The 56,037-nt window shown below is 66.1% G+C and carries 59 protein-coding genes (2 of these 59 cut by a window edge); 23 read left to right on the top strand and 36 right to left on the bottom strand.

Annotated elements, in window-relative coordinates; all coding sequences use genetic code 11:
- Positions 1–120, top strand: the final stretch of a protein-coding gene (locus tag ACWEO2_RS06230) for a hypothetical protein (RefSeq protein ID WP_452404360.1). 1,011 nt of this gene lie to the left of the window's left edge; only the last 120 of its 1,131 coding nucleotides appear in the window; the start codon falls outside the window, past its left edge; the stop codon is at positions 118–120.
- A 109-nt stretch (positions 121–229) separates the two neighbouring features.
- Here ACWEO2_RS06230 and ACWEO2_RS06225 read toward each other — a convergent pair whose 3' ends face one another.
- From ACWEO2_RS06225 to mqo, 6 genes are all read right to left on the bottom strand, one after another.
- Positions 230–631, bottom strand: a complete 402-nt coding sequence (locus ACWEO2_RS06225) for a cobalamin biosynthesis protein (RefSeq protein ID WP_452404523.1) — start codon at positions 629–631, stop codon at positions 230–232.
- 25 nt (positions 632–656) lie between these two features.
- Positions 657–2,309, bottom strand: a complete 1,653-nt coding sequence (locus tag ACWEO2_RS06220; RefSeq protein ID WP_452404522.1) for a cobyrinate a,c-diamide synthase — start codon at positions 2,307–2,309, stop codon at positions 657–659.
- 82 nt (positions 2,310–2,391) lie between these two features.
- Positions 2,392–3,006 (bottom strand): cob(I)yrinic acid a,c-diamide adenosyltransferase, encoded by a 615-nt coding sequence (gene cobO / locus ACWEO2_RS06215; protein WP_355177584.1) that lies wholly within the window; start codon positions 3,004–3,006, stop codon positions 2,392–2,394.
- A gap of 713 nt (positions 3,007–3,719) precedes the next feature.
- Positions 3,720–5,897, bottom strand: coding sequence for a VWA domain-containing protein (locus ACWEO2_RS06210; protein ID WP_452404521.1), 2,178 nt, complete (start codon positions 5,895–5,897; stop codon positions 3,720–3,722).
- A 732-nt stretch (positions 5,898–6,629) separates the two neighbouring features.
- Entirely contained in the window at positions 6,630–7,079 is a 450-nt protein-coding gene (locus ACWEO2_RS06205) for a GNAT family N-acetyltransferase (RefSeq protein ID WP_452404359.1), read from the bottom strand.
- Positions 7,080–7,117: 38 nt separating this feature from the next.
- Positions 7,118–8,611 (bottom strand): malate dehydrogenase (quinone), encoded by a 1,494-nt coding sequence (mqo, locus tag ACWEO2_RS06200; RefSeq protein ID WP_452404358.1) that lies wholly within the window; start codon positions 8,609–8,611, stop codon positions 7,118–7,120.
- Positions 8,612–8,872: 261 nt separating this feature from the next.
- Between mqo and ACWEO2_RS06195 the strand changes: the two genes are divergently transcribed.
- Entirely contained in the window at positions 8,873–9,940 is a 1,068-nt protein-coding gene (locus ACWEO2_RS06195) for an alpha/beta hydrolase (RefSeq protein ID WP_452404357.1), read from the top strand.
- Here ACWEO2_RS06195 and ACWEO2_RS06190 read toward each other — a convergent pair.
- From ACWEO2_RS06190 to map, 3 genes are all read right to left on the bottom strand, one after another.
- Positions 9,920–10,483, bottom strand: coding sequence for an alpha/beta hydrolase (locus ACWEO2_RS06190; RefSeq protein ID WP_452404356.1), 564 nt, complete (start codon positions 10,481–10,483; stop codon positions 9,920–9,922). The two genes, ACWEO2_RS06195 and ACWEO2_RS06190, sit on opposite strands and share 21 nt — an antisense overlap.
- A gap of 97 nt (positions 10,484–10,580) precedes the next feature.
- On the bottom strand, positions 10,581–12,125 hold the full coding sequence (locus ACWEO2_RS06185; protein ID WP_452404520.1) for a cobyric acid synthase: 1,545 nt from the start codon (positions 12,123–12,125) through the stop codon (positions 10,581–10,583).
- A gap of 142 nt (positions 12,126–12,267) precedes the next feature.
- A complete protein-coding gene (gene map / locus ACWEO2_RS06180) occupies positions 12,268–13,131 on the bottom strand; it encodes a type I methionyl aminopeptidase (RefSeq protein ID WP_354957805.1) in 864 nt (287 codons plus the stop codon).
- Between the two features lie 153 nt (positions 13,132–13,284).
- Here map and ACWEO2_RS06175 point away from each other — a divergent pair, with 153 nt between their 5' ends.
- Entirely contained in the window at positions 13,285–14,295 is a 1,011-nt protein-coding gene (locus ACWEO2_RS06175; protein ID WP_452404355.1) for an LLM class flavin-dependent oxidoreductase, read from the top strand.
- Between the two features lie 141 nt (positions 14,296–14,436).
- On the opposite strand, the gene ACWEO2_RS06170 is transcribed toward ACWEO2_RS06175, so the two are convergent.
- Complete coding sequence (locus ACWEO2_RS06170) at positions 14,437–15,159, bottom strand: GntR family transcriptional regulator (protein WP_452404519.1); 723 nt, start codon at positions 15,157–15,159, stop codon at positions 14,437–14,439.
- Positions 15,160–15,294: 135 nt separating this feature from the next.
- Between ACWEO2_RS06170 and ACWEO2_RS06165 the strand changes: the two genes are divergently transcribed.
- From ACWEO2_RS06165 to ACWEO2_RS06135, 7 genes are all read left to right on the top strand, one after another.
- The gene (locus ACWEO2_RS06165) at positions 15,295–16,422 is read left to right on the top strand and encodes a TIGR03364 family FAD-dependent oxidoreductase (protein ID WP_452404354.1); all 1,128 of its coding nucleotides are present in this window, start codon (positions 15,295–15,297) and stop codon (positions 16,420–16,422) included.
- Between the two features lie 8 nt (positions 16,423–16,430).
- Positions 16,431–17,120 (top strand): phosphonatase-like hydrolase, encoded by a 690-nt coding sequence (locus tag ACWEO2_RS06160; RefSeq protein ID WP_355177564.1) that lies wholly within the window; start codon positions 16,431–16,433, stop codon positions 17,118–17,120.
- 113 nt (positions 17,121–17,233) lie between these two features.
- Positions 17,234–18,304, top strand: coding sequence for a 2-aminoethylphosphonate ABC transporter substrate-binding protein (locus tag ACWEO2_RS06155; RefSeq protein ID WP_452404353.1), 1,071 nt, complete (start codon positions 17,234–17,236; stop codon positions 18,302–18,304).
- A gap of 30 nt (positions 18,305–18,334) precedes the next feature.
- Positions 18,335–19,558 (top strand): ABC transporter ATP-binding protein, encoded by a 1,224-nt coding sequence (locus ACWEO2_RS06150; protein ID WP_452404352.1) that lies wholly within the window; start codon positions 18,335–18,337, stop codon positions 19,556–19,558.
- 154 nt (positions 19,559–19,712) lie between these two features.
- Positions 19,713–20,615: a 2-aminoethylphosphonate ABC transporter permease subunit gene (locus ACWEO2_RS06145; protein ID WP_452404351.1), complete on the top strand. Its 903-nt coding sequence runs from the start codon at positions 19,713–19,715 to the stop codon at positions 20,613–20,615.
- 2 nt (positions 20,616–20,617) lie between these two features.
- Positions 20,618–21,415, top strand: coding sequence for an ABC transporter permease (locus ACWEO2_RS06140; protein WP_452404350.1), 798 nt, complete (start codon positions 20,618–20,620; stop codon positions 21,413–21,415).
- Between the two features lie 28 nt (positions 21,416–21,443).
- Complete coding sequence (locus tag ACWEO2_RS06135; protein ID WP_452404349.1) at positions 21,444–22,040, top strand: DUF4126 domain-containing protein; 597 nt, start codon at positions 21,444–21,446, stop codon at positions 22,038–22,040.
- Positions 22,041–22,093: 53 nt separating this feature from the next.
- On the opposite strand, the gene ACWEO2_RS06130 is transcribed toward ACWEO2_RS06135, so the two are convergent.
- The gene (locus ACWEO2_RS06130) at positions 22,094–22,729 is read right to left on the bottom strand and encodes a class I SAM-dependent methyltransferase (RefSeq protein ID WP_452404348.1); all 636 of its coding nucleotides are present in this window, start codon (positions 22,727–22,729) and stop codon (positions 22,094–22,096) included.
- A gap of 236 nt (positions 22,730–22,965) precedes the next feature.
- On the opposite strand from ACWEO2_RS06130, the gene ACWEO2_RS06125 reads away from it, so the two are divergent.
- On the top strand, positions 22,966–23,412 hold the full coding sequence (locus ACWEO2_RS06125) for a DUF4190 domain-containing protein (protein WP_452404347.1): 447 nt from the start codon (positions 22,966–22,968) through the stop codon (positions 23,410–23,412).
- A gap of 231 nt (positions 23,413–23,643) precedes the next feature.
- Positions 23,644–23,802 carry a hypothetical protein gene (locus ACWEO2_RS06120; protein ID WP_452404346.1) on the top strand — a complete coding sequence of 53 codons (159 nt, stop codon included), beginning with the start codon at positions 23,644–23,646 and terminating at the stop codon, positions 23,800–23,802.
- Positions 23,803–24,208: 406 nt separating this feature from the next.
- Here the strand turns inward: ACWEO2_RS06120 and ACWEO2_RS06115 are convergent, their stop codons facing one another.
- Positions 24,209–24,568, bottom strand: coding sequence for a DUF4254 domain-containing protein (locus ACWEO2_RS06115; RefSeq protein ID WP_452404518.1), 360 nt, complete (start codon positions 24,566–24,568; stop codon positions 24,209–24,211).
- A gap of 837 nt (positions 24,569–25,405) precedes the next feature.
- Here ACWEO2_RS06115 and ACWEO2_RS06110 point away from each other — a divergent pair.
- Positions 25,406–26,266, top strand: coding sequence for a helix-turn-helix domain-containing protein (locus ACWEO2_RS06110; RefSeq protein WP_354956990.1), 861 nt, complete (start codon positions 25,406–25,408; stop codon positions 26,264–26,266).
- Here the strand turns inward: ACWEO2_RS06110 and ACWEO2_RS06105 are convergent, their stop codons facing one another.
- The 3 genes from ACWEO2_RS06105 to ACWEO2_RS06095 are packed head-to-tail and all read right to left on the bottom strand — an operon-like array spanning position 26,267 to position 28,555.
- Complete coding sequence (locus ACWEO2_RS06105; protein ID WP_452404345.1) at positions 26,267–27,091, bottom strand: ABC transporter permease; 825 nt, start codon at positions 27,089–27,091, stop codon at positions 26,267–26,269.
- Positions 27,088–27,978, bottom strand: a complete 891-nt coding sequence (locus ACWEO2_RS06100; RefSeq protein ID WP_452404344.1) for an ABC transporter permease — start codon at positions 27,976–27,978, stop codon at positions 27,088–27,090. The genes ACWEO2_RS06105 and ACWEO2_RS06100 overlap by 4 nt, the downstream gene beginning before the upstream one ends.
- Positions 27,979–28,033: 55 nt before the next feature.
- Positions 28,034–28,555 (bottom strand): hypothetical protein, encoded by a 522-nt coding sequence (locus ACWEO2_RS06095; RefSeq protein ID WP_452404343.1) that lies wholly within the window; start codon positions 28,553–28,555, stop codon positions 28,034–28,036.
- Between the two features lie 286 nt (positions 28,556–28,841).
- On the opposite strand from ACWEO2_RS06095, the gene ACWEO2_RS06090 reads away from it, so the two are divergent.
- A complete protein-coding gene (locus ACWEO2_RS06090) occupies positions 28,842–29,342 on the top strand; it encodes a hypothetical protein (protein WP_452404342.1) in 501 nt (166 codons plus the stop codon).
- Here the strand turns inward: ACWEO2_RS06090 and ACWEO2_RS06085 are convergent.
- A complete protein-coding gene (locus ACWEO2_RS06085; RefSeq protein WP_452404341.1) occupies positions 29,339–29,779 on the bottom strand; it encodes a DUF4254 domain-containing protein in 441 nt (146 codons plus the stop codon). The genes ACWEO2_RS06090 and ACWEO2_RS06085 overlap by 4 nt on opposite strands.
- A 333-nt stretch (positions 29,780–30,112) precedes the next feature.
- The gene (locus ACWEO2_RS06080; RefSeq protein WP_452404340.1) at positions 30,113–30,895 is read right to left on the bottom strand and encodes an SDR family oxidoreductase; all 783 of its coding nucleotides are present in this window, start codon (positions 30,893–30,895) and stop codon (positions 30,113–30,115) included.
- Between the two features lie 119 nt (positions 30,896–31,014).
- Here ACWEO2_RS06080 and ACWEO2_RS06075 point away from each other — a divergent pair, with 119 nt between their 5' ends.
- On the top strand, positions 31,015–31,281 hold the full coding sequence (locus ACWEO2_RS06075; protein ID WP_452404339.1) for a winged helix-turn-helix transcriptional regulator: 267 nt from the start codon (positions 31,015–31,017) through the stop codon (positions 31,279–31,281).
- A 37-nt stretch (positions 31,282–31,318) separates the two neighbouring features.
- On the opposite strand, the gene ACWEO2_RS06070 is transcribed toward ACWEO2_RS06075, so the two are convergent.
- Complete coding sequence (locus ACWEO2_RS06070; protein WP_452404338.1) at positions 31,319–31,717, bottom strand: nuclear transport factor 2 family protein; 399 nt, start codon at positions 31,715–31,717, stop codon at positions 31,319–31,321.
- Between the two features lie 148 nt (positions 31,718–31,865).
- The gene (locus tag ACWEO2_RS06065; protein ID WP_452404337.1) at positions 31,866–33,236 is read right to left on the bottom strand and encodes a TIGR03118 family protein; all 1,371 of its coding nucleotides are present in this window, start codon (positions 33,234–33,236) and stop codon (positions 31,866–31,868) included.
- 109 nt (positions 33,237–33,345) lie between these two features.
- Here ACWEO2_RS06065 and ACWEO2_RS06060 point away from each other — a divergent pair, with 109 nt between their 5' ends.
- Positions 33,346–33,852 (top strand): peroxynitrite isomerase, encoded by a 507-nt coding sequence (locus ACWEO2_RS06060; protein ID WP_354957037.1) that lies wholly within the window; start codon positions 33,346–33,348, stop codon positions 33,850–33,852.
- A 68-nt stretch (positions 33,853–33,920) separates the two neighbouring features.
- Here the strand turns inward: ACWEO2_RS06060 and ACWEO2_RS06055 are convergent, their stop codons facing one another.
- Entirely contained in the window at positions 33,921–35,036 is a 1,116-nt protein-coding gene (locus ACWEO2_RS06055) for a hypothetical protein (protein ID WP_452404336.1), read from the bottom strand.
- A 45-nt stretch (positions 35,037–35,081) separates the two neighbouring features.
- Here ACWEO2_RS06055 and ACWEO2_RS06050 point away from each other — a divergent pair, with 45 nt between their 5' ends.
- Complete coding sequence (locus ACWEO2_RS06050; protein ID WP_452404335.1) at positions 35,082–35,375, top strand: FHA domain-containing protein; 294 nt, start codon at positions 35,082–35,084, stop codon at positions 35,373–35,375.
- Here the strand turns inward: ACWEO2_RS06050 and ACWEO2_RS06045 are convergent.
- From ACWEO2_RS06045 to dxr, 5 genes are all read right to left on the bottom strand, one after another.
- Positions 35,369–37,156 (bottom strand): penicillin-binding transpeptidase domain-containing protein, encoded by a 1,788-nt coding sequence (locus ACWEO2_RS06045; protein WP_452404334.1) that lies wholly within the window; start codon positions 37,154–37,156, stop codon positions 35,369–35,371. The genes ACWEO2_RS06050 and ACWEO2_RS06045 overlap by 7 nt on opposite strands.
- 66 nt (positions 37,157–37,222) lie before the next feature.
- Positions 37,223–38,086 (bottom strand): GNAT family N-acetyltransferase, encoded by an 864-nt coding sequence (locus ACWEO2_RS06040; protein WP_452404333.1) that lies wholly within the window; start codon positions 38,084–38,086, stop codon positions 37,223–37,225.
- 97 nt (positions 38,087–38,183) lie between these two features.
- Complete coding sequence (gene ispG / locus ACWEO2_RS06035) at positions 38,184–39,344, bottom strand: flavodoxin-dependent (E)-4-hydroxy-3-methylbut-2-enyl-diphosphate synthase (RefSeq protein WP_452404332.1); 1,161 nt, start codon at positions 39,342–39,344, stop codon at positions 38,184–38,186.
- A 188-nt stretch (positions 39,345–39,532) separates the two neighbouring features.
- A complete protein-coding gene (locus tag ACWEO2_RS06030) occupies positions 39,533–40,732 on the bottom strand; it encodes a M50 family metallopeptidase (RefSeq protein WP_452404331.1) in 1,200 nt (399 codons plus the stop codon).
- A gap of 216 nt (positions 40,733–40,948) precedes the next feature.
- Entirely contained in the window at positions 40,949–42,088 is a 1,140-nt protein-coding gene (gene dxr / locus ACWEO2_RS06025) for a 1-deoxy-D-xylulose-5-phosphate reductoisomerase (RefSeq protein WP_452404330.1), read from the bottom strand.
- A 161-nt stretch (positions 42,089–42,249) separates the two neighbouring features.
- Between dxr and ACWEO2_RS06020 the strand changes: the two genes are divergently transcribed.
- On the top strand, positions 42,250–42,516 hold the full coding sequence (locus ACWEO2_RS06020; RefSeq protein WP_452404329.1) for a DUF2631 domain-containing protein: 267 nt from the start codon (positions 42,250–42,252) through the stop codon (positions 42,514–42,516).
- Positions 42,517–42,557: 41 nt separating this feature from the next.
- On the opposite strand, the gene ACWEO2_RS06015 is transcribed toward ACWEO2_RS06020, so the two are convergent.
- Complete coding sequence (locus tag ACWEO2_RS06015; RefSeq protein ID WP_452404328.1) at positions 42,558–43,502, bottom strand: LysR substrate-binding domain-containing protein; 945 nt, start codon at positions 43,500–43,502, stop codon at positions 42,558–42,560.
- A gap of 65 nt (positions 43,503–43,567) precedes the next feature.
- Between ACWEO2_RS06015 and ACWEO2_RS06010 the strand changes: the two genes are divergently transcribed.
- Positions 43,568–43,981: a DUF5997 family protein gene (locus ACWEO2_RS06010; protein WP_452404327.1), complete on the top strand. Its 414-nt coding sequence runs from the start codon at positions 43,568–43,570 to the stop codon at positions 43,979–43,981.
- Positions 43,982–44,216: 235 nt separating this feature from the next.
- Here the strand turns inward: ACWEO2_RS06010 and ACWEO2_RS06005 are convergent, their stop codons facing one another.
- The 3 genes from ACWEO2_RS06005 to rlmN all read right to left on the bottom strand — a co-directional run bounded on the left by ACWEO2_RS06005 (position 44,217) and on the right by rlmN (position 46,615).
- Positions 44,217–44,504, bottom strand: coding sequence for a hypothetical protein (locus ACWEO2_RS06005; protein ID WP_354957008.1), 288 nt, complete (start codon positions 44,502–44,504; stop codon positions 44,217–44,219).
- Between the two features lie 10 nt (positions 44,505–44,514).
- Positions 44,515–45,063, bottom strand: a complete 549-nt coding sequence (locus ACWEO2_RS06000; RefSeq protein ID WP_452404326.1) for an RNA polymerase sigma factor — start codon at positions 45,061–45,063, stop codon at positions 44,515–44,517.
- A 442-nt stretch (positions 45,064–45,505) separates the two neighbouring features.
- Positions 45,506–46,615: a 23S rRNA (adenine(2503)-C(2))-methyltransferase RlmN gene (gene rlmN, locus ACWEO2_RS05995; protein WP_452404325.1), complete on the bottom strand. Its 1,110-nt coding sequence runs from the start codon at positions 46,613–46,615 to the stop codon at positions 45,506–45,508.
- A 193-nt stretch (positions 46,616–46,808) separates the two neighbouring features.
- On the opposite strand from rlmN, the gene ACWEO2_RS05990 reads away from it, so the two are divergent.
- Positions 46,809–47,198, top strand: a complete 390-nt coding sequence (locus tag ACWEO2_RS05990) for a LapA family protein (protein WP_452404324.1) — start codon at positions 46,809–46,811, stop codon at positions 47,196–47,198.
- A gap of 138 nt (positions 47,199–47,336) precedes the next feature.
- On the opposite strand, the gene ACWEO2_RS05985 is transcribed toward ACWEO2_RS05990, so the two are convergent.
- From ACWEO2_RS05985 to rpsB, 5 genes are all read right to left on the bottom strand, one after another.
- On the bottom strand, positions 47,337–48,419 hold the full coding sequence (locus ACWEO2_RS05985) for a phosphatidate cytidylyltransferase (RefSeq protein ID WP_452404323.1): 1,083 nt from the start codon (positions 48,417–48,419) through the stop codon (positions 47,337–47,339).
- 124 nt (positions 48,420–48,543) lie between these two features.
- Complete coding sequence (gene frr / locus ACWEO2_RS05980) at positions 48,544–49,101, bottom strand: ribosome recycling factor (protein WP_040693344.1); 558 nt, start codon at positions 49,099–49,101, stop codon at positions 48,544–48,546.
- Between the two features lie 49 nt (positions 49,102–49,150).
- Positions 49,151–49,879 (bottom strand): UMP kinase, encoded by a 729-nt coding sequence (gene pyrH / locus ACWEO2_RS05975; protein ID WP_354957013.1) that lies wholly within the window; start codon positions 49,877–49,879, stop codon positions 49,151–49,153.
- Between the two features lie 255 nt (positions 49,880–50,134).
- Positions 50,135–50,959: a translation elongation factor Ts gene (gene tsf, locus ACWEO2_RS05970; RefSeq protein ID WP_354957014.1), complete on the bottom strand. Its 825-nt coding sequence runs from the start codon at positions 50,957–50,959 to the stop codon at positions 50,135–50,137.
- Positions 50,960–51,108: 149 nt separating this feature from the next.
- A complete protein-coding gene (gene rpsB, locus ACWEO2_RS05965) occupies positions 51,109–51,945 on the bottom strand; it encodes a 30S ribosomal protein S2 (protein WP_452404322.1) in 837 nt (278 codons plus the stop codon).
- A 368-nt stretch (positions 51,946–52,313) separates the two neighbouring features.
- Here rpsB and ACWEO2_RS05960 point away from each other — a divergent pair, with 368 nt between their 5' ends.
- From ACWEO2_RS05960 to ACWEO2_RS05950, 3 genes are all read left to right on the top strand, one after another.
- Positions 52,314–52,784 (top strand): hypothetical protein, encoded by a 471-nt coding sequence (locus ACWEO2_RS05960; RefSeq protein ID WP_452404321.1) that lies wholly within the window; start codon positions 52,314–52,316, stop codon positions 52,782–52,784.
- A 72-nt stretch (positions 52,785–52,856) separates the two neighbouring features.
- Positions 52,857–53,336 (top strand): M23 family metallopeptidase, encoded by a 480-nt coding sequence (locus ACWEO2_RS05955; protein ID WP_452404517.1) that lies wholly within the window; start codon positions 52,857–52,859, stop codon positions 53,334–53,336.
- Between the two features lie 72 nt (positions 53,337–53,408).
- On the top strand, positions 53,409–53,927 hold the full coding sequence (locus ACWEO2_RS05950; RefSeq protein WP_452404320.1) for a DUF1990 family protein: 519 nt from the start codon (positions 53,409–53,411) through the stop codon (positions 53,925–53,927).
- Between the two features lie 73 nt (positions 53,928–54,000).
- On the opposite strand, the gene ACWEO2_RS05945 is transcribed toward ACWEO2_RS05950, so the two are convergent.
- Together ACWEO2_RS05945 and ACWEO2_RS05940 are read right to left on the bottom strand one after the other, a co-directional pair.
- Entirely contained in the window at positions 54,001–54,366 is a 366-nt protein-coding gene (locus ACWEO2_RS05945) for a hypothetical protein (RefSeq protein WP_452404319.1), read from the bottom strand.
- A gap of 88 nt (positions 54,367–54,454) precedes the next feature.
- A protein-coding gene (locus ACWEO2_RS05940) for an alkyl/aryl-sulfatase (protein ID WP_452404318.1) crosses the window boundary here: on the bottom strand, positions 54,455–56,037 show its 3' portion. Its footprint extends 319 nt past the window's final position; 1,583 of the gene's 1,902 nt are visible here — the last part of the coding sequence; the start codon falls outside the window, past its right edge — the gene reads right to left on this strand; the stop codon is at positions 54,455–54,457.

Genomic DNA, 56,037 nt, shown 5'->3' with positions numbered 1-56,037 from the left:
ATCGACCACGTCGCGCATGCCCGCTGCGGGGAGTCCGAGGGGTGGGGTTTGTTCGAGCACGCAAGTCTCGGGCGGCACGATCCGACCGGCTTCGCCGACTGGGGTTCCGTGGCGCCGTAGGTTTTCCGGGCGGGCACGTCCGAGCGGGTGGGCGCGCCTGAGCAGGCAAGGCACGTCTGGCCGGGCACGTCTGGCCAGGCGGCCCGTTCATCCAGAGGTTGAACTTGCGTTACGCCGAAGACGATTCGGCGACGAGCGCGGCGGCGATCACGATTCCATCGACCGTCCGCTTGGGAATGACAAGCGGCCCACCGGCGGCGAGCAGCGCGGCGGCCTCCGCGACGCTTGCCGTACCGAGCGCGTCGCCGGTGCGGGCCGAGGGATTGGGAACATCAACCTCGGCAAGTTCGGCCGCTGTATAGGCACGGACCGAAGCACCCAACCGACTCGCGACATCGAGCAGGCCACGCTCCCCAGCGCGCCGGTCGATGGTCGCAAGACAGGCAATGGGCTTGTCACCCATCACTTCTCGCAGCGCAGCCAGCAGGCGTGCGCTCGATGTCCCGGGCCGGAACCCGATCCCGACAGCCAAATCACGTGATCGCGCTTGCCTATTGGGCGATGCGACCACATTCGCCGATGCGTCGGCTCGCACCTCAGGGGTGTCGAACGGCGGCACGAGTTTGGGCGTAGTGGGCGGCTGCAGCGACGAAACGGCTTGTGGCTTTGGGATTTCCGGCGGGGTGGGTATGTAGGTAGGAGGCGTGCACGCGGTGGATGAGGGCGCCCTCGCGGATGCGGTCGCCTGCGGTGTGCCAGCCCCACGCGGGGGCGTCGGTGCCGGAAGTCACCAGTCGGGTGCGGTGGAATTCGTGGCCGCGTACGCGCTCGCCCGCTCGCCACAGTGCGGAATCGGTGAGTGCCACGGCATCTCGGTAGCCGAGGGTAAGGCGGGGGCCGAATTCCGCCGTCGCGTCGACCACACCCGCCATCGGGTGTCCGTCGAGCGAGCGAGTCAGATACAGCAGCCCGGCGCATTCGGCATGCACCGGAAGCCCGGCCCGCGCCCCCGCACCCACCTGCGCCAACAGCTGAGTATTCGCCGCCAATTCCGCCGCATGCTCCTCCGGAAATCCACCCGGCAACACCAATCCCGATGTACCAGAGGGAAGTTCATCACGCATCGGATCGAAAACCACAACCCGAGCCCCCGCCGCCGCCAACAACTCCCGATGCTCGGCATACCCAAACGTGAACGCAGGCCCACCGGCCATCGCAATCACCGGCCCGAGCCCCACCCCTGCAGCCCCACCGCCGCCCCCCGGCGCCATCACACCGCCCACCGCGATCCCACGACTCATGCCCATCACAGCCGCATCACTCACGCCCCCGGCGCCTACAGCAGCGACTCCCACCGCTCCGGTAGCTGCGGCCCGACCCGATCCCGTGGCAACCGCATCACTCCGACCAGTGATCGATTGCGACGCACCTGTTTCCGGCCGCGACGCACTCCTCCCGGCGAATGCATCCCGGTCGGACAGCGACTCCGCGGCGGCGTGGATCGCGGTGACTGGATCCCATGCGGGGCCGGTGACGGTCGTGTGGGCTAAGCGGGCTATGGCGGGGAGATCGACGTGGGTGGCGACGAGATCTGTCATTGCTTCGACGGCGGCGGTGGCGGCGGAGCCGTGCTCTACGGCAGGGATGAGGCCCAGGTGGCGGGAGGGGACCTCTAGTTCGGTCATGCGGGGCAGGCAACCGAGGACGGGGAGGCCTACTCGGTCGCAGGCAGCGCGCAGGACCTCCTCGTGGCGTTCACTGCCGACGCGATTCAGGATGACGCCGCCCAAGCGGATCCCGGAGTCGAAGGTGGCGAAGCCGTGCAGTAGGGCGGCAAGGCTCTGGCTGTGGCCGCGGGCATCGACGACCAATATCACTGGGGCGCCGAGCAATCCCGCAACCTGGGCGGTGGATCCCTCGGCGATCGGTCCGGATTGGTTCTCGTCGATGCGTCCGTCGAACAGCCCCATCACACCTTCGACCACCGCCAGATCACAGCCATCCGCACCGTGCCGGTAAAGCGGCACAACGCGTTCCGCGCCAACCAACACCGGATCGAGATTGCGCCCCGGCCGCCCCGCAGCCAACCCGTGATAGCCCGGATCGATGTAATCCGGCCCAACCTTGAACGGCGCCACCCGATGCCCCGCCCTCCGCAGCGCCCCGATCAACCCCGTAGCCAGCGTCGTCTTCCCACTCCCCGAAGCCGGAGCCGCAACAACCACCGCCGGAACTCGCCTCCCCGACAAGCCCCCGCTGGTCAATTGATCACCATGCACTGGTGCAGGCAAACGTCGAGTACCCACCTGCACCAGCGCATTCTCGCGGGGTTCACCATTCGATGCCTCGTTGGCCTTTGCGGCCTGCGTCCATGGGGTGTTTGAGTTTGGTCATTTCGGTTACTAGGTCGGCGGCGTCGAGTAGGGGTTGGGGGGCGTCGCGGCCGGTGATGACTATGTGTTGGGTGCCGGGGCGGGTTTTTAGGGTGTCTACTACCTCGTTGATGTCGATCCAGCCCCATTTGAGGGGGTAGGTGAATTCGTCGAGGACGTAGAAGCGGTGTTGTTCGGCGGTTAGTCTGCGGGCGATTTCGCGCCAGCCTGCTAGGGCTGCGGCGGCGTGGTCTTCATCGGTGCCCTGTTTGCGGGTCCAGGACCAGCCTTCGCCCATTTTGTGCCATTCGACCGGTGCGCCGGTGCCGGTCTCCTCGTGTAGGCGGCCGAGAGTGCGGAATGCGGCCTCCTCCCCGACCTTCCACTTGGCGCTCTTCACGAACTGGAATACCGCTATATCGAAGCCCTGATTCCACGCCCGCAATGCCATCCCGAAGGCGGCCGTCGACTTCCCCTTACCCGGCCCGGTATGTACCGCGAGCACCGGCTGATTGCGCCGCTGCCGCGTGGTCAGCCCATCATCCGGAACCGTCTCCGGCACACCCTTAGGCATTGAAACTCCTTGGGAATCGATTGATCAGAGCGCCTTCGCGATTCGCGGCCATATCGTCGGCCGTACGACAACTGAAGCGACGCTCAGCCGTCACAGCTGACAGCGCGGGTTTCAGTGTCGCCGCCGAGCGAATCGTGCGTCGAAGCCCGGAACGACCACTGATCGCTCGGGTTCGACCAACGACGGTCGCGTCACCGCGATCAAGCGGTGCCGACTTGTACAGAGTTGCCGAACATCGTTGGCCCGCTGCGGATTCGACGCAGGACACTGACATCGACACGATCAGGCGACTCGGGTCGTTCCGACAGCCGCCCGGGCGCGGACGAAATCCGCGACCGAATCGCCGGTCAGCCCACCGAGTTGGGGATATCCGGCCAGTAGAGCGCGAGCCAGGTCGGCGGCCAGGCGGTAACACCCCGATCATGCGGCTCGCGTCGCACTGACACCCGGACGACCCCATCCGATGCGAACGCCACCCGCTACCGAACCGCGGGTCAGCTCGCCGAGTTGGGGATATCTGGCCAGTAGAGCGCGAGCCAGGTCGGCGGCCAGGCGGCAGCACCCCGATCATGCGGCTCGGGTCGCACTGACACCCGGACGACCCGATCCGATGCGAACGCCATCCGCTACCGAACCGCGGGTCAGCTCGCCGAGCGAGACATATCCGGCACGCATTACGTGGGCCACGTCGGCAGCCAGGCGCAGCACCCCGATCATGCGGCCCGCGTCGCACTGACACCCGAACGACCCGATCCGGCACGGACGACATTCGCGACCGAATCGCCGGTCAGTTCGGCGAGTTGGAGGTATCCGGCGCGGAGGGTGCGGGCCAGATCGGCGGCGAGGCCGAGGCGGATCATGCCGCGTTCGCAGTCGACGACGATCGAGGTGATCGCCTCGTTGGCGAGCAGATTCGCGGCGGCGCGGGCGCGTAGGACCGGGTCGGTGCCGCCGGTCGCGCGGCCGTCGGTGAGGAGCACCAGCATCGGGCGGCGGCGGGGATCGCGGACGCGCTCGCGGTGTATGACTTCGCGCGCCTTCAAAAGTCCTGCGGCGAGGGGGGTTTTGCCGCCGGTGCGCATGCCGGACAGGCGGCGCACGGCAATGTCCACCGAGGACGTCGGCGGCAGGACGAGTTCGGCTTCCTGACCGCGCACGGTGATCACCGCGACCTTGTCGCGTCGCTGATAAGCGTCGCGCAGCAGCGCGACCACAGCGCCGGTGACCGCCGAAAGCCGATCCCTGGCCGCCATGGATCCGGAGGCGTCGACCACGAAGACGACCAGATTGCCTTCGCGCCCTTCGCGATACGCGCCGCGCAGATCATCGGCGGCCAACTTCAACGGCCCATCGGCGCGACCACGGGAACGCTGATGCGGCGCGGCAGCGAAGACGGTGCCGAGCAGATGTAGGCCAGCGGAGGTGTCGGCGCTGGAGCGAACGGTGCGGCCCTGTCTGGTCTGCGCACGCGAACGGCGACCCGCCGCGCCCTCACCGACGCCTGGCACCTCCCAACGTGGCGGTGTCACAACGGATGTCGTGGGTGTGCCGGTGTGCCCCGCGCGCACGGACGGCGATTGCCCGCCACCGGGCCCGCCGCTCGGCGAATCCGGACCATCGTCATCGGGACCACGTCCGTCCGCATCATTGTCGGGGCCTGCACCATCCGGGCCACCGTTGCCATCCGCGTCCAGATGGTCGATCAGGCCGGTGTCATCGCCATCGCTCGGACCGCCATCAGATGCCGCATCGTCCTGATGGTCACTCAGACCCGCGTTGTCGGCAGCGCTCGGGCTGCCATCGGATGCCGCATCGTTCTGATGGCTGTCCGCGCCGTCGTCCCCCGAACTCGACTGCTCCAATTCGTCACGCCCACCGGACTTTTCGGCCCGCGCGGCCTCTTCCCCTGCCTCGCGCATCGCCTCATCCAGCTGCTCTTCGCTGATCCCCGGCTCATCGAAGGGATCCCGACGCCGCCGATGCGGCAGTGCCAGCTCAGCGGCGACGCGCACATCCTCCTCGGCCACCGCATCCGCCCCACGCCAAGCCGCATGCGCGGTAGCGGTTCTGGCCACCACCAGATCCGCCCGCATCCCATCGACATCGAAAGATGCACACAGCGCGGCAATCCGCCGCAGCTCGACATTGTCGAGTGCGACAGCGGCGACCCGATCGCGGGCAGTGAGAATCCGCTCGGCCACTTCCCGATCGGCGGCGGCATAGCGCCCGGCGAATCCGGCCGGATCCGCCTCGTAGTCGAGGCGACGTCGCACCACCGCCATCCGGATGTCCACATTCCGCGAGGCCGCAACGTCGACGGTGAGCCCGAATCGGTCCAGCAGCTGCGGCCGCAGCTCACCCTCCTCCGGATTCATGGTGCCGACCAGCACGAATCGGGCGGGGTGCGAATGCGAGACCCCATCGCGCTCGATATGCACTCGCCCCATGGCCGCGGCGTCGAGCAGGACGTCGACCAGGTGGTCGTGCAGCAGATTCACCTCGTCGACGTAGAGCACGCCGTGATGTGCGGCCGCCAGCAGCCCGGGCCGGAACGCCTGCTCACCATCGCGCAGCACCCGCTGCAGATCCAGCGATCCGACCACCCGGTCCTCGGTGGCGCCCACGGGTAGTTCGACCAGCCGAGCGGGCCGCGCACCGGTCTCATCGACAACGGGCGGCAGCAACTGCGCAAGTGCCCGCACCACAGTCGATTTCGCGGTCCCCTTCTCTCCGCGCACCAGCACGCCGCCGATCCCGGGGTGCACCGCGCACAGGATCAGCGCCAGCTGCAACCGTTCCTGCCCGACCACCGCCGAGAAAGGGAATCCCGCAGCACCGTCGGTATCCGGACGCGAACCGGTCAGCGAGGGGGCATGCGGCGCGGTTTCCATATGGGACAGGGACACATCCCAACTGTATTCGCGCCGGAACCACTACCCGGCAGCACCCTCCACCGGCCCGCACCGCGCGGCCGCGCGATTGTCGATCGGCACCCCTGCGGCAAGACCGCAAACGACGTTTACAGCTCAATGCCCAGGCGATGGCCTCACATCGTGTGCGACGTAGCAACTTGAACATGCGCCCGGTCGAGCATGTGTACAAGCGCCCGGCCGAACACGCACAGCCAGCACAAAGTGCCATGCTCGACAAGCCAGCAGCCCCACTCAAAAGCCCGCCTCCGCGTTCCCTCGAAAGCCCGCCTCCCGCATTCCCCCGGCGACCACGTCAGAGGTCCTGCCTCCCGCGCTCCCTAGCAACCAAGCTCGCAAGCCTGCCTCAGCACGCTCCCCAGCGACCAACGTCGCAAGCCCACCTCCACCGCTCCCCGGCGACCACCTCACACGACCGGATCAGCGCCCTCCCCAGACCAACTCGCACACCGGCCTCCGCACTCCCGAGCGACCACCTCCCAGGCCGCCTCCGCACGATCCCTCACGGCGCGCGTTTATGCCCTCCAGCGACCAGCCCACAAGTCCGCCACGCACCCCCAGCGACCGGCTTGCATGCCCCCGCCTCCCCCACCAACCCATCCACATGCCCGCGTCTGCACGCGCCCCCGGCGACCACCTCGCACAAGCTGACACCATTGCGCGAGGCGCTCACGATCTACCCGACAGCCAGCATCAGCCCCTGCGCATGGGCAGATGCATAATGCCGTCTTCCTCGAACTCCTCGCCATCGGGCTTGAACCCGAACTTGGCGTACATATCGACCAGGTACGTCTGCGCACTCAGCCGCACCGTCGCCGACCCCGCCTCGGCGAGCGCCGCCTGCACCAGCCGCGTGGTGTAGCCATGCCCGCGCGCCGGAACCGCGGTGCACACCCGCCCGATGCGGAACGATTTCACGCCGTTCTCGTGCTCCTCGCGCAAGCGCAGCGTCGAAATGACCTCACCCTCGTCATCGAGCCAGAAATGGCGCGTCTCCGGCAGCAGGTCGAGACCGTCCAGCTCCGGATACGCGCATTTCTGTTCGACGACAAAGACTTCGACGCGAAGCTTCAACAGCTGGTACAGGGTGGCGGTGTCGAGATCGAGCGCCCAGGACCGTTTGAGTGCAACCGTTGACATCATCGCGTCTTGCTATCACAACTAGGCGATCGGCGCGACCCCTACAGCTTGCGCGTGTTGTCCGACACGCCGTTCAGGTTCAGGGTTTTGGTCGACCAATCCCAGACTTCCTGGAACAGCGCCTGGTTTTCCGAGAGCTTCACGCCCAGCGAGGGCACCATTTCCTTCAGCTTCGGCGTCCAGTCGGCGTACTCACGCGGGAAGCAGCGCTGCAGCACGTCGATCATGGCGCTCACACAGGTCGACGCGCCGGGCGAGGCGCCGAGCAGACCCGCGATGGTGCCGTCCTCGGCGGCGATAACCGCGGTGCCGAACTCGAGCACACCGCCTGCACCCTTGCGCCGGATCACCTGTACGCGCTGCCCCGCGGTGATCAGCTCCCAGTCGTGTCCGTCCGCGCGCGGCATGAACTCCGTCAGGGTGGCCACCTTGCCCGCCTCGGACTTGAGCAGCTCGCTGATCAGGTACTTGGTCAGGCCGAGTTCGGTGACGCCGACGCCGAGCAGCGAGAAGATATTGTTCGGCTTGACCGACTTGAACAGGTCGGTGTTCTTGCCGTCCTTGAGGAACTTCGGCGTCCACCCGGCGTACGGCCCGAACAGCAGTCCGGGCTTGCCCTTGATAATGCGAGTGTCCAAGTGCGGCACCGACATCGGCGGCGCGCCGACCGCGGCCTTGCCGTAGACCTTGGCCTCGTGCTTGGAGATCAGCTCCGGATTGGTGCAGCGGATGAACTGGCCGCTGATCGGGAAGCCACCAAAACCCTTGGCCTCTTTGATACCCGACTTCTGCAGCAGCGGCAGCGCACCACCACCGGCGCCGACGAAAACGAATTTGCTGATGAGCGTGCGGGTTCGGCGGGTGCGCAGGTTGCGCACCCTGACCAGCCAGGAGCCGTCGGCCTGCTTACTGAGGTCGCGGACCTCGTGGCCGAAGGCCAGATCCACCCCGCTTCGGCCCAGGTAGGCCAGCAGTTCGCTGGTGAGCGAACCGAAGTCGATATCGGTGCCCTCATTGGTCCAGTTGAGCGCGATCGGATCGGAGAAGTCACGGCCTTTGGCCATCAGCGGTAGTCGCTTCGCGAATTCGTCCGGGCTGTCGATGTATTCCATGGTGGCGAACAGCGGGTGCCGGGACAGCGCCTCGTAGCGCTTGCGCAGGTAGTCCACATTGTCCGCGCCGTGCACGAAGCTGACGTGTGGGATGGGGTTGATGAACGCGCCGGGATCGCCGAGGACGCCGTTCTCCACGCCGTAGGACCAGAACTGGCGCGAGACCTGGAAGCGCTCGTTGATGTCGATGGCCTTGCTGATATCGACCGACCCGTCCGGATTCTGCGGACTGTAGTTGAGTTCACATAGTGCGGAGTGTCCGGTGCCCGCGTTGTTCCACGGATCGCTGCTCTCGGCGGCGGCGGCGTCGAGCCGCTCGAACAGGGAGATCGACCATTCCGGCTGCAACTGCCGAAGCAGTGCGCCGAGGGTGGCACTCATGATCCCGGCACCGATGAGTACTACATCGGTCTTTTCAGTCATGGCAGCGTTCGGCACGGGTAGATCGACTTCCTTGTCCTTCTGCGCACGCCCACCCCCACGGTGGGCCTGCTGGGCACGGGCGCTATGTGGTTGTTCGCGAGTCCTGCGTGACTCGGCGGAAGTAGGTTACCCGCCGTTCACCTACGCCCAATTGTGCACCTCAGCTGTTCGAAGCCCGACAGCGAACTTGCCGAATGTGACATAGATTCCTTCCCCGGTTCGATCTTCGATCCGGCGCAGACGTCGCCTAGATTGGTCCTTGTGACGAACGAAGCCCCGCTCAGCGTGTCCGATATCACGGCTCCGGCCGCCGAGCGGTGGACGCCGGACGTCCTCGGTGTGGGCTATGAGCAGCGAACCCTGCCGCTCGGTCCGGACCCCGACGGTGAAGGCGAGGCGGTCGCCACCCTCGTGCGGTACATCCCCGATACCGCCGCCACCGCCACCGAACCCGCGGTGCTGTACCTGCACGGGTTCACCGACTACTTCTTCCAGCAGCATCTGGCCGAACACTTCGCCGAGCGCGGGCATCGCTTCTACGCGCTCGATCTGCGCAAGTGCGGTCGCTCGCTGCGCGACGGCCAGACACCGCACTACGTGACCGATCTGGCGCTCTACGACGCCGAACTGAACGAATCGCTGCGGATCGTTCAGCAGGAGGCGGGCGAGCACGTGCTGGTGGTCGCGCATTCGACCGGCGGACTGATCACCTCGCTCTGGCTGGACCGGCTCGACAAGGCGACGGGCACGGCCGCGTCGGGCATCGTCGGCCTGGTCCTCAACAGCCCCTGGTTCGACCTGCAGGGCCCGTCGTACTACCGGACCATCGGCACCCCGGTGATCAAGGCGCTGGGCCGGTTCCGCTCGATGTTCGAACTACCCGGCGGCAAGATCAGCTCCTACGGCGACAGCCTGCACCGCAGTGTGGCGGGCGAATGGGATTACAACCTGGATTGGAAGCCCCTGGCGGGGTTCCCGGTCCGACTCGGCTGGCTGCGGGCCATCCGCAATGGGCATGCCAAGCTGCAGGCGGGTCTATCGGTCGGCGTGCCCGCGCTGATTCTGCGTTCGCGCATTACGAAATTCGCGCGCCAGTACGGTCCGGCCGTCGACGTGGCGGATGCAGTGCTCGACGTGAGGCAGATTCAACGCTGGTCCGGCTGCCTCGGTGACCGGACCAATATCGTCCCCATCGACGGTGCGCGCCACGATGTGTTCCTGTCTTCGGCCGAACCGCTGGCCAAGGCCTTTGCCGAACTCGACAGCTGGCTGGACTGGTTGGCGGTCTTCCGCAAGAAGACCGCCGATTCACCAGAGGCTGGTGCGTAGCACGATCTCGGTGGCCAATTCGTGGTCGGCCTCGGTCGCCACATTGTCGACGTCGATCTCCACGACCCGGAATTCGCCGTAGACGTAGCGCCCGGACGAGTCCGCGACCGAGCGGGCCAGATTCTTGGTGACCAGCACCGTGGCGGCCACCTCCACCGGCCGACAGTTCGGGTCCAGCACTGCGCCGTCGGCGGCAGGTACCGCAGGATGGCCGCGATCGGCCACCACAAGGCTGATGAACCGGCCGAAACCACCCGCGCAGACCTGCCAGGCCAGCGTCGCGCCCGCACCCCGTCCGGCGACGTTCACCCACGGAACGCCCAGCTCGTCGAGGATGGCGTACACGCCCGCCGGATCCAGGTCCGCCACCGATTCCACCGCTATCGTGCGCAGGTCCGAGGTGTGCAAACGCGCACATACCTGGTCGTAGACGTCGACCGGATCACCGGCGTCGGGCAACAGCAGCACGCTGTGCCGAGACTCCGGGCCGTCGACCCGCACGGTCCATGCCCGGTCACCGACCGTGATCCGCCGAGATTTCATGCCGGAGTACGGTACACGCCTCAATTGAACGGAACCGCGTGTCACTTGCCCGCGCGTTAGTGACATAAACATTCCGGTTGTCCGCCACGGTGCGAAATCACCGTAGTGTGCTGCCGATTCCCAGGCCGGACACAATGGTGGGCAGCTCGGCCGGTACACCATCGGTGAGCACGCGCTCGATCGCGGCGATATCGAGATGATCTTCGATCAGGTCGGCGAGGAGGTCGAGCTGGGCCGAGCGGATCGCCGCTACCGAAGTGTCGTCGGCGACGATGAAATCGTGACACCGCGCCTGTGCGGCAACCTCGCGCAGCCAGCTGCGGCGGAACTCGTCCGATTCCAGCAGGCCGTGCAGATGCGTGCCCCAGATCGCGCCGCGGGCACTGCCCTCGGGTTCGAATCCGTTCAGCTCCAGCCAGGCCGGATCACCGGTGCGCCCGACCCGACCATGATGGATTTCGTAGCCGTGCACGGGAATTCCGTTGCCGATGCCGCGCCCGGTGCTGCGCCGCAGCATCTTCGGGTCGGCGAATTCGATCTCGAGATCGAGCAGACCCAATCCCGCGACCGTCCCCGCATCGGATTCGACGCGATCCACGATGCGAGCGCCGAGCATCTGATAGCCGCCACAGATGCCGAGGACCGGCCGCCCCGCGGCAGCCCTGGCACGCAGCCCATCGGCGATTCCGGTGCGCCGCAACCATTCCAGATCCGAGACCGTCGCCTTACTGCCCGGCAGCACCACCAGATCGGCATCGGCCAGCCGCGACGGGTCGCTGACCCAGCGCACCGCGACACCCGGCTCACAGGCCAGGGCCTCGATATCGGTGGAGTTGGAGATGCGCGGCAGGCGGATGGCGGCCACGGTGAGCCATTCGGCGCCGAGCGGCGGGCGGGGACGGCCGACCGGTGCGTCGGCGACGGTGCCGAGCGAATCCTCCGCGTCGATCCACAGCTCGTCCGCGTACGGAATGACGCCCAGCGTGGGGCGGCCGGTCAATTCGGTGAGCCGGTCGAGTCCGGGGCGCAGCAGTTCGACATCGCCGCGGAACTTGTTGACGATGAAGCCGCGGATCAGTTGCTGATCTTCGGGTTCCAACACCGCCACCGTGCCGAACAGGTGCGCGAGCACGCCGCCGCGGTCGATATCGCCGACCACGAGCACCGGCAGTCGCGCCGCCCGCGCCAGACCCATATTCGCCAGATCGGTGGCGCGCAGATTGATCTCAGCGGGCGAACCGGCACCCTCGCAGATCACCACATCGAATTCGGCGCGCAGCGAATTCAGTTCGGCGGCAACGACTTCGCGCAGATCCCGACGATGCTGGAAGTAGTCGCTGGCACCGACGGTGCCGATGGCCTTGCCGCGCACCACCAGCTGTGAGCGGCGGTCGCTACCGGGTTTGAGCAGCACCGGATTGAACCGCACGCTCGGCTCCAGCCCACATGCCGCCGCCTGCAGCGCCTGCGCGCGGCCGATCTCGCCACCGTCGAGCGTGACCACCGAGTTGTTGGACATGTTCTGCGCCTTGAACGGCGCAACGCGTATCCCGCGCCGGGCCAGCATCCGGCAAAGTCCGGCCACCACAACGCTTTTCCCGGCGTCGGAGGTCGTTCCGGCGACCAGCAGCGCGCCCTTCAGCTCGCCGGTCACGGCAGCTCGGTGCACGTGCTCACCGCATCCCCGTCAGGCGCGGCCACACGCACAACGGCAAGCTCGGAATTTCGGCACCCGACTCCTCGACGGCACAGCAGCGCACGCCTCGAACCGCGCGGCGCACCTGTCACGGCAACGTCAGAATTTCGGCGCCCGTCTCCGTCACGACCAGCGTGTGTTCGAACTGCGCGGTCCACTTGCGGTCCTTGGTGACCACGGTCCAGCCGTCGTCCCAGATCTCGTAATCGATGCCGCCGAGGTTGATCATCGGCTCGATGGTGAAGGTCATACCGGGCTCGATGACCGATTCCACGGCGGGCTGGTCGTAGTGCAGGATGACCAGGCCGCTGTGGAAGGTGGGGCCGACGCCGTGGCCGGTGAAATCGCGCACCACGCCGTAGCCGAATCGGTTGGCGTAGGACTCGATCACCCGCCCGATCACATTGAGCGCACGGCCCGGCCGAACCGCCTTGATGGCACGCATGGTCGCCTCGTGCGTGCGCTCGACCAGCAGCCGCACCTCCTCGTCGACATCACCGGCCAGGAAGGTCTTATTGGTGTCGCCGTGTACGCCATCGATATAGGCGGTGACATCGATATTGACGATGTCACCGTCCTGGATCACCGTCGAGTCCGGAATGCCGTGGCAGATCACCTCGTTCAGCGAGGTGCAGCACGACTTCGGAAAACCCTTGTACCCCAATGTCGATGGGTACGCGCCGTGATCGCACATGTACTCGTGCGCGATCCGGTCCAGCTCATCGGTGGTGACGCCGGGCGCCACCGCCCGGCCCGCCTCCTCGAGCGCCTGTGCCGCAATCTTGCCCGCGAGCCGCATCTTTTCGATGGTCTCGGCAGTCTGCACCCAGGGCTCGCGCCCCTCGTTCACGGTCTTCTTCCACGCATACTCCGGACGCTCGATCGAGCGTGGAACTTCACGGGTGGGCGAAAGCGTGCCGGGAACAAGTGGCTGACGGGTACGCACAGACATGGAACAAGACTATCCGCACCGGCCATCGCGCACCGTCCGTCCCCGCGCCCGACCTGGCCATGAGCATATGGCCATCCGATGGAATAGTTTCGGACCATGGTCCGTTTAGGCTAGTGGTTGACGTAGAAACTACACAGGAACAGGACTCGAGCTGTGGAACTGGGACTCACGACCTTCGCGGAGCTGTACCCGGTCGGCGACCGACCGGCGCCCACCGCGGCCGAACGGCTGCGCGAGGTGGTGGACGAGGCAGTCGCCACCGAACGCGCCGGACTCGACGTCTACGGCGTCGGCGAACATCACCGCAAGGACTTCGCGGCATCCGCGCCCGCGGTCGTGCTCGCGGCGATCGCGGCGCGCACCGAGCGCATTCAGCTGACCAGTGCGGTGAGCGTGCTGAGCTCGGACGATCCGGTACGGGTGTACCAGGATTTCGCCACGCTGGACGGCCTCTCGAACGGCCGCGCCGAACTGATGGCCGGGCGTGGTTCGTTCACCGAGAGCTTTCCGCTGTTCGGGTATGACCTGAGCGACTACGACGAGCTCTTCGAGGAGAAGCTGGCACTGCTGCTGCACATTCGCGCGGATGAGCCGGTGACCTGGAACGGCAAATTCCGTGCTCCCCTGCGCGATGCGGTGATCTACCCGCGCACGGACAACCGGCCGCTGCCGGTCTGGATCGCGGTGGGCGGTAGCCCGGAATCCGTGGTCCGCGCCGGACTGCTCGGCCTACCGCTGGCGATCGCGATCATCGGCGGCCAACCTGCACGCTTCAAGCCGCTGGTGGATCTCTACCACCGTGCGCTCGAGGAGGGCGGACACGAGCAGCAGCCGGTGGCGGTGCACGCGCACGGCTATATCGCCGATACCGATGAGCAGGCGGTCGCTGATTTCTATGAGCCGTACGCCGTGGCCATGAGCACCATTGGGCGCGAACGCGGTTGGGGTCCGATGACCCGCCCGCAGTTCGATGGCATGCGCTCGCAAAGCGGTTCGCTGTTCGTCGGCACGCCCGACTACGTGGCCGAGAAGATCGCCGACATCCGCGACACCCTGGGCCTGGACCGTTTCATGCTGCACACCAGCGTCGGCACGCTGCCGCACGAAAAGGTGCTGCACAATATCGATCTACTCGGCACAAAGGTCGCACCGCAGATCGGCTGACACCCCATTCACGAGGTGGGCAAGCGGATCGCCGGATCATGCTGCTGGAGCAGGGATTGCGGTGCCGGAAGTGCGGTGACGCGCTCCAGATCCGGTCGACGACCGGGAGAGCTGACCAGCGCGCTCGGGCAGGTTCGCGCCCTACTTGCTGAGTTGGGCCTCGAAGGCGATGCGGTCGCCGCGGTAGAGGGAGCGCACGCGTTCGACCGGCTCGCCATGCCGGTCGACGCTGCGCCGATGCAGCAGCAGCAGCGGCAGCGATGTGGTGCATTCGAGTAGGGCCGCCTCGCGCGGAGAGGCGAGCACTGTCTCGATTCGCTCGGTGGCGTTGCCGAGCTCTACGCCGGAGGCGCGCACCGCCGCGTACAGCGAGGTGGTCGCGTCGTAGGTGCCGCGCAGATGGCCGAAACGAGCGAGCGACATGAAGGTGCTCTCCAATCCGATGCGCTCGCCGTCCGCGAGCAGCACCCGCTCCAGGTGCATGACCGGAGTGCCGATGGTGAGCCCGAGGTCGCGGGCGGTGTCGGCGTCGGCGGGCACATCGTCCCAGCCGACGAGCAGACGCCCCGGCACCCGGCCATAACTGATGGCGCCCTCGGTATAGGAGCGCAGCTGCAACGGCTGCACCATCTTCGGCCGCGACACCACGGTGCCCCGGCCCTGGCGGCGGATCCGCCCCTCGACCAGCAGATCTCGCAGGGCCTGCCGGACGGTTTCGCGGGCGACCTCGAACCGAACGGCCAGATCCCGCTCCGAGGGGACCGGATCGCCCTCCTCCAGATCGGTCAGCAGCTGTTCGAGTTCGGTGCGCACCAGGTAGGACTTCGGCAGCCGCGGCGCTAAATCGATGCGCCCACTGCGCATTTCATCGCCATCGGTTCCCATCGCACCTGATGTCTCCATGCCGACAGCCTACCCGGTATTGGTCTATACCAATTGTTAACCTGCCGTTCGCGCACGAAACACTCCTTGGTCTAGACCATTGACCACTATGTACCCATGCGATTGGTCATCATCGGCGGCGGCATCCTCGGCACCGCACACGCCATGGCCGCCATCGGCCGTGGTCACGAGGTCGTGCAGCTGGAGCGCGAGCCCGAGGCGCGCGGCGCAACGGTGCGCAACTTCGGTCTGGTGTGGGTGTCCGGACGATCGGCCACCGAACTCGATTTCACCCTGCGCTCCCGACAGCTATGGGAGGAGATCGGCGGCAAGGTTCCCGGTGTCGGTTTCCGACCCACCGGATCGGTCACGCTGGTCAAGACGCCGACCGAACTGGCGGTCGCCGAGGCCGCCGCGGCGAGCCCGCATGCCCGGGCGCGCGGCTTCGAACTGCTCGAACCCGAACAGGTGCGCGCGATCAATCCGGCGCTACGCGGTAAATTCCTTGCCGGACTGCACTGTTGGACCGATGCCGCCGTCGAATCGCGCCAGGCACTGCCCGCACTGCGCGCCCATATGACCGCATCGGAGCGCTACACCTTCCATGCCGGCACCGAGGCTCGCACGGTTACCGATACCGGTTCCGGTGCAACGGTTCTCGACGACCATGGCCGCATCTTCGAGGCCGATCTGGTGCTGGTCTGCCCCGGTGCCGCGCACACCGGCCTGACCCGCGAACTCGTCGGCACCATCCCGGTCCGCCGGGTCCGGCTGCAGATGATGCAGACGGCACCGCTGGGCGAAGCGCTCACCACCGCGATCGCCGACGGCGACAGCTTCCGCTACTACCCGGGCTTCGCCGGGCCGGAGTTGGACGTGCTGAACGCCGAGCAGTCCCAGACCGCCATCGCCGCCGAGCACAAGATGCAACTGCTGTGCGTACAGCGCCTGCACGGCGGCCTGACCATCGGCGACACCCACGAATACGAGGAGCCGTTCGCCTTCGACGTGGACGAGGCCCCGTACGAACACCTCACCGCCGTCACCGAGGAACTGCTCGGACGCAAACTGCCGCAGGTGATTCGGCGCTGGGCGGGCGTCTACAGCCAGAGCATCGATCCGGCCACCATCGTGACCCGCGCCGAGGCCGATGCGCACATCTGGGTCGTCACCGGGCCGGGCGGCCGCGGGATGACCCTCGGCCCCGCGATCGGCGAGGAAACCGCCGATCTGCTCAACCTCTGAGGAGCGCTGTGTCGGATAAGAACATTGCCCTGGCCGTCCTCGATATGGCGGGCACCACGGTCGCCGACGGCGGACTGGTCCTTCGCGCCTTCGATATCGCCGCCACCAGCGCCGGTATCGAAACCGAAGGGCCGCAGCGCGATAGCGCCCGCCAATATGTGCTCGACACCATGGGCCAGTCGAAAATCGCGGTCTTCCGTGCCCTGCTCGGCGACGAGGAGCGCGCGCAGGCCGCCAACCTCGCCTTCGAGGCCGCCTATGACGCATTGATCGACGAGGTCGAGATCAGCCCGATTCCCGGTGCGGCCGAGGCGATTACCGCGCTGCGGGCCGCGGGCGTCAAGGTCGCGCTCAGCACCGGCTTCAGCCGCACCACCCAGGATCGACTGCTGAATGCGCTGGGCTGGAACGAGATCGCCGATCTGACGCTGGCGCCATCGGATGCCGGACGCGGACGTCCCTATCCGGACATGGTCCTGACCGCGCTGCTGCGCCTCGACATCGATGCCGTGCATCAGATCGCGGTACTCGGCGATACGACCAGCGATATCGCCAGCGGTCTGGCCGCCGGTGCCCGCATCGTCGCCGGCACGCTGACCGGTGCGCATGACGCGGCACAGTTGCGTGCCGCCGGAGCCACCCATGTGGTGGCCTCGGTCACCGAATTCGCGGAGCTGATCCTCGCCAGCAGAACCTGACAGCCTCCCGGCGAAAGCCGGGCCCAGAACCGCGATCCCGGCGTCGGCCGAGATGACGGAAACCCCCGCCCCTTCGATTCCACACCCCACACGAACCGAAAGTTGCAGTCATCGTGCGTACTTCGAACACGCAGGGCCGTCTGGCACGCACCATTTCCCGGGCCGCGCTGGCCGTCGCCGCCGTCACCACCGTCGCGCTCACCGCGGCCTGTGGCGGCACGGGCACCGACAGCGGCGACGGCAAGACCATCACCGTCTACTCCGCCGACGGCGTCGGCAGTTGGTACACAACCCAATTCGCCGAATTCAAAAAGAAGACCGGCATCTCGGTCAACCTGGTCGAGGCCGGTTCGGGTGAGGTCGTCAACCGGGTGGACAAGGAGCAGTCCAACCCGCAGGCCGATGTGCTCGTCACGCTGCCGCCGTTCATCCAGAAGGCGAAGAGCTCGGGGCTGTTGCAGGACAGCGGAATCGACACCAGCTTCGTCGCGGCGACCGATAAGGATGCCGACGGCAAGTACGTCACGCTGGCGGGCAACTACCTGTCCTTCATTGCCAATCCGTCGGTCGACACCACCAATCTCACCTGGGACGACCTGCTGAAGCCGGAATTCAAGGGCAAGCTGCAGTATTCGACGCCAGGTCAGGCCGGTGACGGCACCGCGGTGCTGATCCTGCTGCAGAACCTGCTCGGCAAGCAGGGTGCACTGGATTATCTCGCCAAGCTGCAGGCCAATAATGTCGGTCCGTCCTCGTCCACCGGCAAGTTGCAGGCCAAGGTCGACAAGGGTGAGCTGGTGGTTGCCAATGGCGATGTCCAGATGAATCTGACCACGGTCAAGGACAAGGGCTCGAAGTTCACTGTCTTCTTCCCCGCGGCCGCCGACGGCAAGCGCTCCACCGTGGCCGTGCCGTATGTGATGGGACTGGCCAAGGGTGCGCCGCATCAGGGCGAGGCGAAGCAGCTCATGGAGTTCCTGCTGTCGGCCGATGCGCAGAAGTCGCTGCCCGACACCTTCGCGGTGCCCGCACGCAAGGAGCTGCGTGATGCCCCCGCAACCGGTACCGGTCCCTCGGCGAGCGCGGTGCTCAAGGGCGTGGAAGTCGTGAATGTCGACTGGACCAAGGTGCTTTCCGAGCTGGACGCCGATGTGTCCGCCTATCAGAAGGCGACGGGACAGTAACCGAATCCGGGAGAGTCAGGAGCCGCAATCATGTTCGACGGTGACGCGCATTCGAAATCGGCCATCGCAACTGCCATGGCCGGAAAGGTCACGGCCGCAACGGAACCCGCGATCGTCTTCGACCGGGTCGGAGTCCGCTACGGCCGCGGCCGTAAGACCACGGTCGCCCTGACCGATTTCAATCTGCGCGTCGCCGCCGGTGAAACGGTGGCGCTCCTCGGACCGAGCGGATCGGGCAAGTCGACCGCACTCAAGGCGCTGGCTGGCTTCGTCCGTCCAACCTCGGGTGCGGTCCGGCTGGCCGGGCGCGATGTCACCGATCTGTCCCCGGCCAAGCGCGGGATCGGCGTGGTCGTCCAGTCATACGCCCTGTTCCCGCATATGCGGGTGCACGACAATGTGGCCTTCGGGCTGAGGGCACATCGGGTGCCGCGCAAGGATATCGACGCGCGCGTGGCCGAGGCGCTGGAGATGGTCGGCATGGCGGCCTACACCAAGCGGCTGCCGCGCGAACTGTCCGGCGGTCAGCAGCAGCGGGTGGCGATCGCCCGTGCGCTGGCGATCCGACCGAAGGTGCTGCTGCTCGACGAACCGCTGGCCGCGCTCGACGCACAGTTGCGGCAGTCGATGCTCGGTGAGCTACAGGAGTTGCGAAAGGCGTTGCCGGATACGGCGATGCTGTATGTCACCCACGATCAGGCCGAGGCGCTGGCCTTGGCGGACCGGATCGCGGTGATGCGCGATGCCCGACTGGTCGATATCGATACCGCCGAGAATTTGTGGCGTCGCCCGCCGAGTGATTTCACGGCGGCGTTCCTCGGTGGTGCGAACCTGTTGTCCTGCACCGTGAATCGAGTATCGGGCAGCTCGGCGCTGGTTACTGCCGGCACCTTTACGCTGCGGGCCGAGGCACCGGACGTCAGGTCGGGCGGTTGGGAGGTGAACGCACCCGGATTGCTGTGTGTGCGTCCACATACGGTGCAGATCGGTGCCACTTCGGAGCGCAATGCGGTACGCGGCACCGTCGTATCGAGTGTGTGGCGCGGGGCTTCGACTCGGTTGCGGCTGGCGGTCGACGGACTGACCGACGAGATCACCGCCGATGTGCCGGGGTATCTCGATACCGAGGTCGGCGCGGTCGTCGGCGTGCGGTTCCCGGACCCGGCGGGTGTGTTGATTCCGCCGACGTTCGGTACCGAAACCATCAGTGCGGCAGAGACATCGGCCGCATCCGAGCCGGGCGCGCCGAAATGAGGGGCGGCGCGAATCCGGCTCGCTGTGGCGGCACCGTGTTCCCTGCTGTCCGGGGAAGTCTCCGTGGTCCCGGCGGCGACCGCAGCCCAACCGCCGAGCGCGCGCTGGTCTCCGTCGGGACGGACGGAATTCCCACTGGCCCGGGGGTCCGACGATGAGCACTTCCGCACTGCTCGAACCCCAGATCCACGATGAAGCTCCGACTGCGGACACCGCGCTGCGGCGGAACTGGCGGCCGGTGCTGTGGACACTGCCGCCGCTGCTGGTGGTCCTCGTCATTGCGGTGTACCCGATCGTGCGGGTGCTCGCCGAATCGACCGAGACCAAGGACGGTCGGGGTACGGCGGTCTGGTCGCAGGTGCTCGGCTCCGAATCGTTCCGCAATGCGTTGTGGCGCACCATTTCCATCGCGGTGTGCGCCACCGCGGGATGTCTCGTGCTCGGCACCTTCCTCGCGATCGTGCTGGCGTTCGTGCCGTTCCCCGGTTCGTCGCTGGTCGGCAGATTGATCGATACGGTGCTCACGCTGCCGTCGTTCTTGATCACACTCGCCTTCACCTTCCTCTATGGCACCGCCGGTGCGGTGAATGCCCTGATCGCCCGGATCACCGGAGGTCGAACGCCGGTGCTCGACTTCCTGAGCACCCCGCTCGGGGTGATCCTCGCCGAGATCACCTTCTTCACCCCGTTCGTGGTGCGCCCGCTGCTGGCCGGATTCGCCCAGCTGCCGCGCGAACAACTGGATGTGGCCGCCAGCCTCGGCGCCTCGCCCTGGCGGGTGCTGCGTCAGGTGGTCCTGCCGGAGGCGTGGCCCGCGCTGGCGGCGGGCGGCAGTCTGGTCCTGCTATTGACGCTCAACGAATTCGGCATCGTACTGTTCACCGGCGCGAAGGGCGTGACAACCCTGCCCGCGCTGATCTACACCCGCGGCATCGTCACCTTCGACCTGCCCGGCGCGGCGGTCCTCGCCACGGTGCAGGTGCTGCTGTCGCTGAGCCTGTACATCGGCTACCGACTGATCTTCGCCCGCTTCGGGCGCGCCGGAAAGGAGAGCTGAGCATGCTGGTCTGGACCCGTCGTGGCCGTGCGACGGTGCTCGTGTTCTTCGCGGTCGTCGTGGTCGTGGTGTTCCTGGCCCCCATTGCGACCGTGATCGCGGCCGCGCTGGCGGGCAGTTGGACCGGCCCACTGCCCTCGAATCTCGGCCTCGCCAACTTCCGAGCGGCACTGTCCGGGCAGGATGCCGCGAGTCTGTCGGTCAGCCTGCAGACCGCACTGCTCTCCGGCGGCTCGGCCCTGTTCCTGGGCACCTGGGCCGCACTCGCCGCCCGCGAGGCACCCGGCTGGTGGCGCAAGATCACCGATGCGGTCTTCCACCTGCCGGTGGCGGTGCCATCGGTGGCCATCGGCCTCGGCGTGCTGATCGCCTTCAACGAGCGACCGCTGCTGCTCGGCGGCACCAAATGGATTGTCATCGTGGCACATTCGGTGCTGGTACTGGCCTACGCCTGCAGCGCCGTCTCGGCTGCCCTGGATCGGCTCGATCCCGGCTATCGCCAGGCCGCGGAATCTCTTGGGGCCGGGCCGGTTCGAGTCTTGCTGCTGGTGACGCTGCCACTGCTGCTGCCTGCACTCGGCGCCGCCGCCGGGTTGGCCATCGCGCTGTCCATGGGCGAACTCGGTGCGACCATCATGGTGTACCCGGCCACCTGGAAAACATTGCCGGTCACCATATTCGGTCTCACCGATCGCGGTGAAGTCTTCGATGCGGCCGCGAGCACCTGTCTGCTGCTCATGGTGACGCTGGTCGCCTTGGTCGCGCTGGGTCGGCTGCGTGGCCGCGCCGCGCTGCGCTGACCCAGGGCGAACACCATACGATGACGCAATGTCAGCACTGCCCTTGATCTTCACCGCAGGCTGGGCGAGCGGGGTCAACGCCTATGCGGTGGTCCTGCTGCTCGGCATCTTCGGCGCGACCGGCCTATCCGACGATGTGCCGCAGGCACTGCAGCGCACCGATGTGCTGATCGCGGCCGCAGTGTTGTTCCTCATCGAGGCCGTCGCCGACAAGATCCCCTACCTGGATACGTTTTGGGACGCCGTGCACACCATCGTGCGTCCGGCAGCCGGCGCCGTTGTCGCCGCACTGCTCGCCGGGCAGGACGGATCGCTGCCCCAACTCGCGGCCGGTGCCCTCGGCGGCACCACCGCCCTGGCCAGCCATCTCGTCAAGGCCGGTACGCGCATGGCGATCAACACCTCACCGGAGCCCGCGAGCAATATCATCATGAGCCTCGTCGAGGATCTGGCCGTCGGCGGCATTATCACCATCGCGATCTTCCATCCGATCGTCGCGGCCTGCTGCGCTGGCACACTGCTGGTGATCGGCATGATCCTGGTCTATCTGCTGGCGAGCCGGATCCGCCGCTACCTGATCCGGCGCAGACAACGCCGTGCCGCCAAACGCGCTGCCGCCGTGTGATCGGGCACCGTCACCGGTCCGAAAGGTCCGCGGCGCTGGCGATTTCAGCCGAATCAGCCGGGTTTGCGCCACACCAATGAATAACGCCAGAAGACCAGCCGTCGCACCCGCGCACCGGGAAGTATCGTTGCCACCTGCTCTCGCACCTGCCGCGTCGTCAACGGCGGATCGAGCACAACCGGCATGACATCATGGGTCGCCTCGACCGCATACCAACGCCCCCGCCCCCGCGCGCGCAGGATCCGAAACACCAGCCCGAGCACCCGATGCCCGATCGCCGCAACCAGCTCAATGGGCGCCTCCCGCACCAGATCATGGCGCGGCAAGGCCACGGCAGCGAGCACACCGCCCGGTCGCAGTGCCCGCGCCAAGAGCGGCAACACCTCATCGAGCGGCATATGGTGCAACGTGCTGATCGACACGATGGCGTCGTAGGTTCCCTCGGGCAACGGCTCGGTCTGCACATCGCCGAGGATGCAGCTGACATTGTCCGGCGTTGCCTGCTTTGCGGCATCGATCATCACCGGTGATCGATCGATGGCGTCGACCTGCTCGACATGTCGGGCGAGTTCGGCCGCGAAAGCTCCTGCCCCACAGCCGACATCCAGCACACGAATGCAATGGGCGGGCAGCTGCCGTATGAGAAACCGGTGGTAGTACGCGTTGTGACTCCAGCTGAACTTACTCATCGAGCACACTCCCGGTCGCCGGACGTAGCCGCTGTGCCGATGCTCGCGCACCACGCCGCCACCGCGGGAATGGTGAACACTCGCCTGGATCGTGCGATCACCGAATACAGGAACTGCCGTCGCGCCATCACCCGGCCATGGTAGGTCGGTTGTCGTCTCGGGCAAGTTCAGCTTTCGGTCGGACCGCATGCGTATTCTCTCTGGGTATCCGCAGGGTCCAGCAGTGAGGATCACCGATGTCGTACAGCCCGCCACCGGAACCGACCAACCTGGCCAAGCAACCCGGCATGGCGACCCCCGGACCGAACGCCGGATACCACGGCCCCATCGCGCCGCCGAGTCCGCTTTACCCGAATCCCCCTCAGCAGCAACATCCCTGGGCGTATCCCAGCGGCAGCGGATGGCAAGATGGCCCACAGCCGACCGATCGGCGGCAAGGTCCGGGGCTCGCTGTCGGGGCGCTGATCCTCGGTATCGTCGGTTGTGTACTCCCGTTCCTGCCGATCGACCTGACCGGCATGCGCCCGTTCATCGGGCTCCCGTTCGCAATGGCCGGACTCGTCCTCGGGACCGTCGGCTGCACCGGACAACGCCGCGGCAAGGGCCTGGCGCTCACCGGAATGATGCTGTCCGCCATCGCACTTGCCCTCGAGTTCATCATGATCGTCAACCAGGTGAACTGAACAGCATTCGTTGTCGAGGTCGTCCAGACAATCTGAAAAGGGTCCGGTCCAGGTCGAGCCCGAGGGATCGATCGAGCGACTACCTCGGAATCACAGAGAATCCGGCGCACCATGTACCGGGCCCTGGGCTACGGCTAGCACACCCGGCTGGCCGACCCCGTGCTGCCGGGAAGTGCGGCGGCGTTTCGGAGACGTGAGGCCGCGCGGGTCCTGCCGAATTACTCGATGCCGATGGTCACTGAATATTTGCCGGAGCTCGACTACGCCGTCGGTAACTGGGCGGCATTGGGCCGCAGACACATCGATGCGGTCCGTTGTCATGTCGAAGTGCTCGCGGCACAAGCGGGTGAGGCGGATCGGCCGGGGCTACGGGCTGGATCGTGGCGGTAGCGTTCCCCGTCGCACGCCGCGATCCCGACCGGCTGCTCGCCCTGGCCGCGAAGGCGATTCGGCACACCTCGATCTACCAAATGAACCGGCTGGTCGGCACCGTGGGTTGAACTTCGCGCCGCATTGCGCGCACACGCCATCGCCGATATTCGCGCCGCGGCGGCATCGAACTGGACGGTCGCCGAATAAATTCTGACACTGCGCAATTCGGTGGCGGGCGTGCCGCGCCAGTCGACCACGCGGCACGCCGGGCGGGGCGCCCCGTTGCGCCCGCCGTCACTGTTTCGGTGACGTTAGCGTCCGGGACGGGCCATTGGTCGGATAACGCGGACCCGGGACGTCACCAATTGCGCAGTGACGCTGTCGGGGCAGTGTCACTATTGCGGACGAGGGTCGCCGTCGGACTTCACTGCTCGGGCAAACGGCGGCGGCCACCGGCCACGTCGGTTACCAGATCAGTGTAGCCGTCAACGAGTTCTGCCAGGTGGTACCAATGTTTATGGGTATTGTCGCTGCGCGCGCCGTCGACATCGATAGCCGTGTTCGCGTCGACCCAACTGCGCGCCATCCGATCCACCACCGCCCCGAGGCTCTCGGTATGTAGCGAAGCACCGTTGCGATGCTGCGGGACCTCCTGCGCAATCCACTCATTGATATCGTCGACGAGTTCGCTGCGACGGCAATCAATTTCGGCTATCAGGCTCATATCGCGGACTTGTGCACGACGTGCGTGCAGCTCGGCCAGCGCGTGCGCAGAACGCAGCAATTCAAGATCTTGGAAACGACGCCCCTGAAATGCGCACAAAATCTGCGGAGCGGTCGGCAGCACCCCTACCGTCGGCGCGCTCATCGCCATACCCCGAATTCACTCGACACCAACGCGCTTTGTACCAACATGATTGGCTCTCGATTCGGTTATCCCGGTCATCGGATCGGTTGTTCTCAACTAGCGTAGCTGGATCATGCTCTTACAAATGCAAGAACGCAAGAGTGCGTTCTCACTGCTGCGGTCCGCACCCTGATCACCGAGCCCCACCCCCACAACCACCTAGCAACAACAACTTTCACCCACGACAAACACCAACAACAGCACCAGTCGCCAAGAGTTTGCCACCCCACCCCACCCCACACCCCCAGCACTCCGACGCCACACCGATCAGCACCCACTCCGTGACACGTCACAATTACGCCCTACGCCACACAGCCACCAACGAGTCGACCCCACAGGCCAAATGCAACGACCACCCCACTCCCATCCCCGCCCCAACAAGGCAACCACCTAGACACCCCAACACCCCCCGATCCCGAGCCACCACCAAGCACCGACAATCAGCCGAGAATGCACTGACGCTGGTGCGCTCTCGACGTTTACCTACATGAGCGCATGGTGATCGCTCGTCCAAGAGGCAACACCGGGTGGGTCTGCAGCCTGGTGGTGAGTTGGGTCGGGTGGTGTTGGTTGTCGTATAGCCCGGTGGAATTTCGCCTCGTGTTCGGTCCGGTCGGCAGCTGCGACAGCGCGGGGTGGGGGCTGGCGAAATCGTCATATTCTCGGAGGAAAACTCCGAACTTCCTTGCTATCAAAGGCGGTATTGTCTGCGTTATGGCAGGTAAGCGCACAGTCCTCACGGCGGGTTTGCGGCGGCTCTCGGTGCTGCTGACCGAGATGCGCGAACATGCGGGCCTCAGCAAAGAGGAGGTCAGCGGCAAGACCGGAATCAATATCACCACGCTCTACCGCATCGAGACGGCGCAGGCGCGGCCGCAGCGCCGCACGCTGATGGCGATGCTCGACCTCTACGGCGTCACCGAACAGCAGCGCGCGGATGCGGTGGAGTTGTTGTCGGACGCGCTCAAGCCCGGCATGTCGCGGCCCTACGAGGCGACGCTGACCGAGGTGCACGCGGCCTATATCAACTTCGAATCCGAGGCACTCTCGGCCCGGCACTACCAAACTTCCTATATCCCAGGGCTATTGCAGACCTCGGAGTACGCCGAGGCGGTCATCGACACCAATATGCCGAAGCTGGACGCGGCCACGGTGCAGCACAATGTGCGGGCGCGAATGGATCGGGCCATGCACCTCACCAAGACCGATCCGCTCGAGCTCTGGGTCGTGCTCGATGAGGCGGCGATCCGGCGCGTGGTCGGCGGGGTCGATGTCATGAAGGGGCAGCTGAAGCGGCTCCTCGACGATTCGCAGATGAAAAACGTCATCCTGCAGATACTTCCGTTCTCCGCAGGGGTGCATCCGGGCATGGCCGGTGCGTTCACACTGCTGGACTTCAAAGATCCGGCCGATCCGGAGCTGGTCTATGTGGAGGGCATCGCGGGCGACCAGCTGATCGAGGGGCATCCGCAGATCCGCCGCTTCGGCATTATTTTCGATCAGCTGCGGGCCATGGCTTTGAGCCCGCGCGACTCCATGATGCTGATCGCCAAGGCGTCCGACGAGATGCGCTGATCAGCTGCGACTGGCCCGCCGATAGCCCAGCGCCGCAGGTATCGCGAAAACTACGAGCGCGCCGACACACCAGGCGAGGGTGGCCAGCAGCGGCTCCCGCACCGGACCGCCGAGGGACAGACCACGCATGGCGTCGATGGCATAGGACATCGGCTGGTGGCGCACGATCGGCCGGGCCCACGCCGGATAGGCGACCAGCGGTACGAACCCGGAACTGAAGAACATCAGCAGCGACGAGCCGAGCGAAACTGCCTCCACCAGTGCGGCTTTCGCACTGAAAACGGCAACCGCGGTGACCATGGTGGCGAACGCGATACCGAACAGCAGCGGCACCCCGAACAGCGCGATACCAGCGAGCAGCCCCTGCTGGAATCGGAAGCCGAGCACCACCCCCACCGCGAACAGCACCGCGGTGCACAACAGGATCCGGATCCCCTCCGCGACGATGCGCGCGACCAGTCCGGACGCGCGGTGCACCGGCAGCACCCAGAAGCGGGCCAGCAAGCCCTCATCGCGCTCGCGTCCGAGGGTGATGGCACCGGCCACCGAACCGGACATTACACCGACCAAGGCCACCATCGGCACCGAACCGTAGAGCGCGTTCACCCCGGAGAAGGCCGAAATCTGGTTTCCGAGAATGGTATTCAGCACGACCAGCAGGAGCGCGGGAAAGACGAGCGACTGTATGACGGTCAGCGGATCACGCCACCAGCGCACCAATAGCCGCTTGGTCTGAATCATCGTTTGCGGGATCAGCAAACGCCAGGTCTCGGTCCGACCGCTGACCCTCGGCAGTTCCCGGGCCGGATTCAGTACCTCGGTCATGACGACCTCCGCATCGACAGGTATACCGCCACAGCGCCGAAAATCAGGGTTGGGACGACGGTCCAGGCCAGCGCGGGCCCGAAGATCGACCAGCCGACCACGCCCGCATGACCCGATGGGTCACCGGCCAGCGCCCGCAGCCCGTACACGAAGTGTGAGATCGGCTGGTTGCGCGCGAAACCCTGGATCCAGTGTGGAAATTGGTAGGCCGGTGCGAATCCGGTGGAGACCATGCCGAGGATCAGCTGGGGCAGGATGAGCGCCTGGGTGGTCGCCTCCGGACTCTTTGTCGCGGTGCCGAGCAGATCCGCGCCCAGGCACAGCCCGAGTCCCACCTGCAGTGCGAACGCGACGAAACCAATTGTGTCCCACCAACTTCCATAGAAGCGAAAGCCGATCACATGGGCGCACACCAGCGCCGCGGCCAATGCGACGGCCGCCCGGTACATTGCGGCCGTGATCCGCGCGGCGAGCGGCACTGCCGAACCCATCGGCATCGATCCGAATCGGGTATTGAGCCCGTCCCTGGCATCGGAGGCCGCCCGGAATGAAGCCGTGATGGCGCAGAAGGCGACGGCCTGCATGACGATCATCGGCGTGAGGTACTGGGCGTAGCTGCTCAGCCCGTGCCCGCGGACGGTCATCACCAGATTCAGCGGCACGTAGAACCCGACGGTGAAGACCGCTGGCGCGAGCAGTGCCATGATCAGTTCGCCATTGCGCCAGGACGGCCGGACCAGGCGCCGGGTCAGCGCCCACCATTGCGCCATGGTCGCCATGCGCGGCGGTGGCGCGTCCACCAGCCGCTCGCTGCTCAGGCGGCGGGTTTCCCCGTCGCCGCGTTTCTGCTGGACGGTGCTCGATCCAATGTCGCTGCCGATGCTCATCCGCACGCTCCCATCTGCGCGTCACCCGTGCCCATTGGTGGGGAACCAGCTGTTCTCAGCATGTCGCACACACCCGCGGCCGGTCCAGCTTTCCGCGCTGCTCCAGTACCGGCGCAGTCCCCGACAGCACCTCAGCGGCCGTCATCGCGTCGCGGGCGATCCCGAGCACGTGCGCGCAAATGCGGTCTCTGACGTGCGGGCGCCAGCACCGCCCCGCGCCTCCCGAATCCCCTTCAGCCGAGCCGCCGAGTTCGGGCGCGACGAAGGAACCACTCACGCGCCCCGGATGGCCATCGTCGATGGCGGTCACGATCTCCGACAAGCACCGCTCGCATAACGTTGCGGTCTCGATCACCCGCAGGTAGCCGGTGCCGAACGCACGACCGGCCCGCAGACCGAACTCGGCCGGCACATCGAGATGCAGATCGCCGACTATCTCGATGTATCGCGGCGCCGACTCGGCTACCTGCTCGGGGAACCGGATACCGCGCCGGGCGGCCGACGACGGACACCGTTCGGCCGCCATATCGCGCCGAGACGTGTCCTCGATATCCGATCCCACCGGCCTATTCCGCATAGTTCCCTCGTCCGCTTTCGTCCCTGCCCACCGAAACCGGGCGCGCCGCCACATCGCGTCGTGCATCAAATCTCGTAGACGAGAGCATGTTTCGATACCGCCCCCGGGTGTCGGAACGACGACTCCAAGGGGTCCCGAAATTCCCACCAAGGTGTATGAGCGTCATTTCCGTCATATCTCGCTCGCGCGCCGCCGGCCGTGAATTATGCTGTGCCGCTATCGCTCTCGGCGGAATATCCGAATCATGGGGTGACGACCGCGCACGGGGTGAGTAAGGTGTGCCCCGATGACCAGCATGGAAGCCCGTTTCCGTGACGCCGCACGGACCGTGCCCCTACCCAGTCCTTGGAATCTGTCCGCCTACCTCGCAAATGTCGCCGCGCACCGTGGCCGTTCCATCTCGCTGCAGGCGGTCCCCGCATCCGCACTGGCGGATATCGGCTGCCGCGGCAGCGGACTCTGGGTGGCGCGCAGCCGCGACGACATCATCGTCTACGACGCCGCCGCCACCGAGCGCAATGCGGACCACATCATCCTGCATGAAGTCGGACACATGCTCTTCGGACATGGCCGGGGCGAGAAGGATGCCGCCGCGCCGATCGCCACAATGCTGGCCGCACTGCTCCCTTCCATTTCACCGGCCTCCATCGAACATGTGCTCGGCCGCAACGAATTCGGCGCCGAGCGCGAACGGGACGCGGAGGTCTTCGCCGATATGACCATGGTCTACGCGACGCTGCCGCGCCGCAGAGACCGGTCGTTTCGCCTGTTCGGGCGCGGTCGCTAGGGACCGTCGGGTAACCGACGAGTTCCGGCGCGCAACTCGTCGACGAGATCCTGATAGGCGTCGGCCAATTCGTTGAGCTGCACCCACGCGTCGTAGAAGACCGACTCGGGCGCGTGCGCGAGTGGAACGAAGGCCTGCGTGGTCATCCTGGCCAGTCGATCCACGATCTGGCCGACGGTCTCGGTGTGCAACCGTGCGGCGGTGCGGGGCACCGGCATCGCCAGCGTTACCCAGAGGTCGATCGAACGGACCAACTGAGCGCGCCGCCGATCCAGTTTGGGCATCTCACTTATCGGCGTCCGCTCGCGAATCTCGTGCAGTTGCGCCAGTTCCCCCGCCGCTTCCAACATCGGATGGTCCTCATGCGGCAGCCCGCGAAACGCGGCCAGCAGCAGATCCCGCCCCGGCATCATCCGGTTGCTTCCGACATATCTCATCTCGGCCTCCCGTCGACGCCCGACCTCGTCGGCAAACCTCCCGACCAGCAATATCGTTGCCGCACCGCCCGACCGCACCCTCCGATTATCGACCCAGATCCCCGCTCACGGCCAGAAACCGCCGATACCAATTTGTTATAGACCAGCCATCGGCGGCACTACCTGCCTCAATTGAGTGCGAAGAGTCGAGGCCGGGGGTGCCGCGATGCCGATCAGCATGCGATGCCCACCCGAGCACTGCACCGGCGCAGGACTCGAGCGGAGCAGGCACGGCCTCGATGACCGAGGTGCTCGAACCGTTCGACACCAGAACCGACGCCACCGACCGTTCGACTACACGGGTATGCCCTCCGCGCCGTCGGCCACGTAGTCCGAACCACCGACATAGAAGGTACGGCCGGATTCGGTTGCGGCACTTGCGGCCTCGGCGACCACGGCGGCGAACTCCGCGATGGTGGGGAGTGCGCCGTGATCGCGGCGAGCCGAAACCGCATCGGGATTGCGGCGTTCGAGCAGGCGCACGATCATCGTGCCGTCGATCATGTCGCCGGACACCACATTCAGTCCGATCCCCCGCGCGGTCAGCTCGGGAACCATGGCGCGCAACGCGTCTTCCCCAGCCCGCTTACTCGCGGCGATCGGCTCATAGTCCGCCGGAACGGGCTTGCGCCCGTGGAAGTGCGCTTGATGGCTGGTCACAAAGACGATCCGGCCGCCGGAGGGCAGATGCGGCGCGGCCTGATGGACCAATCGAACCTGCGCGTCGCGGTTGAGCGCCATCGCATAGTCGGGACCGGCATTGCGCTCGAGTCCGCCGGATGCGTTGAGCACCAGCGCATCGAGCCGCCCGAACTCCGCCACCACGCCGGCGATCAGCGCCGCGGTCGACTCGGCATCCGCGATATCCGCGCCCGCGATCGATGCACTGCCACCGGCCGCGATGATCTCCCCGGCGATCGTCTCGGCGCGCTTGCGCTTCTCGCGGTAGTTGACGATCACGTGGTCACCGCCCGCCGCCAGCACCTTCGCCGTCTCGGCCCCGATCCCTCGCGAAGCACCGGTGATCAGCACAATCCGTCGTTCCGTCGAGTCGCCCACCGTTTCCCTTTCACCCATCAACCCACAGCAGTGCTTCTAATTTAGAATCACTATGGTAGTTCGAAATGAGAAGTGCAAGTGGAGCGAAACCGTCCAGGGGTCGAACCGACCCGGAGCACGGGCCGATATTGGCGACCATGGACCTCATCGGCCAACGCTGGATCCTGCGCGTCCTATGGGAACTCGAACCCGGCCGTCTGGGCTTCCTCGAACTGCGCCGCCGCATGGGCAACTGCTCATCGAGCATGCTCTCCACCCGCCTGCAACACCTCCAGTCCGCAGGCGTGATCATCAAAAGTCCGGACAAAACCTACGAACTGACCTCTGCCGGACAAGAACTCACCGAAGCCCTGCAACCACTCTGGAACTGGTCCAAACGCTGGCCCCCACCACCCTCCGACTAGAGGTGTTTCGAAGCGCGTGCGGGCGGCTTGTTGCCTCTCAGCCTTTTGCCCAGGCCCAGGCCGTCAAGCGCCAGTCGTTGCCGACTTTGCGAAGTGCCACAGTGAAGACCGCGCCGGTTTGCATAACCTGCTGGCCCCGAAAGTTGAACGAGAGGGTCATCGGAACAACGACATACCCGTAGTCGCCGGTGATGTCGACATGCCGTGGTGCACCGAGCTCGAGGTGGTAGCCGGAGGCCCCGACGCGCTCACTTTCCATGAGCACATCCCGCCACCAGTCCGCCGCGGCGGTTGGCCCCTGCCACACGTGCGGCGACATTCCGTCCAGAATCTGCATCGGGTCGGCACACACCGCTGCCATCGCCTTCTCGTCGCCATTGTTGAACGCGTCGGCGTACTGGCGCACCGCCGCCATCGGATCACTGGAGCTGGACACGACAGATCTCCTCTCTCGTGATGCTTCGCTCATTGTCGTCCAGATCCGCAGTCCCGTTCGGGAGCCGCATCTCACGGGCGGTTCCGGCTGGTGGATACGACGAAGGCGGCCCCCGGAGCACATCCGGGAACCGCCTTCGGGGACAGCGCTACTTCAACCGAAGCTTGCCGAACAGACCTTCCTTCTCGTCCTCCGGCCCGGCGGTGAAGTACAGCGAGTCGGCGTCGCCGAGGCTTTCACCATTGCCGAACATCAGGGCCCACAGACCAGGGATCTCGACCGGCTTGCCCTTCTCATCGCGCAGGTAGTCGACGAACTTGCCGGTGACGTCGTCATAGGCGAGCACATGGCCGAGGCCGCCGAAATTGCCGACGAGCAGCTTGCCGCTGAGTGGACCGAAGTTCGCGGGAGCCACCGCGACACCCCACGGCGCGTTGAGGCGACCGCCGTCGTCGAGGATGCGGACCAGCTTGCCGTTGGCGTCGAACTCGGCGAGCTTGCCCTTCGCGGGCTTACCGTTGGCGTCCTTCTCCTGGTCCTTGTCGAGCGAATCCTCTTCGGCCTTGTCGAACTTCGTCGCGTCCTGTTCATCTGGCTTGGTGTCGGCGTAGGCGACGAAGACGCGGTTGCCGATGGTGGTCACATTGAACGGGGCCGGATCGCCGGGCTTGGCCTTCTTACCCTTTTCGGGTGCGGCCGGATCGATCTGGTCGCCGGTAGCGAACGGGTTGGCAAAGCCGACGGTCGGAATCAGCTGCCAGTCCTTGTCGAACGTGCGGATCTGCGGGTTCTCGCCGAAGTCGGCGGCGAGCAGCTTATCGGCGGACGGAGTCAGCGCGATGCCGAAGAACGCCATGCCCTGCGACTCGCCGTCGAAGACCAGATTCGCGGGACCGTCGTGCCGGATGATCGCGCCCTCCGGGCCGAGTTCGGTCCAGGCGGAGATCTTGCCGGAATCGGTGGCGAAGATGAACCGCGACGAACCGGTCAGCAGCAGCGGGCCACCCTCGGCATCCACCGGCTGATCACGCACGGCGAACAGGTCTGAGGTGATCGGCGCGCCGTTGAAGACGACACCGGTGGTCTTGCCGATGCTCTTATCCGAGGTATCGGCGTCCGCGCCCGGAATCGTGACGATCTTCAGCGGATCCTGGAACAGCTTCTGCACTTTGGGATCCGCCGACGCAGTGACATCACCGACGAACTGGAAGGACTTACCGCCCGCGCCCACCCAGAAGTGCCCGCCGGCACCCTTGGGGCGATCGGCCAGGCCCCAGGCGTTCACCATGTCGGGGAAGGTGTACTGCGCCTTGTATTCGGCCTTGTTGGCGGCGAGGTTGGTCTGCGCGTAGTGATTGCCGTCCAGGGCGGGCACATCATCGCTCGACGACTTCGAATCCGAGCATGCCGCGGCGACGACCAGGGCCGCACCGAGCACCGATACGCGCAGCAGACCATTGCGGGTCCGGGACCGCCACACCCCGTTCCGACGCAATTCACTCCAGCGTCCGTTCAACATCTTCGTCCTTTCCAGCCTTCGCTACCCTCATCTGGCGATTAGGCGATGCTAACCTTAGCTTGGCGGAATTTCGACAGTATGGGAGCACCTGGGAATCGACAGGTTTAAGCTGTCGCCCGTGGTCGCCCCCCAGCCTTCCGTCGCACCCCATCCCGATATCGCTCCGCTCGCCGCGCTGCTCGGCACCTGGCGCGGCCCCGGGCACGGTGAATACCCGACCATCGAATCCTTCGACTACGTCGAGGAAATCAAATTCGGCCATCTCGGCCGACCGTTCCTCACCTACCGCCAGCGCACCCGCGCCGCCGACGGCAGCCGCCCCATGCACGCCGAAACCGGCTATCTGCGCTGCCCGCGCCCGGATCACGTCGAGCTGATCCTGGCGCATCCGACCGGCATCACCGAGATCTGCGAGGGCAGCCTCACCATCGCCGATGGTGTGCTGCAGATGGAGTTCGAATCGACCAGCATCGGCCGCAGCAGCACCGCGAAAGTGGTGACCGCTCTCGGCCGTTCGATCGTATTGACCGACGACACCATTGAATACACGCTGCGCATGGCCGCGGTCGGCGAACCACTCACCCACCACCTCGCCGCAACTCTGCACCGCGCCTGACCCACCCACCGGGAGTCTCGCCGAGACCACAGGTGCGCGGCGACCAATTCGCAAACCGGTGTGCCAGATCAGTCGCGCATCGGGTCGGGGCGCCAGGGAATATAGGGCCGCCCTTCGGCCTGGGCGGCGGCCTCGGCCGAGTGGAGCTGGTACGGCGTAATACCGCCCGATTCCCAGGCGCCGACCGAACCCGCCGCAATGGCCGCGGCCGCCTTCGGCGCCAAACCGATCTCATTGCGCACCACCGCGATCGGACGGTCGGCCAATGCGAACCAGTCCAGGTCCAGGAAGTCGTGGCTGCCGTTGGTCAGCGCGCCACGGCGCATGGCGTCCCCGAGGCGGGTCGCCATGCCAGCGGTGCTCAGATGTCCCGCATCGGCCTCGAACAACCCGGCGCCCGCATGCAGATAGCCGGTCTCGAACAGCGAAATCACCATGGCCAGCAGGCTGAACGCGCGCGGATCGTCATTGGCGCGCGCCATGAACGCGAACACCTCGATCTCGTTCTCCAGGGTGGTGCCGTATCCGGCGAGCACATGCACCCAATCGTGCTGGGCCAGCAGCGGCGGGGCCGAACCCGGCAGCCCCGGGGTGACGAAGCCGCGGTCGGCATAGAAATCCGAGACGCCGCGCCCGAGCGTGCCGACCGGCAGCTCGCGCAGGGTGGCCCAGCGCGCCGCCAAGGCCGGATCATCGCTGACCTGTCCCCATGACGAATCCAGGCCCTCGGTGTGCAGCGCGGTCAACCGACTCGGATCCAATCCGCCGAGGTAACCGTTGCGGTCGAAGTCGACCGCGGCCAGTTCGATCGCGCCTTCGGCGTATTTCTGCGCCACCGCGATCATCTCGTCATCGACCTCGAGCGCATCGGCGAACTCCCGCAGTTCGGTCGCGACGGCCGGTGGGAGCGGCCGCACCACCAGTGCGGACAGCAGCATGGTCTGCACGACCCGCTCGCGGAAGATCCGGTTGCGCCGGGCCAGCCCGACCGCGAAGGTCTGGGCATCGATGGGCCGCAGCGTCTCCAGATCGACGCGATGGCCGGTCATCGACAGAAACAGCGACGGGATCAGCAACTGCTGCAATGGGGTCAATCCATCCGCACCACCCGCCGCGGCCACCACACCGCTCGCGAGCAGCGCGACTTCGGCCGCATCAGGCGGGGTCAGCAGTACATCGTCCATCCGGTCAACACTCCAGCAAGATCGCCAAGAACATCCACCGCCGCGGTGGACGATTCACAGTATCGAATCGAATTCCCCACGGCGACTACCCGTTTCGCCGAGGGCGTAGTCACCGCGAATCGATGCGGGCAAAGGGACTGCTTCGGTCCGCGCGACAACCGGATCTTCATCCGGGATCGGAATTCGGCGAACGGCGTATACGTCAACGGCGTCCCGATCGGTGTCGATACCGCGCTCGTGCACGGCGATGTCATCCGGACCGGTTCCACCACACTGCGCTACGAAATGCCGAGCGGCCGGAGAACCGGCAACCGCACCACGCGCCGACGTGGTCAGTAACCCGCGGGCAAGCCCGCGAGCATGTCACGCGTTACCGCGACGGCGTGATCGGAGCTACCGCCCTTGACGAGCAGGGTCGCGAAGGCGAGATCCCCGCGATAGCCCACGAACCAGGAATGCGATCCACCGTCGACCTCGGCCTCCCCCGTCTTCCCGTATACCTCGCCCTGATCGGCAATACGTTCGGCGGTACCCCCGGTGACCACCTTGCGCATCATCATGCGCAACCCGTCGACCACCTGCGTTTCGATGGCGGGACGATCGCCCTTGATCTCTGTGGTGCGACCGGCGATCAGATACGGCACCGGTGCGGAACCGCGCGCGACGGTCGCGGCGAGCACCGCCATCCCGAACGGACTCACCACCACCTTGCCCTGCCCGATGCCGTCCTCGGTGCGCTGGATCAGATCATCGGCCGGCGGCACCGAACCCGATTCGGTCGGCAGGCCGGGGACGGTATATCCCTGTCCCACACCGAATTTCGCGGCGGTATCGTGCAGGGCGTCGCCCGGCAGTTGACTGGCCAGCTTCGCGAACGCGGTATTGCAGGATCGCTCGTAGGCGGTGGCCATCGGCACATCACCGAGCTGGAAGAGGTTGTAGTTCGGAATTGTCCGCTCCCCGATGACAATTCGGCTCGGGCACGGCAAAACCGTTTCCGGCGTCGCCTTCCCGGCCGACATCGCGGCCGCCGCGGTCACCGTCTTGAATACCGAGCCCGGCGGATACTGGCCGATGGTCGCCACCGGACCGGCACGATCGGCCGCCTTGTTCTGCGCGACAGCGAGAATCGCGCCGGTCGAGGGCCGCAGCACCACCATCATGGTCTGCTCCTCGCGGGCGCCGACGGCGCGCTGCGCGGAGTTCTGCACATTGCGGTCGACGCTGAGCGAAAACGACGGTGCGGGTTGTGAGGGCACTTCGGTGAGCACGTCGGTGTCGGCGCCATTGGCATTCATGGTGACAACGCTCCAGCCCGCCTTGCCGTCCACCTCGGCGATCACCGTTTTGCGCACCTGCGCGAGCAGATCGGGCGCGAAATCGCGGTCGGTGGGGACCAGATCCCACTGCTGGGTCAGCGTTACCCCGGGCAGACCGATGAGATCGGTGCTGACCTGGCCGAATTCGCTCTCGCTCAAGAGCGCGACGGTGTAGGCGCCCTTGGCGCCGTATGCCGCGCTGAGAATCGCCTCGGGGGTGAGCCGGTCGTCGAAGCGGTTCAGCGCGGCCGCCAATGCGGTCGCGGTGAACCCCGGATCCGGTGCGGAGGACACGGTGAACGCGACCCGGGATACCTTGCCCGGCACCAGCACATCGCTGCCGGACTGTTCGTTCACCCTGGCGCGCGGGGCCGGGTTGGCACGCAATGCCATGGTCTGGGTGTCGCCGAGTTTGGGGTGGATATCGGAGGAGGTCCAGCGCACCATCCAGCGGCCATCGCTGCGCCCCATCTGTAATTGACCGGTGTACTTCCAGATCCGGTCCTTGGGCAGCCGCCACTGGTAGGTGTAGTCGACGGTCGCGGTATCGCCGGTGACCCTGGCCGCGCCGGTATGCGCGGTCAGTTGTTCGGCCTGCAGTTCGTCCCACGCGGAACGCAATGCGGCGGTTGCCTTCTCGGGCTGACTGGTCAGCTCGGCGGCGGCCTCGACAGCACGATTCGCGAAGGCGGCCAAAAAGGCATCGGCCGCGGGCACCGGTCCCTGCGGGCTGGCCGAACAACCGGTTCCCGCGACCGCGAGCGCCACGACGGCCAGCGTGAGAAACATGCGTGTCGACATCGGCACCGATCGTATAGCCAACCGCGGGCAAACGGCTGTGGCACACCGATGTTCGCCACGCCGTATTCAGTCGAGCAGAACGGTGGCGAAGGTGGCGATCTGCCGGAATCCGACGCGGCTGTAGGCCCGGCGGGCGATCTTGTTGTAGTCGTTCACGTACAGGCTGGCGGTGCGTCCCGAGGCCACCACCGCATTGGCGACAGCGGCCGTCCCCCGCGTGCCGAGTCCGGCGCCGCGACGTTCGGGATGCACCCAGACACCCTGGATCTGCCCGGTACGCCGCGACAGCGATCCGACCTCGGCCTTGTACACCACTTCGCCGTCCTCGAAACGCGCCCAGGCGCGGCCGGATTCGATCAGGCTCTGGATCCGGCGACGGTAGCCGCGGCCGCCGTCGCCCGCGCGCGGGTCGACGCCGACCTCCTCGATGAACATGGCGATCGCCGCATTGAGATAACGCTCCAATTCATCCCGCCGGACCCGGCGGACCTGTGCATCGGCGGTGGCCACTGCGGGTTGTCCGAGGGCGAGCAGCGGCTGCGCACCGCGCAGTTCCCGTGCCGGTCCCCAATGCGCGGACAACATCTCCCACAGCGGCAGCGTCAACTCCTGGCGTCCGACCACCGACGAGCACACCCGCGGCCAGCGGACCGCCCGCGTCGCGAACGCGCGCAGCGCATCCTCATTGCCGCGCAACGGCACCAGATTCGCACCGGAGAAGCACAGCGATTCCGACGGTCCGCCGCGGCTCCACAGCTCGCCGTACCCCGCGCCGGTATCCAACCCGAATTCCTGCAACCGTGCCGCCACCATGCACGAGGCGACCGGATCGCTATCGAGGACTCGAAGCACCTGCGCCAGATCCCGGTTTGCGAGCTGACGCGCGGGGGCATCCTTGGCCCGTCGCGTCGGCTCCAACAGACTCCGCACATCGACAGCCTGCCATGAATCAACTCGAAGTGGTACGTCGATCCCGAGAAGCGGTACGCCGATCCCCACAAGCGAACACGCCGCGCCGCAGCAGCGGCTAGCTGGACACCGTGACGACGGGTTCGCCTGCACCCACTTGCTCGTCCATCTCCTCGGCGATGCGCATCGCCTCTTCGATCAGGGTCTCCACGATCTGCGCCTCCGGCACGGTCTTGATGACCTGCCCCTTGACGAAGATCTGGCCCTTGCCATTGCCCGATGCGACACCGAGGTCGGCCTCCCGCGCCTCGCCCGGCCCGTTCACCACACAGCCCATGACGGCCACCCGCAGCGGAACCTCCATGCCCTCCAGCCCCGCGGACACCTCATTGGCCAGGGTGTACACATCGACCTGGGCCCGGCCACAGGACGGACAGGAAACGATCTCGAGCTTGCGCGGCCGCAGGTTCAGCGACTGCAGGATCTGCCCGCCGACCTTGACCTCCTCGGCGGGCGGCGCGGACAGCGACACCCGAATCGTGTCGCCGATGCCCTCCGACAGCAGCGCGCCGAATGCGACGGCGGACTTGATCGTGCCCTGGAACGCCGGACCGGCCTCGGTCACACCGAGATGCAGCGGGTAGTCGGACTGGGCGGCCAGCTGGCGGTAGGCCTCGACCATGACCACCGGGTCGTTGTGCTTGACCGAGATCTTGATATCGCCGAAGCCGTGCTCCTCGAACAGGCTCGCCTCCCACAGCGCCGATTCGACCAGCGCCTCGGGGGTCGCCTTGCCGTACTTCTCCAGCATCCGCTTATCCAGCGAACCGGCGTTCACGCCGATGCGGATCGGGATGCCCGCCGCGCCAGCGGCCTTGGCCACCTCGCCGACGCGACCGTCGAATTCCTTGATATTGCCGGGGTTCACCCGCACCGCGGCGCAGCCCGCGTCGATCGCGGCGAAGATATAGCGCGGCTGAAAATGGATATCCGCGATGACCGGGATCTGGCTCTTGCGCGCAATAGTCGCCAGTGCGTCGGCGTCCTCCTGACGCGGGCACGCGACGCGCACGATATCGCAGCCCGAGGCCGTCAGCTCGGCGATCTGCTGCAGGGTCGCGTTGACATCGTGGGTCTTGGTGGTGGTCATCGACTGCACCGAAATCGGGTGATCGCTGCCGACGCCGACATTGCCGACCATCAACTGGCGGGTCTTGCGTCGAGGCGCGAGAACGGCCGCTGGTGCGGTCGGCATCCCCAATCCGATTGTGCTGGTCACTTTCGGCTGCCTACTTTCGTGCTTTCGTGCGTTCCGTTTTGGGCCGTTCGCCTACCGAGCTTAGCCGCGTCGCGCGACCGCTCTTCTGTGACGGCCATGACACGGGCCATGACAGACGACTGTCCCGCGGTGCCAGCAATCCAGCGTTCGCGGGTGCTATCACGGCAGGACCGCGACAGATCAGCGCGTCAGCGGAACAACTGAATGGGATTCACGATGTCGGCGACCAGCGTCAGCACCATATACGCACCGCCGATCACCACTGCGACGTAGGTCACCGGAAGCAGTTTCAGATAGTCGACCGGCCCGGCGGGTGCCAGCCCCTTCCAGCCACGGAAGGTATTGCGGATCTTCTCGTAGAGCACCACCGCGATATGCCCGCCGTCCAGTGGCAGCAGCGGCACCAGGTTGAATGCGCCGAGGAAGAAGTTCAGGCTGGCCAGCACCAGGATGAACACGCCCCACAGACCGCGCTCCGCGGTCTCGCCGCCGATCTTGCTGGCGCCGTAGACGCTGACCGGCGTCTCCGGATCGCGCTCGCCGCCGGTCACCGCGGTCCACAGCCCGGAGACCTTCTGCGGCAGCTGGGCCAGCGATTGCACGGTGCGCACGAACATCTGCCCGGTGTATGCGCCCGCCGCCGGAATCGCGGCTAGCGCGTTGTACTTCAGGGGTTTGTAGTACTCCGAGCCGACGCCGACCGCACTGACTTCGCGGCTGCCGCCCTCGGCATAGCGCATGACGCGTTCCGGGGTGACTTCGATGGTCCTGGTCTGTCCGTCCCGTTCGATGGTGTAGTTGAACGGACCGGTCTGCTTCCAGGTTTCGGCGGTGAACTGCTGCCAGGTGGTCACCTTCACGCCGTTGACGGCCTTGACCACGTCACCGCGCTGCATTCCCGCCCGCTGTGCCGGGCCGGTGCCGTTGCAATCGGCCAGCGTCTTGTCCGGGTTCTGCCGTGGTGCGACACACCCCATCTCGCCGATGGTGGTGGCGGGCGGCTGATCGAAGCGCGGCAGCCCCCAGCTGACGGCGAGTACGACCAGCAGGAGGAAGCCGAGTAGGAAATTCATCGCGATCCCACCGAACATCACCACCAGCCGCTTCCAGGTGGCCTGCCGGTACATGGCGCGGTCGAGATCCTCGGGCTCGATTTCGTCCAGCGCGGTCATGCCCGCGATATCGCAGAAGCCGCCGAGCGGGAGGGCCTTGAGGCCGTATTCGGTTTCACCGCGCCGGAAGGAGAAAACCTTGGGACCGAAGCCGATGAAGTACCGCCGCACCTTCATGCCGGTGGCCTGGGCGGCCCACATATGCCCGCATTCGTGCAGCGCGATCGAAATCGTGATGCCGAGGGCGAACAGTACGAACCCCAACGCGAACACCATTTGCTGTACAGCCCTCCTGCGTTGCGCAGCTCGCCTCAAATGAAGTGCGGCCGCCCGCAGCGGCCGCGACTACCCGCGGCCGCGCATCCGATCCCGCGCCGCGAGCACCCCGACCACAGTAACCGGACACCGAGCACCACTCGCTGCCAAGTCTGCCAGGCCAGCATCCGACGGCGCGTCCGATCGCATCGAAGGTCGTTCCGTGCGGACGGCAGATCACCGATCGACGAGCGCGCGGGCGTAGTCGCGTGCCCAGGTGTCGGCCGCCAGCACGTCCCGCAGTGTCTCCGGTTCGGCGCACCACTGATCGGCCGCCTCGATGGCGCGCGCGACGGTGCGCACGATATCCGGGAAACGGATGTGGCCGTCCAGAAAGGCTTGTACCGCAATCTCATTGGCCGCGTTGTAGACCGCGGTGACGCTGCCGCCCGCGGTTCCGGCCTGTCTGGCCAGGTCGATGGCCGGGAACACGGCATTGTCGACCGGCTCGAATTCCCAGGTCGACGCGGTACTGAAATCGCATGCGGCAGCCGCGCCCGGCACCCGATCGGGCCAGCCGAGTGCCAGAGCGATCGGCAGCTTCATATCGGGCGGACTGGCCTGGGCCAGGGTGGAGCCGTCGGTGAAGGTGACCATGGAGTGCACGATCGACTGCGGGTGCACGGTGACGTCGATGCGGTCGTAGGGCACGCCGAACAGCAGGTGGGTCTCGATCAGTTCGAGGCCCTTGTTCACCAGCGATGCCGAATTCAGGGTATTCATCAGCCCCATCGACCAGGTCGGATGCGCCTTCGCCTCGGCCGGATTCACCGATTCCAGCATTTCGCTGGTCCAGCCGCGGAATGGGCCACCCGACGCGGTCAGCACCAGCCGATCCACCTCCTCGGCCCGGCCGCCGCGCAGGCATTGGGCGAGCGCGGAATGTTCGGAATCGACCGGCACGATCTGGCCGGGTGCAGCGGCACGGGTCACCAGGGAGCCGCCCGCGACCAGGGATTCCTTATTCGCCAGTGCCAGCCGGGTGCCCGCTTGCAGGGTGGCCAGGGTCGGCTCCAGGCCCAGCGAACCGACCAATGCGTTGAGTACGACATCCGCCTCGGTGCGGCGCACCAGTTCGGTGACCGCGCCGGGGCCGCTCAGTGACAGCTCGAGTCGCGTTCCGGCGGCCGGATCGGCGACCGCGACATTGTTGGTCCCGGTGGCGGCCATCTGCGCCGCGAGCAGCTCGGTGTTGCCGCCGCGCGCGGCCAGGCCGACCACCTCGAATTTATCGGGATTGGCGGCAATCACCTCGAGCGCCTGGGTACCGATGGAACCAGTGCTGCCGAGCAGAAGGACTCTCACAATGTCGGACACGGCCCCATTGTGGCAGCGGGGCCAGCAACGCGCCCGAAGGCGGTAGCCTGCGGAACCACATAGGGCGCCGCTCGCCGATCGAACACAGCCCTGCTGGCTACGACGAGCGGTCGTATGCCACGATATCGGCAGCAACACCCATACCGAGCTAAGGAGCGATCGTGGCCGCCACGGAACTCGAACCCACTAGTGACCGTGCAATCGTCACCCACGTGGACACCGCCGAGGTTCCGTCCGCCGCATGGGGCTGGAGCGGGGAATCGCGCCGCACCTTCCGCGTCGCGGGCTGGATCGTCTGCTTCATCCTGGTCGCCATGACGATCGGCAACCACAAGGGCAAGATCGAAGATATCTTCCTTGTCGGCTTCGCCGCCCTGATCGCGGGCATCATGATCCGCGACTCGATCCTGCGCCGCAAGCCTCGGTAGTGCACACCGAAAGGTTTTGACTCGGTTAGGGATTCGCCCGCCTAACGCCCTCGTCGCTTGGCGGGCTTCTTCTTGGCACCAGGGTTCTTGACGAACCTCTTGGCCGCGCCGCCGCGCGCGCCCGCCGAGGGTTTGGCTCCGCTCTTCTTCGGCGGCTCGGCCTTCTTGCGCTGGGTCGCGGCGCGCGAGCTGCGCTCGGATCGGCCGCGCACGATTCCGACGAACTCTTCGATCAGGTCGGTGGTCTGCGCGCTCGGCCAGGCCAGGGCGATCTCGGTATCCGGAACACCCATCATGGTGCGATAGACGAGGTCGCGGCGGGCGTGCAGACGGGCGATGGAATGCGGGACGATGGCGACGCCGACACCGGCCGCCACCAACTCGATGGTGCCCGCGATGGCATCGATATCGCTGGCGTCCTGAATCCGTTCGCCCTCCAGATCACCCGTGCCGACCTGCTCGAACAGCGATAGCGTGTGGTCCTTGGGCAGCACGACGACGGGGAGTTCGCGATACAGCGGAATCGCGCTCAGACCAGCGCGATCGATCGGCAGACGGACGAAGCAGGCGTCGACCCGACCCTCGCGCAGCGCCGCGAGCTGCTCGGCCATCGGGATCGGAACGACCTCCAGCACGGCATCGGGAAACCGCTCACCCCAGATCCGCGTCCACTTGGAGACCGTGACGCCCGGCACGAAGCCGACGCGCAGCACGACCTCCTCCCGGACAACCGGCTCGGGCTCTTCGGCTCGCGCGATGATGTCCTTGGCATCGCGCAGCAGCTGCTGTCCGGCCTCGGTCAGCTGAGTCGGCTGTGCCCCGGGCACAAACAGTTTGGTCCCGAGTTCCTGCTCCAGATCGATCACCGTATGGCTCAACCGCTGCCGGGAAATGTGCAGCGATTTCGCCGCGCGCGCGAAATGCAGTTCCTCGGCGACCGCGACAAACCAGCGCAGGCGGGTCACGTCGATGGACTCGGGGTTCATTCGTATGAGGGTATTGCCCTCGGGGCCGGGGACTCGCATCCGGCCGCGCCCATTAGGCTGTACCGGTGAGCCCGGATAAGAAACCGCAGACCATGAAGCCGCTCACCGCGGCGAACAAGCTCGGCATCTACCTTCCGGCGACGCCCGAGGAATTCCGCAATTCCCCGATCTCCCGCGCCGAACTCGAAGAACTGCGCACCAAACCTCCGGCCTGGTTGAGCGAACTCCGCAAAACCGGCCCCTTCCCCCGCGATATCGTGGCCCGCAAACTCGGCGTTTCCAATACCGGCCTGGCCCGCGCCGAGGTCTCCGATGCGATGAACGCCGAGGAAATCGCCGCCCTCCTCGCCGACCCGCCGGAGTGGCTGATCCACGAACGCGAAAACTACGCGGCGGTGCTGAAGGAAAACGAGCGCATCAAAACCCAGCAGGCCGAACGACGCGCCGCCTCCAACCGCCCGGCCAAGAACCGCGGCTGAACCGGCGGTTTTTTTCAGCCGCATCCCTTCTCTGCACCCGTTGTGCATACACGAGGAGTGCCGATCCCGAGACAGCGTGCGAATTCGCAAGCAGCACATAGCGATCCGCTGCGGACCAAGCGATGGCCGCTTGTCGGCACGGCACTCGTTCGGGAAATCCAGGGACCCGACGAGGGGTGCGGCTGCGTCGTAGTCGCACCCCACAGGCGTCTGTTGCCAAAGCCGGTGGAACTGCTTACGTCGCACCGGATTTCGTTGTGACCAGTTGACAGGTCCCGTCGGTGCACGAGCGCTGCAACCGCCCCCGCGACAGGGTCTGGATCAGTCCGATCGTCCAGCAGGTCGGGCAGCCGCGCAGTGCGACCAGGCCGACCGGAAGCAGCACCAGGCTGATGGGGCCGAGCGCCGGTATCAATGCGACCGAACCGATCACGGCGCCGAATCCGACCGCGCCACGGACCAAATGGCGCGAGACCGACGCACTGGCGAACTCATGCCCGCCCGTCGCCCGATCACCGCTCATCAGGGAATCGCTAGGCGATGCTGTCCTCATTACCACCCTCCAAACGCTGTTGCACCGCCGAACGCGCCCGGTGCAACCGCGACTTCATCGCCGCGGTACTCAGTCCGAGCAGATCCGCGACCATTCGACCGCTATATCCCTGCACATCTCGCATGATCAGCACCCGCCGCTGATCCCCGGGCAGCGCCGCGATCGCCGCGGCCACCCGCTCGGCCTCCCAGCGATTGATCGCCTCCTCTTCCGCCGAGGCGATGGCCGAATCCGGAATCGGTTCCGCCCGTCGCACGCGCAACCGCAGTTGGCGCAGACATTCGTTGCGCACGATCCGAAACATCCACGACGCCAATGCCCCCGATGCCCGCAATGTCCCGATCTTGCGATAGAGAATGATCAACGCCTCCTGCGCCGCATCCTCGGCATCCTCCGGCGACGCACACAGCGAATAGGCGAATCGCCGCACATGCGGATGCGATCCGGACACCAGCGAGGTGAGCGATTCGATATCGCCCTCGCGTGCCGCGGCGACGAGATGTTCGTCGGGCCAGCACACCTCAGCCACGGGACCGACTCCACCGACGCAGCACGGTGATACTGCATGCACAAATCAGCAGCAGTCCAACAACAATCGCGGCAATGATCACGACAAACCTCCCGTTCTCGTGCCGACCGTATTGCCGACACAAGTATGAGAGGAACGAACCAGCGAAAAGGATTCACCGCTGGCGAACCCTTCGTGAAGATCACATCGACCACTGGTCCGGCGGCGACAACACCTTCGAAATCCTCGACGCCACCGGGCGCCGCCTCGGCGACAAGCACTACCTACGCGGGAAAATCCGAATGCACCCCACCGACGCGCCCAACTCGGCCCGCATTGCCGAACAACACAACTTCGCCACCGCAACCGACCGATCCGTCCGCGACCTTACGACCGGCCCGCGCGCTCACGACATGATGCACTTCGGTCGAAACTCGGGTCCTCATCCAAGTTGCTGTCGTGCCTAGCCTTCGGCGGCCAACTGCCCGCAGGCCGCGGCGATCTCCTGACCGCGGGTGTCGCGCACGGTGCACGGGACGCCCTGGGCGTTGACGCGTCGAACGAATTCGGCCTCAACGGGTTTCGGGCTGGCATCCCATTTGCTGCCCGGGGTCGGGTTCAGCGGGATCACGTTGACGTGTACGCGCGAACCGAGGGCCTTGTGCAGTTTCTGGCCGAGCAGGTCCGCGCGCCATGGCTGATCGTTGATATCGCGGATCAGGGCGTACTCGATCGAGACCCGGCGGCCGGTCTTATCGGCGTAGTAGCGGGCCGCGTCGAGCACCTCGGCGACCGGCCAGCGGTTGTTCACCGGGACCAGGGTGTCGCGCAATTCGTCGTCGGGCGTATGCAGCGACACCGCCAGGGTGACCGAGAGGTCTTCATCGGCCAGTTTGCGGATGGCCGGGGCCAAGCCGACCGTCGAGACGACCACATTGCGCTGGGAGATGCCGAAACCGTCGGGCGCGGGCGAGGTGATGCGCCGGACGGCGGCGACCACCCGCTTGTAGTTGGCCAGCGGCTCGCCCATACCCATGAAAACGATGTTGGACAGGCGGCCGGGGCCACCAGCGACCTCGCCATCACGCATGGCGGCGGCCGCGGCGCGGACCTGGTCGACGATCTCGGCGGTGGACAGATTGCGGTTGAGGCCGCCCTGACCGGTGGCACAGAACGGACAGGCCATACCGCAGCCCGCCTGGCTGGAAATGCAGAGCGTGGCGCGGTCCGGATAGCGCATCAGCACGCTCTCCAGCAGGGTGCCGTCGCCCGCGCGCCACAGGGTCTTTCGCGTCTCGCCGCCGTCACAGGCGACGTGTTTGACCACCGACATCAGCGGCGGGAACAGCGCCTCGCCGATCTTGTCTCGCACTGTGGCGGGCAGGTCGGTCATCTGCTCCGGATCGGCCTGTAGGCGTCCGTAGTACTGGCGCGCGATCTGGTCGGCGCGGAACTTCGGCAGACCGAGCTCCTCGACCACGGCCTTGCGCCCGTCGGCATCGAGGTCGGCGAGATGCCGCGGCGGCATACCACGGCGTGGAGCATCGAAGACGAGGGGCAGGGAGACGGTCATAGTTTCTCCAGTGTCCCATCCCGCACGTCGGCTTCCGACCGAAGGTGAGCATCACGACGCCGGACGCGACGAAGGTCACGTTCGATCGAGCGGCATCGGCACTCGTGAGCGGGCCATGACCCGCTGTCACGATATGCCGATCACCGGCATTGAAATGCGTGCACCGACCATAGCGATCGGCAATGATCGGACTATGACCAGGCACGCCGAGTCGCCGGAGCCGGAGCACTCCGGGGATGTCGCACCCCCGTCGCCGACCGGCCACGAGACCGTCGAACCGACCGAGCGCAAGACCGTCGAACCGACCGAGCGCAAGACCGTCGAGCCGACCGGCCGCAAGACGGTGGCGAAGACCCGGACCGGCCAAACCTGGGTCGGTCTGATCGTCGCTGCGCTGATCGGGATCGTGGTGCTGATCTTCATCCTGCAGAACCTGGAGGAACAGCGCGTGGATCTGTTCTTCTGGGACTTCTCCCTGCCGGTCGGAATCATGGTCCTGCTGTCGGTGATCGCGGGCGCACTCGTCATGGCGCTGGTGGGCGGCGTGCGCATCTTCCAACTCCGCCGCGCCGTGAAGCGCTAGTACCGGGCCGCGATCACCGAGCACCTCGGGGGCGGCTGCGCACAGCTCCACGGAACATACCGACCGATCAATGATGCGGTCTGCGATGTCCACACAACCGGCAATCGTCCAAGCCAAGTGATGGCCGAATCGGTTCAGTCAGATCAACGTGGACAACACCAACCAGGACACGAATGCCGAGGGCAGCATCGAATCGAGACGGTCCATAATGCCGCCGTGTCCGGGCAGCAATGTGCCCATATCCTTGATGCCCAATTCCCGCTTGACCTGCGATTCGATCAGATCGCCGACCGTCGCTACCAGCACCAGACCGACGCCGAGCACCACGCCGATCATCGAGTTCGCGTCGAGCAGCAGGGTGACCGTCAGCAGACCGCCGATAACGCTGAACACCAGCGAACCGCAGAAACCCTCCCAGGATTTCTTCGGGCTGATCGCGGGCACCATCGGATGGCGCCCGAACAGCACACCGGCGACGTAACCGCCGACATCGGAGCAGACCACCAGAATCATGAAGGTCAGCACCCGCAGATTGCCCTCGGGTTCCAGTAGCAGCAGGGTCGCGAACGATGCCAGCAGCGGAATCCAGGCCAGTGTGAAAATGGCGATCGCGGTGTCGCGCAGGAAATTTCGCGGCGCGGTCTGCAGTCCGTGATCGAACAGCCGCCACACCATGCAGATCAGCGTGGTCGCCGCGAATGCGCCCGCCACGCCGCTGGCGCCCCAGGGCCAGCCGAGCCAGAACACCGCCTGTCCGCCCACGATGAGCGGAATCCGCGGTACCAGGACATCCGCCTCCCGCAGCCGCTTGGCGACCTCCCAGGTGGCCACGCCGACCCCGGCGGCCGCCACCCCGATGAACACCTTCGGCACGAACAGCAGAATTGCGATGAGCGACAAACCGAGGCCGAAGCCGACGGCCAGTGCGGCGGGCAGATTGCGACCGGCACGCGAGGCGGGTGGCGAAGGTTCCGCGGGGTTCTCGTGCGGGGTCCCGGCGCTCACCGATTCATCGATCGATGATTCGGGCGTCGCGGATTCAGCACGCACATACCCGGAGGTCGCGGGTGCACCGAACGCCGGTTCAGAATGTGCGGCGTCCGGAATCGCGGCATCGACCGCGTGCCCGTCCATCGCATCAGCTGTGCCGTTGACCCGTCTCGGCTCCTCGGCCGCACCGGTCTCGGCGGCGTTCTCGGCCACGATTGTCCCGTCGCTCAACTCGTCGTTCCGTTCGTCCCCCGCCCGGGCGGGCCCTCGGTGTCTGATCGGCGGCATTCGCGGTGCCCTTCGTGGTTACGCAAGCTACCGCCTCCGGGCCCGTCGCCCATGCCGCCGTCTGGCCTCAGACCTCGAGCAGTTCGGCTTCCTTGTGCTTGACCAGTTCATCGACCTGGCCGACATATTTGGCGGTGGTCTTGTCGAGCTCCTTTTCGGCGCGCCCGACCTCGTCCTCACCCGCCTCGCCATCCTTCTGGATCCGCGACAGTTCGTCCATGGCCTTGCGGCGGACATTGCGAATCGAGACCTTGGCATCCTCGCCCTTGCCCTTGGCCTGCTTCGCCAGTTCGCGGCGCCGCTCCTCGGTGAGCTGCGGGACAGAGATCCGAATGATGTCACCGTTGTTGGTGGGATTGACACCGAGATCGGAATTGCGGATCGCGGTTTCGATCGCGCCGAGGGTCGATTGCTCATACGGCTTGATCACCACCATCCGCGGTTCCGGCACGGTAATGCTCGACACCTGGGTGATCGGGGTCGGCGAACCGTAGTAGTCGATGACGATCCGTTGGAACATTCCCGGATTCGCGCGACCGGTACGGATGGACCCCAGATCGTCCTTCGCTACCGAGACGGCCTTCTCCATCTTCTCCTCGGCGTCGAAGAGCGCTTCTTCAATCACGACCGTTTCCTCCACAGCGTCGTCATCGTCATGATCCGCGGGCGCGGGGTCAAGACCGAACCAATGTGCCGATCTTCTCACCGGCGACCGCACGGGCGATATTGCCCTTCGTCAACAAATTGAACACCAGGATCGGCATCTGGTTGTCCATACACAGGCTGAAGGCCGTCGCGTCGGCGACCTTCAAGTCACGCTCGATGACCTCTTTATGCGTGATTTCGGTGTACATGGTGGCGCTCGCGTCGACCCGGGGATCCGCGGTGAACACCCCGTCGACCGCCTTGGCCATCAGCACCACATCGGCACCGATCTCCAGCGCGCGCTGGGCGGCGGTGGTGTCGGTGGAGAAGTAGGGCATGCCCATGCCCGCACCGAAGATGACCACACGGCCCTTCTCCAGATGCCGCTTGGCGCGCAGCGGCAGATACGGCTCGGCCACCTGCCCCATGGTGATCGCGGTCTGTACCCGGGTGTCGATGCCCTGCTGTTGCAGAAAGTCTTGCAGCGCAAGGCTGTTCATTACGGTGCCGAGCATGCCCATGTAGTCCGAGCGGGCACGTTCCATACCGCGCTCCTCGAGTTCTGCGCCGCGGAAGAAGTTGCCACCGCCGATCACCACGGCCACCTGCACTCCGCTGGAGACCACCTCGGCGATCTGCTCGGCGACGGTCTGCACCACATCGGGATCGAGCCCGACCTTGCCACCGCCGAACATCTCTCCGCCAAGTTTGAGGAGCACCCGGCGATATCCTGGGCGTTCGGTCCCGAGGTTCGTCATGGGTGTTCGTCTCCTTCTGCGGTGGATTCGGTCTCGGCAGGGCCGGATGGCAGCGCGGAGGCTCTCAGATACCAAGACCCTCACTTACAGAGCGCCCTTATCCTGCCCTATTCGGTTTCGGAGTGGGTAGAAGACCCCCCTCGGACGCAACGAACTCGCCCGGTCAGGCTCGGGAATTGCGGATGAACGCGCAGCGTCCGGACAGCCGAAACCCCTCGTACACCGTATCCGGGTACGAGGGGTTCGCGGACGTTATCAGGCCTGGCCGACCTCGAAGCGGGCGAAGCGGGTCACGGTGACACCGGCCTCGTCCAGCAGGGCCTTGACGGTCTTCTTCGAGTCGGTGACCGACGCCTGCTCCAGCAGGACGACGTCCTTGAAGAAGCCGTTGACGCGACCCTCGGTGATCTTGGGCAGCGCAGCCTCGGGCTTGCCCTCTTCCTTGGCGGTCTGCTCGGCGATGCGGCGCTCGTTCTCCACCACATCAGCCGGGACCTCGTCGCGGGTCAGGTACTTGGCCTTGAGCGCGGCGACCTGCATGCCGACGGCACGCGCGGCCTCGGCGGCGGCGTCACCCTCGCCCTGGTACTCGACCAGCACACCGACGGCGGGCGGCAGGTCGGTGGCACGCTTGTGCAGGTAGACGGCGACCGGGCCGTCGAAGGCGACGACGCGACGCAATTCGAGCTTCTCGCCGATCTTGGCGGCCAGCGCCTGCAGCGCCTCCTCGACGGTCTGGCCGTCGAGCTTCAGCGCCTTCAGCGTGTCCAGGTCGGCGGGCTTGGCGGCCGCGGCGGCGGTCACGATCTTGTCGGCGAGGCCCTGGAACTCTTCGTTCTTGGCGACGAAGTCGGTCTCGGAGTTGATCTCGATCAGCACGCCGTCCTTGGCGACGACCAGGCCCTCGGCGGTCGCGCGCTCGGCGCGCTTGCCAACGTCCTTGGCGCCCTTGATGCGCAGCACCTCGACGGCCTTGTCGAAATCACCGTCGGTCTCGACCAGCGCGTTCTTGCAGTCCATCATCCCGGAGCCGGTGAGCTCCCGCAGCCGCTTCACATCCGCGGCGGTGTAAGTCGCCATGGGTGGCGATCCTCCTGTGTGTTGTCTCGGGTGGTAACACCACCTTGCCGACCGCTCCTACCAGGAGAGGTCGGCAAGGTGAACAAACGCTCCGCGGCGGTGGGAGTCTGGGTAACCAGACTGCCCGCCACCATCGGACACTGCGACGATCAGGCTTCGGCCGGGGTGGCGGGAGCCTCGGCGTCGGCCGCCTCGGTCTCGGCCGCGGCGGGGGCGGCCTGCGCAAGCAGCTCCTGCTCCCACTCGGCGAGCGGCTCGCCCGCGCCGGCTTCCGGCTTTTCGTCACCGGTGGAAAGACCGGCCCGCGCCTGCACGCCCTCGGCCACCGCGGAGGCGACGACCTTGGTCAGCAGAGCGGCGGAACGGATCGCGTCGTCGTTGCCCGGGATCGGGTAGTCGACCAGGTCGGGATCGCAGTTGGTGTCCAGGATCGCGATGACCGGGATGTTCAGCTTGCGCGCCTCGCCGACGGCGATGTGCTCCTTGTTGGTGTCGACGACCCAGATGGCTGAGGGCACCTTGGCCATATCGCGGATACCGCCGAGGGTGCGCTCGAGCTTGTTCATCTCACGCGTGAGCATGAGGATTTCCTTCTTGGTGCGACCCTCGAAGCCACCGGTCTGCTCCATCGCCTCGAGCTCCTTGAGGCGCTGCAGACGCTTGTGCACGGTGGAGAAGTTGGTGAGCATGCCACCCAGCCAGCGCTGGTTGACGTAGGGCATTCCGACGCGAGTCGCCTCGGCCGCGATCGACTCCTGGGCCTGCTTCTTGGTGCCGACGAAGAGGACGGTGCCACCGTGGGCGACGGTCTCCTTGACGAACTCGTAGGCCTTGTCGATGTAGGTCAGCGTCTGCTGCAGGTCGATGATGTAGATGCCGTTGCGGTCGGTGAAGATGAACCGCTTCATCTTCGGGTTCCAGCGCCGGGTCTGGTGTCCGAAGTGTGCGCCGCTGTCGAGCAGCTGCTTCATGGTTACGACAGCCATGGCTCTCGTATCTCTCTTTCGTTTGCCGGTTGACGCGGTGAATCGGCGATCCACCGCCCTGGCGCCTCCGAACCATCGGACCCGATCACGAGGATCAGGACCAGCCGATGATTCCCTGCTCCGCATGCGCACTGCCGATTACGAAGTCGAGCTCCGTTCGAACAGCGCCGCTACGAACAAGCACGGGGTGGCGCGCGAAGTCGATCCGTGCAAGCACAGACCGCTCGACCAGTCTACGGTCTCAGCGGGTCAGTTCCTAAATCGCCCTGTCATCGACGTAAACGGGCGATGTTCACAAACGGGAAAGTTGTCCACACTCGCCGGATCGGGGCTACTGCGGATGCCGTGCCCGGCCGACGCTGGGAGGCATGAATCGCATAGCCATCTCGATAACCATGATCCTCCCGCCGCTGTTCCTGTTGTCGCTGTTTGTGGCACAGCCGGTTTCAGCCGCGCAGCCGGATGGCGCCGCTGCTGTGGCCGCGCCGTGGGGATCCGGGGCAATCGCTCCGCCTGGCGGTATTCGGCCTTACGCATCGGAAGTCGTGTTCGGGGAGTGCACAGGTTCGGCCTGTTCCGCGCCGCATCCGGGTGGTGGGCTGGCGCCGGTGCCGCTCCAGTTGGCGCCACTTGTCGTGAATGTCAGGCCGAACGCGCTGCGGGTGGACAGTGCGCCGACGCCGGTTTTTAGGGCAGGTACAGGTATGGCTCCGCTCCCGACCGATATCGTCCGTGGGCAGAGCACCGGATCGGCGAGTTCCTTGCCCCGGGTGGTCGATGATCTGCTGTCGCGGCTGTTGGAACTGGTCCACCGAGCTCCGCTCCAGCTGCCTCGCTGATCTCGAATGAATACGGTCTGCAGGGTGGGATGGTCGCGCGGGCGGCGACTGGTTTCGATTGTCGTCGCGGTCATCGCTTTACTGGGATTCGTTGCGGAGCAGGCGGTTTCGGCTGCTCCGCAGGGAGAGTTCAGCTGGCCGTTGCAGCCGCGGCCGAGGGTCGAGCGACAGTTCGACAAACCGGTGCGGGACTGGCTGCCCGGACATCGCGGGGTCGATCTGGCGGGCACACCCGGGCAGGCAGTGCTCGCGGCCGGAGACGGGATCGTGGTGTTCGCGGGGACGGTCGCGGGCAAACCGGCGGCGTCGATCGACCATCCGGGTGGGCTTCGGACTACATATGAGCCGGTCCGAGCGGAGGTTGCGGTGGGGCTGCGGGTCGGTCGCGGGATGCGAATCGGCACCTTGGAGGCGGGTCATGAGGGTTGTGGGGCGGCCGCGTGCCTGCACTGGGGTGCACGACGGGACGCGGGCAGGCACAGCAGACACGAGTATGTCGATCCGCTCGGCCTGCTGCATCCGACTCCGCTGCGTTTGAAACCGGTCACCTAGTGGACGACAGTCCAGCCGGATGTGTCGGACCGCGCTCTTCCATCGCAATGGTTCCGGGACGAGGATCGACCCATGGGATATGCGCTCGGGGATCCGCCGTTCACCTATGCCGAGGTCGGCGCGACGAAGGGTGTGCTCCCGGCGGGCTACCACCGGTTTCGACTGCGCCGCCGAATCGGGCGCGGACGTGCACTGTTCGAGCGCGCGGGCGCGGAGCTGCTGGCGTACCGAATGCAGAAGGGTACCGGCATATTTCGGGAAGCCGATACCCCGACCGCAGCGCCGGGGACCCGGCTGACGGTCCGACTCGGCGTCGGTCCGCTCGGGATCACCGCACCGTGCCGGGTGGTGTACGTCCTGGACGAACCCGACCGCCGCGGCTTCGCCTACGGCACACTGCCCGGCCACCCGGAGATCGGCGAGGAGCTGTTCGCCGTCGAATACGACCCCACCGACGACAGCGTCTACGGCTTGGTGACCGCATTCTCACGCCCGGGCACGTGGTATGTCCGCCTCGGCGGACCGGTTGTCCGAGCCATCCAGCACATCATCGCCGGAAAGTACATCGACACCCTCCCGACCTCGATCTAGGCAGCACCAGGCGGGGCATACGGATTCGGCTGCTGAACAACCGAATCCGTATCGATGCCAGCTGGACCGTGGCTCAGAGCTGCGCGGTCAGTGCTGCTGCTTCGGCGCGAAGTACATCGCCGTGATCGGAGCGGCCCAGGGTGTCGTATTCGTCGGCGGCCTTGTGGCGGTCGGTGATTTCGGCACGAACAATCTCTTCGATATCGGACTCCGTGAGGTCGCGCCGGCGGACTTCGGCCGCACCGAGGCCTACGGCGCTGGTCTCGATGGCACCGGCCTCGAGGTCCATGATGTCGATGGCCTCGGCATTATCGATCGCACCGAGCGCAGAGCGCAGACCAGCGATGGCGCTTCGGTCGCGGGTCTTCATTGCAGCGGACAGGGCGGTGCGGAGGCGATCGCGCAGCGGCACGGATTTGTCGATGGCTTCGGTGGACATGGTCGCCGACCGTACGCGCCGGAGACCTCGCGGGTCGAGGGATTATCCGACGACCCGCGAGGTCACGGCGAGTTCGACGCCGATTCATTCACGGTGTGACGATGGCGAAGTCCGGGTCCGGCTGGTCGAAGACGCCGACGATATCGGCGAGTTTGGTCGGGTCGCCGCCGAGCGTGATGGCGCCGGAGGAGACCAGTGCACCAAAGTCCTCACCCGACAGCAGGACTCGGATCAGTATCGGCCGGGTCAGGGTGAACGAGGCGTCGGGCTCGGGAAGGGCAACGCCGTCGGGCCGGTCGTAATGCGTCAGGCGACCGTTGCACAGTTCGAGGCGGTGGATGCGGTTTTCGTCGGTGATATGCCAGTCGGTCACCACCCGCATATCCCACGCCTTGGGGCCGTCGACGCGCAATGCCATGGCGTCGAAGATCTGCTCGACGGTCAGGGCGGCGAACATGGTGGGAGCATTCGTCGTCGTCGGCGTGCCGAACGAGCCGTTGCGCAGCTCATACGCACCGCTGAGGTAGAAGTTGCGCCAGGTGGCATTCTCCGCGCCGTAGCCGAGTTGTTCGAAGGTATTGGCCTGCAATGTTTTCGCGGCCTGGTTGTCCGGATCGGCAAAGATGACGTAATTGACCACCTGGGCGACCCATCGGTAGTCACCGGCATCGTAGGACACCTGCGCCTTGCGGAGCACTTCGTCGGCACCACCCATGAATTCCACATGCCGCCTGGCGGATTCGACCGGCGGATGCTCCCACAGATGCGCCGGATTGCCATCGAACCAGCCCATATACCGCTGGTAGATGGCCTTCACATTGTGGCTGACCGATCCGTAATAGCCGTGGGTGTGCCAAGCATTTTCGATGGCGGGCGGCAGCGCGATCAACTCCGCGATCTCACTGCCGACATGGCCCTGATTCAGCAGCCGCAACGTCTGGTCGTGCAGATAGCCGTACAGATCTCGTTGCAGGGAAAGGAATTCCACCAGTCGATCGGTGCCCCAGGTGGGCCAGTGGTGCGATGCGAACACCACATCGGAATCACGGGCGTACAGATTGATCGCCTCGGTCAGGTACCCGGCCCACACATGTGGATCACGCACCAGCGCGCCGCGCAAGGTGAGCAGGTTGTGCAGGGTGTGCGTGGCGTTTTCGGCCATGCACAGCGCGCGGTGGTCCGGAAAGTAGAAGTTCATCTCGGCCGGAGCCTCGGTGCCCGGGGTGATCTGGAAGATGATGCGCACCCCGTCCACCGTTTCCTGCTGACCGGTGGCGGTGATATCGACGGTCGCAGCGATCAGCGTCACGGTGCCCAAGGAGGTGGTCTGGCCCAGACCCGCACCGACCTGACCGAGCGGACCGCGTGGCAGTGCCGCGCCGTACATATAGGCGGCGCGGCGCGCCATCGCGGGGCCCGCGTAGACGTTCTCGGCCACCGCGTGCTCCAGGAATCCGGCCGGAGCCAGCACCGGACAGCGGCCCGCCGCAACGTCTTCGGCGCTGGTCACGCCCAGCGCGCCGCCGAAGTGGTCCACATGCGAGTGGGTGTAGATGAGTCCCGTGACGGGGCGGTCGCCGCGGTGTGCGCGATAGAGGGCCAGCCCGGCGGCGGCGGTTTCCGCGCAGATCAGCGGATCGATGACGATCACACCGGCAGTGCCCTCGACCA

Source organism: Nocardia sp. NPDC004278, from assembly GCF_053602975.1.
This window is presented reverse-complemented; position numbering and strand designations above follow the sequence as displayed.

What these genes read in the sequence shown, in the direction of transcription:
- ACWEO2_RS06080 (WP_452404340.1), bottom strand. Translation starts at nt 30,895, where the DNA reads ATGGGTGAAAGGGAAACGGTGGGCGACTCGACGGAACGACGGATTGTG.
- ACWEO2_RS06085 (WP_452404341.1), bottom strand. Translation starts at nt 29,779, where the DNA reads ATGAGATATGTCGGAAGCAACCGGATGATGCCGGGGCGGGATCTGCTG.
- ACWEO2_RS05945 (WP_452404319.1), bottom strand. Translation starts at nt 54,366, where the DNA reads ATGTCCACCGAAGCCATCGACAAATCCGTGCCGCTGCGCGATCGCCTC.
- ACWEO2_RS06105 (WP_452404345.1), bottom strand. Translation starts at nt 27,091, where the DNA reads ATGACCGAGGTACTGAATCCGGCCCGGGAACTGCCGAGGGTCAGCGGT.
- ACWEO2_RS06145 (WP_452404351.1), top strand. Translation starts at nt 19,713, where the DNA reads ATGAGCACTTCCGCACTGCTCGAACCCCAGATCCACGATGAAGCTCCG.
- ACWEO2_RS06095 (WP_452404343.1), bottom strand. Translation starts at nt 28,555, where the DNA reads ATGCGGAATAGGCCGGTGGGATCGGATATCGAGGACACGTCTCGGCGC.
- ACWEO2_RS06135 (WP_452404349.1), top strand. Translation starts at nt 21,444, where the DNA reads ATGTCAGCACTGCCCTTGATCTTCACCGCAGGCTGGGCGAGCGGGGTC.
- ACWEO2_RS06110 (WP_354956990.1), top strand. Translation starts at nt 25,406, where the DNA reads ATGGCAGGTAAGCGCACAGTCCTCACGGCGGGTTTGCGGCGGCTCTCG.
- ACWEO2_RS06005 (WP_354957008.1), bottom strand. Translation starts at nt 44,504, where the DNA reads ATGAGCGGTGATCGGGCGACGGGCGGGCATGAGTTCGCCAGTGCGTCG.
- ACWEO2_RS05990 (WP_452404324.1), top strand. Translation starts at nt 46,809, where the DNA reads ATGACCAGGCACGCCGAGTCGCCGGAGCCGGAGCACTCCGGGGATGTC.
- ACWEO2_RS06170 (WP_452404519.1), bottom strand. Translation starts at nt 15,159, where the DNA reads ATGCGCAGTGGGCGCATCGATTTAGCGCCGCGGCTGCCGAAGTCCTAC.
- rlmN (WP_452404325.1), bottom strand. Translation starts at nt 46,615, where the DNA reads ATGACCGTCTCCCTGCCCCTCGTCTTCGATGCTCCACGCCGTGGTATG.
- ACWEO2_RS06100 (WP_452404344.1), bottom strand. Translation starts at nt 27,978, where the DNA reads ATGAGCATCGGCAGCGACATTGGATCGAGCACCGTCCAGCAGAAACGC.
- ACWEO2_RS06075 (WP_452404339.1), top strand. Translation starts at nt 31,015, where the DNA reads ATGGACCTCATCGGCCAACGCTGGATCCTGCGCGTCCTATGGGAACTC.
- ACWEO2_RS06065 (WP_452404337.1), bottom strand. Translation starts at nt 33,236, where the DNA reads ATGTTGAACGGACGCTGGAGTGAATTGCGTCGGAACGGGGTGTGGCGG.
- ACWEO2_RS06015 (WP_452404328.1), bottom strand. Translation starts at nt 43,502, where the DNA reads ATGAACCCCGAGTCCATCGACGTGACCCGCCTGCGCTGGTTTGTCGCG.
- ACWEO2_RS06090 (WP_452404342.1), top strand. Translation starts at nt 28,842, where the DNA reads ATGACCAGCATGGAAGCCCGTTTCCGTGACGCCGCACGGACCGTGCCC.
- ACWEO2_RS06130 (WP_452404348.1), bottom strand. Translation starts at nt 22,729, where the DNA reads ATGAGTAAGTTCAGCTGGAGTCACAACGCGTACTACCACCGGTTTCTC.
- cobO (WP_355177584.1), bottom strand. Translation starts at nt 3,006, where the DNA reads ATGCCTAAGGGTGTGCCGGAGACGGTTCCGGATGATGGGCTGACCACG.
- mqo (WP_452404358.1), bottom strand. Translation starts at nt 8,611, where the DNA reads ATGACTGAAAAGACCGATGTAGTACTCATCGGTGCCGGGATCATGAGT.
- tsf (WP_354957014.1), bottom strand. Translation starts at nt 50,959, where the DNA reads ATGGCGACTTACACCGCCGCGGATGTGAAGCGGCTGCGGGAGCTCACC.
- ACWEO2_RS05960 (WP_452404321.1), top strand. Translation starts at nt 52,314, where the DNA reads ATGAATCGCATAGCCATCTCGATAACCATGATCCTCCCGCCGCTGTTC.
- ACWEO2_RS06140 (WP_452404350.1), top strand. Translation starts at nt 20,618, where the DNA reads ATGCTGGTCTGGACCCGTCGTGGCCGTGCGACGGTGCTCGTGTTCTTC.
- ACWEO2_RS06125 (WP_452404347.1), top strand. Translation starts at nt 22,966, where the DNA reads ATGTCGTACAGCCCGCCACCGGAACCGACCAACCTGGCCAAGCAACCC.
- rpsB (WP_452404322.1), bottom strand. Translation starts at nt 51,945, where the DNA reads ATGGCTGTCGTAACCATGAAGCAGCTGCTCGACAGCGGCGCACACTTC.
- ACWEO2_RS05950 (WP_452404320.1), top strand. Translation starts at nt 53,409, where the DNA reads ATGGGATATGCGCTCGGGGATCCGCCGTTCACCTATGCCGAGGTCGGC.
- ACWEO2_RS06190 (WP_452404356.1), bottom strand. Translation starts at nt 10,483, where the DNA reads ATGAAATCTCGGCGGATCACGGTCGGTGACCGGGCATGGACCGTGCGG.
- ACWEO2_RS06205 (WP_452404359.1), bottom strand. Translation starts at nt 7,079, where the DNA reads ATGATGTCAACGGTTGCACTCAAACGGTCCTGGGCGCTCGATCTCGAC.
- ACWEO2_RS06210 (WP_452404521.1), bottom strand. Translation starts at nt 5,897, where the DNA reads ATGGAAACCGCGCCGCATGCCCCCTCGCTGACCGGTTCGCGTCCGGAT.
- ACWEO2_RS06055 (WP_452404336.1), bottom strand. Translation starts at nt 35,036, where the DNA reads ATGGACGATGTACTGCTGACCCCGCCTGATGCGGCCGAAGTCGCGCTG.
- ACWEO2_RS06045 (WP_452404334.1), bottom strand. Translation starts at nt 37,156, where the DNA reads ATGTCGACACGCATGTTTCTCACGCTGGCCGTCGTGGCGCTCGCGGTC.
- map (WP_354957805.1), bottom strand. Translation starts at nt 13,131, where the DNA reads ATGTCTGTGCGTACCCGTCAGCCACTTGTTCCCGGCACGCTTTCGCCC.
- ACWEO2_RS06120 (WP_452404346.1), top strand. Translation starts at nt 23,644, where the DNA reads ATGGTCACTGAATATTTGCCGGAGCTCGACTACGCCGTCGGTAACTGG.
- ACWEO2_RS06150 (WP_452404352.1), top strand. Translation starts at nt 18,335, where the DNA reads ATGTTCGACGGTGACGCGCATTCGAAATCGGCCATCGCAACTGCCATG.
- ACWEO2_RS06030 (WP_452404331.1), bottom strand. Translation starts at nt 40,732, where the DNA reads ATGGTGTTCGCGTTGGGGTTCGTACTGTTCGCCCTCGGCATCACGATT.
- ACWEO2_RS06165 (WP_452404354.1), top strand. Translation starts at nt 15,295, where the DNA reads ATGCGATTGGTCATCATCGGCGGCGGCATCCTCGGCACCGCACACGCC.
- pyrH (WP_354957013.1), bottom strand. Translation starts at nt 49,879, where the DNA reads ATGACGAACCTCGGGACCGAACGCCCAGGATATCGCCGGGTGCTCCTC.